The organism is Actinomadura sp. KC06, assembly GCF_004348735.1.
Lineage (GTDB): Bacteria > Actinomycetota > Actinomycetes > Streptosporangiales > Streptosporangiaceae > Spirillospora.
The window spans coordinates 1-42847 of record NZ_SMKT01000069.1; the positions used below are offsets into that span (position 1 = coordinate 1).

At 71.8% G+C, this 42847-nt stretch carries 42 protein-coding genes; 22 read left to right on the forward strand and 20 right to left on the reverse strand.

Annotation, left to right across the window (positions count from 1 at the left end):
- The first annotated feature begins 423 nt into the window (after positions 1–423).
- The gene (gene holA, locus E1287_RS22120) at positions 424–1392 is read left to right on the forward strand and encodes a DNA polymerase III subunit delta (protein WP_131966958.1); all 969 of its coding nucleotides are present in this window, start codon (positions 424–426) and stop codon (positions 1390–1392) included.
- 310 nt (positions 1393–1702) lie between these two features.
- Here holA and E1287_RS22125 read toward each other — a convergent pair whose 3' ends face one another.
- Both E1287_RS22125 and E1287_RS22130 read right to left on the reverse strand, forming a co-directional pair.
- A complete protein-coding gene (locus tag E1287_RS22125; RefSeq protein WP_131966959.1) occupies positions 1703–2122 on the reverse strand; it encodes an SRPBCC family protein in 420 nt (139 codons plus the stop codon).
- A complete protein-coding gene (locus tag E1287_RS22130; protein WP_131966960.1) occupies positions 2062–2982 on the reverse strand; it encodes a LysR family transcriptional regulator in 921 nt (306 codons plus the stop codon). The genes E1287_RS22125 and E1287_RS22130 overlap by 61 nt, the downstream gene beginning before the upstream one ends.
- A gap of 70 nt (positions 2983–3052) precedes the next feature.
- Between E1287_RS22130 and E1287_RS22135 the strand changes: the two genes are divergently transcribed.
- Positions 3053–3580 (forward strand): hypothetical protein, encoded by a 528-nt coding sequence (locus E1287_RS22135; protein WP_131966961.1) that lies wholly within the window; start codon positions 3053–3055, stop codon positions 3578–3580.
- Here the strand turns inward: E1287_RS22135 and E1287_RS22140 are convergent.
- Together E1287_RS22140 and rpsT are read right to left on the reverse strand one after the other, a co-directional pair.
- Entirely contained in the window at positions 3522–4058 is a 537-nt protein-coding gene (locus E1287_RS22140) for an RNA 2'-phosphotransferase (RefSeq protein ID WP_131966962.1), read from the reverse strand. The genes E1287_RS22135 and E1287_RS22140 overlap by 59 nt on opposite strands.
- A 155-nt stretch (positions 4059–4213) precedes the next feature.
- Positions 4214–4483: a 30S ribosomal protein S20 gene (gene rpsT, locus E1287_RS22145; RefSeq protein ID WP_131966963.1), complete on the reverse strand. Its 270-nt coding sequence runs from the start codon at positions 4481–4483 to the stop codon at positions 4214–4216.
- A gap of 234 nt (positions 4484–4717) precedes the next feature.
- On the opposite strand from rpsT, the gene lepA reads away from it, so the two are divergent.
- Positions 4718–6562, forward strand: a complete 1845-nt coding sequence (gene lepA, locus E1287_RS22150) for a translation elongation factor 4 (RefSeq protein WP_131966964.1) — start codon at positions 4718–4720, stop codon at positions 6560–6562.
- A gap of 13 nt (positions 6563–6575) precedes the next feature.
- Here lepA and E1287_RS22155 read toward each other — a convergent pair whose 3' ends face one another.
- Both E1287_RS22155 and E1287_RS22160 read right to left on the reverse strand, forming a co-directional pair.
- The gene (locus E1287_RS22155) at positions 6576–7028 is read right to left on the reverse strand and encodes a DUF4870 domain-containing protein (protein WP_165969135.1); all 453 of its coding nucleotides are present in this window, start codon (positions 7026–7028) and stop codon (positions 6576–6578) included.
- Between the two features lie 210 nt (positions 7029–7238).
- Positions 7239–8642 (reverse strand): hypothetical protein, encoded by a 1404-nt coding sequence (locus E1287_RS22160; RefSeq protein WP_131966966.1) that lies wholly within the window; start codon positions 8640–8642, stop codon positions 7239–7241.
- Positions 8643–8972: 330 nt separating this feature from the next.
- On the opposite strand from E1287_RS22160, the gene E1287_RS22165 reads away from it, so the two are divergent.
- Complete coding sequence (locus E1287_RS22165) at positions 8973–9413, forward strand: hypothetical protein (protein ID WP_131966967.1); 441 nt, start codon at positions 8973–8975, stop codon at positions 9411–9413.
- A 66-nt stretch (positions 9414–9479) separates the two neighbouring features.
- A complete protein-coding gene (gene hemW, locus E1287_RS22170; RefSeq protein ID WP_131966968.1) occupies positions 9480–10688 on the forward strand; it encodes a radical SAM family heme chaperone HemW in 1209 nt (402 codons plus the stop codon).
- A gap of 6 nt (positions 10689–10694) precedes the next feature.
- On the opposite strand, the gene E1287_RS22175 is transcribed toward hemW, so the two are convergent.
- Positions 10695–11522 carry a DUF3097 domain-containing protein gene (locus E1287_RS22175; protein ID WP_131966969.1) on the reverse strand — a complete coding sequence of 276 codons (828 nt, stop codon included), beginning with the start codon at positions 11520–11522 and terminating at the stop codon, positions 10695–10697.
- 294 nt (positions 11523–11816) lie between these two features.
- Here E1287_RS22175 and hrcA point away from each other — a divergent pair, with 294 nt between their 5' ends.
- The 3 genes from hrcA (at position 11817) to E1287_RS22190 (ending at position 14811) form a co-directional block, all read left to right on the forward strand.
- Positions 11817–12830, forward strand: a complete 1014-nt coding sequence (gene hrcA / locus E1287_RS22180; RefSeq protein ID WP_131966970.1) for a heat-inducible transcriptional repressor HrcA — start codon at positions 11817–11819, stop codon at positions 12828–12830.
- Complete coding sequence (gene dnaJ, locus E1287_RS22185; RefSeq protein ID WP_131966971.1) at positions 12831–13964, forward strand: molecular chaperone DnaJ; 1134 nt, start codon at positions 12831–12833, stop codon at positions 13962–13964.
- Between the two features lie 115 nt (positions 13965–14079).
- Positions 14080–14811 carry a 16S rRNA (uracil(1498)-N(3))-methyltransferase gene (locus tag E1287_RS22190; RefSeq protein WP_131966972.1) on the forward strand — a complete coding sequence of 244 codons (732 nt, stop codon included), beginning with the start codon at positions 14080–14082 and terminating at the stop codon, positions 14809–14811.
- 68 nt (positions 14812–14879) lie between these two features.
- Here the strand turns inward: E1287_RS22190 and E1287_RS43895 are convergent, their stop codons facing one another.
- Both E1287_RS43895 and E1287_RS22200 read right to left on the reverse strand, forming a co-directional pair.
- A complete protein-coding gene (locus E1287_RS43895) occupies positions 14880–15566 on the reverse strand; it encodes a hypothetical protein (protein ID WP_165969137.1) in 687 nt (228 codons plus the stop codon).
- A complete protein-coding gene (locus E1287_RS22200; protein WP_243719319.1) occupies positions 15563–16105 on the reverse strand; it encodes a SigE family RNA polymerase sigma factor in 543 nt (180 codons plus the stop codon). The genes E1287_RS43895 and E1287_RS22200 overlap by 4 nt, the downstream gene beginning before the upstream one ends.
- Positions 16106–16537: 432 nt before the next feature.
- Here E1287_RS22200 and E1287_RS22205 point away from each other — a divergent pair, with 432 nt between their 5' ends.
- From E1287_RS22205 to E1287_RS22220, 4 genes are all read left to right on the forward strand, one after another.
- On the forward strand, positions 16538–16882 hold the full coding sequence (locus tag E1287_RS22205; protein ID WP_131966973.1) for a histidine triad nucleotide-binding protein: 345 nt from the start codon (positions 16538–16540) through the stop codon (positions 16880–16882).
- Positions 16883–17178: 296 nt separating this feature from the next.
- The gene (locus E1287_RS22210) at positions 17179–18156 is read left to right on the forward strand and encodes a PhoH family protein (protein ID WP_243719325.1); all 978 of its coding nucleotides are present in this window, start codon (positions 17179–17181) and stop codon (positions 18154–18156) included.
- Entirely contained in the window at positions 18156–18641 is a 486-nt protein-coding gene (ybeY, locus tag E1287_RS22215; protein ID WP_131966975.1) for an rRNA maturation RNase YbeY, read from the forward strand. Before E1287_RS22210 ends, ybeY begins: the two co-directional genes overlap by 1 nt.
- On the forward strand, positions 18641–19999 hold the full coding sequence (locus E1287_RS22220; protein WP_131966976.1) for a hemolysin family protein: 1359 nt from the start codon (positions 18641–18643) through the stop codon (positions 19997–19999). Before ybeY ends, E1287_RS22220 begins: the two co-directional genes overlap by 1 nt.
- Positions 20000–20047: 48 nt before the next feature.
- Here the strand turns inward: E1287_RS22220 and E1287_RS22225 are convergent, their stop codons facing one another.
- Positions 20048–20383 carry a cytidine deaminase gene (locus E1287_RS22225; RefSeq protein ID WP_131966977.1) on the reverse strand — a complete coding sequence of 112 codons (336 nt, stop codon included), beginning with the start codon at positions 20381–20383 and terminating at the stop codon, positions 20048–20050.
- A 142-nt stretch (positions 20384–20525) separates the two neighbouring features.
- On the opposite strand from E1287_RS22225, the gene E1287_RS22230 reads away from it, so the two are divergent.
- From E1287_RS22230 to era, 3 genes are all read left to right on the forward strand, one after another.
- A complete protein-coding gene (locus E1287_RS22230; protein WP_131966978.1) occupies positions 20526–22658 on the forward strand; it encodes an MMPL family transporter in 2133 nt (710 codons plus the stop codon).
- A 53-nt stretch (positions 22659–22711) separates the two neighbouring features.
- The gene (locus E1287_RS22235; RefSeq protein ID WP_131966979.1) at positions 22712–26059 is read left to right on the forward strand and encodes an AfsR/SARP family transcriptional regulator; all 3348 of its coding nucleotides are present in this window, start codon (positions 22712–22714) and stop codon (positions 26057–26059) included.
- Between the two features lie 74 nt (positions 26060–26133).
- Complete coding sequence (gene era / locus E1287_RS22240) at positions 26134–27057, forward strand: GTPase Era (RefSeq protein ID WP_243719321.1); 924 nt, start codon at positions 26134–26136, stop codon at positions 27055–27057.
- Here era and E1287_RS22245 read toward each other — a convergent pair.
- Positions 27048–27896 carry a hypothetical protein gene (locus E1287_RS22245; protein ID WP_131966981.1) on the reverse strand — a complete coding sequence of 283 codons (849 nt, stop codon included), beginning with the start codon at positions 27894–27896 and terminating at the stop codon, positions 27048–27050. The two genes, era and E1287_RS22245, sit on opposite strands and share 10 nt — an antisense overlap.
- Before the next feature lie 102 nt (positions 27897–27998).
- Here E1287_RS22245 and E1287_RS22250 point away from each other — a divergent pair, with 102 nt between their 5' ends.
- From E1287_RS22250 to leuA, 3 genes are all read left to right on the forward strand, one after another.
- On the forward strand, positions 27999–28610 hold the full coding sequence (locus E1287_RS22250; protein WP_131966982.1) for a hypothetical protein: 612 nt from the start codon (positions 27999–28001) through the stop codon (positions 28608–28610).
- A 1-nt stretch (position 28611) separates the two neighbouring features.
- On the forward strand, positions 28612–29412 hold the full coding sequence (ddaH, locus tag E1287_RS22255) for a dimethylargininase (RefSeq protein ID WP_131966983.1): 801 nt from the start codon (positions 28612–28614) through the stop codon (positions 29410–29412).
- Between the two features lie 189 nt (positions 29413–29601).
- Positions 29602–31329, forward strand: coding sequence for a 2-isopropylmalate synthase (leuA, locus tag E1287_RS22260; RefSeq protein ID WP_131966984.1), 1728 nt, complete (start codon positions 29602–29604; stop codon positions 31327–31329).
- A 292-nt stretch (positions 31330–31621) separates the two neighbouring features.
- On the opposite strand, the gene E1287_RS22265 is transcribed toward leuA, so the two are convergent.
- Both E1287_RS22265 and E1287_RS22270 read right to left on the reverse strand, forming a co-directional pair.
- Entirely contained in the window at positions 31622–31873 is a 252-nt protein-coding gene (locus tag E1287_RS22265) for a protealysin inhibitor emfourin (RefSeq protein ID WP_243719323.1), read from the reverse strand.
- A gap of 4 nt (positions 31874–31877) precedes the next feature.
- Positions 31878–32918, reverse strand: coding sequence for a M4 family metallopeptidase (locus E1287_RS22270; protein ID WP_131966985.1), 1041 nt, complete (start codon positions 32916–32918; stop codon positions 31878–31880).
- A gap of 186 nt (positions 32919–33104) precedes the next feature.
- Here E1287_RS22270 and recO point away from each other — a divergent pair, with 186 nt between their 5' ends.
- Both recO and E1287_RS22280 read left to right on the forward strand, forming a co-directional pair.
- Complete coding sequence (gene recO / locus E1287_RS22275) at positions 33105–33869, forward strand: DNA repair protein RecO (protein ID WP_131966986.1); 765 nt, start codon at positions 33105–33107, stop codon at positions 33867–33869.
- A complete protein-coding gene (locus E1287_RS22280; RefSeq protein WP_131966987.1) occupies positions 33866–34672 on the forward strand; it encodes an isoprenyl transferase in 807 nt (268 codons plus the stop codon). Before recO ends, E1287_RS22280 begins: the two co-directional genes overlap by 4 nt.
- A 185-nt stretch (positions 34673–34857) precedes the next feature.
- Here the strand turns inward: E1287_RS22280 and E1287_RS22285 are convergent, their stop codons facing one another.
- The 7 genes from E1287_RS22285 to E1287_RS22315 form a co-directional block, all read right to left on the reverse strand.
- Positions 34858–35283 carry an OsmC family protein gene (locus E1287_RS22285; RefSeq protein ID WP_131966988.1) on the reverse strand — a complete coding sequence of 142 codons (426 nt, stop codon included), beginning with the start codon at positions 35281–35283 and terminating at the stop codon, positions 34858–34860.
- An 87-nt stretch (positions 35284–35370) separates the two neighbouring features.
- A complete protein-coding gene (locus E1287_RS22290) occupies positions 35371–37008 on the reverse strand; it encodes a M4 family metallopeptidase (RefSeq protein ID WP_131966989.1) in 1638 nt (545 codons plus the stop codon).
- Between the two features lie 275 nt (positions 37009–37283).
- Positions 37284–37670, reverse strand: a complete 387-nt coding sequence (locus E1287_RS22295; protein ID WP_131966990.1) for a transcriptional repressor — start codon at positions 37668–37670, stop codon at positions 37284–37286.
- 18 nt (positions 37671–37688) lie between these two features.
- Positions 37689–38588 carry a metal ABC transporter permease gene (locus E1287_RS22300; RefSeq protein ID WP_131966991.1) on the reverse strand — a complete coding sequence of 300 codons (900 nt, stop codon included), beginning with the start codon at positions 38586–38588 and terminating at the stop codon, positions 37689–37691.
- The gene (locus E1287_RS22305; protein WP_131966998.1) at positions 38585–39307 is read right to left on the reverse strand and encodes a metal ABC transporter ATP-binding protein; all 723 of its coding nucleotides are present in this window, start codon (positions 39305–39307) and stop codon (positions 38585–38587) included. Before E1287_RS22305 ends, E1287_RS22300 begins: the two co-directional genes overlap by 4 nt.
- 77 nt (positions 39308–39384) lie before the next feature.
- A complete protein-coding gene (locus E1287_RS22310) occupies positions 39385–40338 on the reverse strand; it encodes a metal ABC transporter substrate-binding protein (protein ID WP_131966992.1) in 954 nt (317 codons plus the stop codon).
- A 63-nt stretch (positions 40339–40401) separates the two neighbouring features.
- The gene (locus E1287_RS22315) at positions 40402–40710 is read right to left on the reverse strand and encodes a DUF6703 family protein (protein WP_131966993.1); all 309 of its coding nucleotides are present in this window, start codon (positions 40708–40710) and stop codon (positions 40402–40404) included.
- 109 nt (positions 40711–40819) lie between these two features.
- Here E1287_RS22315 and E1287_RS22320 point away from each other — a divergent pair, with 109 nt between their 5' ends.
- Positions 40820–41104, forward strand: a complete 285-nt coding sequence (locus E1287_RS22320) for an antibiotic biosynthesis monooxygenase family protein (protein WP_131966994.1) — start codon at positions 40820–40822, stop codon at positions 41102–41104.
- A gap of 190 nt (positions 41105–41294) precedes the next feature.
- Positions 41295–42830 carry a DUF1906 domain-containing protein gene (locus tag E1287_RS22325; protein ID WP_131966995.1) on the forward strand — a complete coding sequence of 512 codons (1536 nt, stop codon included), beginning with the start codon at positions 41295–41297 and terminating at the stop codon, positions 42828–42830.
- Positions 42831–42847: the final 17 nt, after the last annotated feature.

The window sequence follows — 42847 nt, forward strand, 5'->3', positions numbered from 1 at the left end:
CCAGAAACGCTGGGTCCAGCGCTGGAAGCCCGCCCTGAACGCCTTCCAGATCGCCTTCGAAGGCCGCCTCACCCCAACCACCCACTGACCACCCAAACCCCAAATCAGCCGTTAACTTGACACTCCCCCAGGTGGGGTCCGGCCAGTCCACATGCCTGGACTGTGCCGGGTTGCGTTCGAGCAGGCAGCTGCCCGGGGGCTCGGGTGGAGTGGTTCTGATGTGCTGTTCGGGCTTTGCCGGCTCGGGCTCTTGTTGATTGTGGCTGGAGGGTGGCCTGGTCGTCTGGGGGCGGTGAGTTGAGTGTGATCGAGTTACGGCTCCGGGCAGGTCTTTTGGGCGGTCGGGGTGGTCTTCGTCGACTTGGGTGTTCGGTGCTGGTGGTTGTTTGCGGGTCGGTGGGGTGGGCGTGGGATGCTGCAGGGGTGTCGGTTGAGTCTGTCGTGCTGGTCGTTGGTGAGGAAGAGCTGCTCGTTGATCGGGCTATCGGGGACGTTGTCGCCTCGGTGCGGGCGCAGGATCCGGAGGTCGAGGTCATCGATCTGGCGCCGGGTGGGCTGGAGCCGGGGCGGATCTCGGAGCTGACGTCGCCGTCGTTGTTCGGCAGCGGGAAGGTGCTCGTGGTGCGGTCGGCGCAGGATCTGGGGAAGGACCTGGCCGCCGAGGTGCTGGGGTACGCCAAGGCACCCGCGGACGAGGTCGTTCTCGTGGTCGTCCATCATGGCGGGGCCAAGGGGAAGGCGCTCGTGGACGGGCTCACCAAGCTCAAGGCGCGCAAGATCTCGTGCCCGAAGGTCACGAAGGTGGGGGAGCGGGTCGACTTCGTCCGGAACGAGATCCGCGCGGCCGGTGGGAAGATCTCGCCGGACGCGGCGCGGGGGCTGATCGACGCGGTCGGGAACGACCTGCGGGAACTAGCGGCGGCCTGCAGCCAGCTGGTGGCCGATACCGGCGGGAAGATCGACGATGCCGCGGTGGCGCGGTATTACCGGGGACGTGCCGAGGTCAGCGGGTTCGCCGTGGCGGACAAGGCCATTGAGGGGCAACTCGCCGATGCTCTGGAGCAGCTCCGGTGGGCGCTTGCGACTGGCGTTGCGCCGGTGTTGATCGTCAGCGCGCTCGCCCAGGGTGTGCGGGGGCTGGCCAAGGTCGGCGGCGCGCCGCGTGGTGCGCGGGGCGCGGCATTGGCGAAAGAGCTCGGGATGCCTCCCTGGAAGATCGAGCGGGTGCAGAGACAGTTGCGGGGGTGGACGGGGGACGGGGTCGCGCGGGCGCTCGCGGCGGTCGCTGAGGCCGATGAGCAGGTCAAGGGCGGTGCTGCTGATCCTGCCTATGCGCTTGAGAAGACCATTGCTGAGATCGTTGCCGCTCGTTCCCAGAGGCGTGCTTCGTAGTCGGTGAGCTATGCAGCTCGTTCGCAGAGGCGTGCTTCGTAGGCGGTGGGCTAGCGGCGACGGACGCGGTGGATGATCTGGTGCTTGGTCGGTTCGGGTGGCAGGGGGCCGTCGAGTTGTCGTCGCCTGTTGATGAAGACGGCGCCGGCGCGGATGTCGGCGGCTAGGCAGTGGAGAGGGACCGGGTCCAGGTGGACGCGGCCAGGCCCAACTCGGTGTCGTTGGCGCGGGCGGAGTTGCTACAGGGCGTCTCGGGCTCCTCGAAGAGTCGGCTTGGGTGCCGACGAAAGGCAGAAGAGGTGGCGGCGGGTCAGAGGGTTTCGGCTTTGGATTTCAGGCCGTTGGCTTCCATGGTGACGTAGCGGCGGACTAGGCGGCCCGCTAGGAGCGACATTATGGGAGCCAGGGGGCCTTTCTGGTCCAGGGTCAGGTGGACGGAAACGGTGCCGTCGGGATTGGTGACGATTTCGTGGGCGGCGGTTGTGATGACGCCGGGGGAGCGGGACTCCCAGGTGAAGGTCTTGTTCTCGGCGAATGCGGTGATCGTCCAGATGGCGGCGGGGAGTTTTGGCTGGAAGACGCGGGCGCGGCTGGAGAGGGCGACGGGCTTGTCCAGGAGTTCGACGCGGTTTATCGACGCCGTCATTTCGGGCCAGCGTTCGACGTCCTTCAGGATGGTCCAGACATTTTCGGGGGACGCGTCGATGTCGACGGAGGTCTCGAAGTGCACGGTGTTCTTCTCAGCGCGGTTCGGATCGCGGACAGCAGGCCGGTGACCAGAGGATCGTCGGCGCGGTCCGGGAGGTGGAGGGCGTAGTAGGGGACGGCCGGCAGGTCGATGATCTCGCGTTCGACCAGGCCGGGAGGGGCGGTGACGCATCCGTTGACGACCGCGAGGCCGATGTGCAGGGACACGAAGTGCAGGATGAGCGGCCAGCCCTCGGCCTCGACCGCGAGCGTCCAAGGGACGTCGGCGGCGCGGAGGGCGCGTTCGAGGGTGGCGCGGTGCGGGCCGGTGGGCGGGGGGACGACGAGGGACGTCCCCGCGAGGTCGGAGAGGGTGAGGTGGGGCCGCGCGGCGAGCGGATGGTCGTCCGGCATGACCAGGACCTGCGGGTAGGAGGCGAGCAGGACGGTCTCGACGTCGGCGGGCACCACGTCCAGGACGGCGACGCCGAGGTCGGCGCGGCCGGTGCGGACGGCGGTGAGCGTCCGGGCGCGGTCGCCGTTGATGAGGCGGATGCCGGGGTGGACGACGTCGCCGAGCAGGTACAGGTAGGCGCCCTCACCGGCGGCGAGGGTCGGGATGCGGCCGGGGGCGGTGCCGTGGACGGCCGCGAGGAACGCGGTCATGCGGGTGTCGAGGTCGCGGGCGAAGCGGGCGACCTGTTCGCCGGCGGGGGTCAGGGCGAGGCGGCGGCCGTGCCGGGTGTAGAGGGGGCGGCCGAGGGTGTCGGCGAGTTTCCGCACCTTGACGTGGAGGGCGGGCTGGGAGATGTGGAGTTCCTCGGCGGCGCGGGTGAAGTTGAGGTGGTCGGCGAAGACGGCGAACGAGGCGAGCGCGTCGGTGGAGAGGCGGCTCAGGTCCATAGGCAGTGATTATAGGTCGTGGTTTGGTTAATAGTTCTGCTTTAGGGTGCGGTGCCGGAGAGTTGGGGGCATGAATGGCGAACCCAGGCTCGGCGTCGACTTCGGCCGGGTCATTCACGGCGGGCTGCTGGCGCCGGGTGACGACGACACCGTGTTCCTCGGCGGGAGTTTCGAGGAGGCGCTGGCCTCGCCCGCGACGGCGGGGGTGTACGAGGTGCTGCCCGGGCTGATCGAGGCTTTCGGCGGACGGGCCTGGATCATCTCCAAATGCGGTGACCGCGTGCGGAAGCGGACGCTGGCATGGCTCGACCACCATGACTTCTACCGGCGGACGGGCCTGCCCAGGCAGAACGTCCGGTTCTGCAGGAAGCGGCCGGAAAAGGCGCGGCACTGCGAGGAACTCGGGATCACCCACATGATCGACGACCGGCTGGACGTGCATCGCGCCATTCGCGACATCGTCCCGTACCGGTACTTGTTCGGGACGGCGGAAGCGCCCGAATGGGTGCGGCACGTCCCGGACTGGGCGGCCGCCGAGGTCATTCTCGAAGATATTCCGGCGGGACGGAGCCGGTCAGCCACACACCGTTCGCGCTGACGCGGAATTCGTGCCCGTCGGCGGCCATCCGTCCGGCGAGAACGGTCAGGATGACGGGCCGGCCTCGGCGGGCGCCGACGCTCCGGGCCGTTTCGCGGTCGGGGGACAGGTGCACGTCGTGCCGTCCCATGGGCCGAAGCCCTTCGCGCAGGATCGATTCCACGGAACGGCGGACGGTGCCGTGGTACAGGAATTCCGGCGGGGGCGCCGGCGGTAGGTTCAGATCTACCGGGACGGAATGCCCCTGGGCGGCCCTGATCCGGTTTCCGTCCAGCTCATAGCGTTTCTTGTCGTTGGCGGCGACGACGTGTTCGAGTTCGGCGCGTGTCAACGGGAATGAGTGGCGGGTGGCGGCCGCGAGCAGTTCGGTGACGTCGGCCCAGCCTTCGGCGTCGAGGGTGAGGCCGATCCGCTCGGGGTGGTGCCGCAGATGGAGGGCGAGGTATTTGGAGATCCTCGTCGCGCGCCGCTCGTCCATGGGATGTGCGTCCGGATATGCGTCGGGGCCGGCTTCGGTGGCCGGCCCCTTGCATGCGTGCGGGCACCGCGGGCTCTGACCCCCGCAGCTAACCCTGGCCTCGTAGGAGGCCGGTCCGGTGTTGCGGGTGCCGGCCCGGTCGCCTGCCCCGGCTCTTACTTGGCCTGCAGGGCGGCGGCGCGCTTGGCGATCGCCGACTTGCGGTTGGCGGCCTGGTTCTTGTGGATGACGCCCTTGCTGACGGCCTTGTCCAGCTTGCGCGCGGCGTGGCGCTGGGCGGCCGCGGCGGCCTCGACCTCGCCGGCCTCGGCTGCCTCGCGGAACTTGCGGATCGCCGTCTTCAGTTCCGATTTGACGGCCTTGTTGCGCAGGCGAGCCTTCTCGTTCTGCTTGTTGCGCTTGATCTGGGACTTGATGTTAGCCACGTCGTAGTGCCTCAGCTTGGTCGCGATAGTCGCCTGCTCATCCGCAGGCCCTGACGAATGTCTGAACGGGGGCGGGACGGTGCCCCGGGGCACGACGCTACGCCACACGCAAGCGCACAGCCTACCAATCACCGGGGCCCGTCCCAAACCGGGCCTTGCACGGAGCATCGCGCCCGGCATGGGACCATGGGGGTACACATTCATGTCCACCAGTGAGTTTGCGAACGGACCCCGGTGCGAGCGCCTGATCCTGACAAGACCGACCCCGCGATCATCCGCAACTTCTGCATCATCGCGCACATCGACCATGGCAAGTCGACCCTCGCGGACCGGATGCTGCAGCTGACCGGCGTGGTCGAGGAGCGCCAGATGCGCGCTCAGTACCTCGACCGCATGGACATCGAGCGCGAGCGCGGCATCACGATCAAGAGCCAGGCGGTCCGGCTGCCGTGGACGTCAGGCGGCGTCGACCACGTCCTCAACCTGATCGACACGCCGGGCCACGTCGACTTCTCCTACGAGGTGTCGCGGTCGCTGGCCGCGTGCGAGGGCGCCGTCCTGCTGGTGGACGCGGCGCAGGGCATCGAGGCGCAGACGCTGGCGAACCTGTACCTGGCCCTCGAGGCCGACCTGCACCTGATCCCCGTCCTCAACAAGATCGACCTGCCGGCGGCGCAGCCGGACAAGTACGCGGAGGAGCTGGCCGGGATCATCGGCTGCGAGCCGTCGGACGTGCTGCGCGTGTCGGGCAAGACGGGCGAGGGCGTCCGGGAGCTGCTCGACAAGATCGTCGAGGAGGTGCCGGCGCCGGTCGGCGACCCCGACGGGCCGGCCCGCGCGCTGATCTTCGACTCGGTGTACGACACCTACCGCGGCGTCGTCACCTATGTCCGGATCATCGACGGGCATCTGTCGCGGCGCGAGAAGAGCCTGATGATGTCGACCGGGACGGCGCACGAGACGCTGGAGGTCGGCGTGATCTCGCCGGAGCCGGTGTCCGTGCAGGGCCTCGGCGTGGGCGAGGTCGGCTACCTGATCACCGGGGTGAAGGACGTCCGGCAGGCCAGGGTCGGCGACACCGTGACCGGCGCGTCCCGGCGGGCGCCCGAAGCGCTCGGCGGCTACCGCGACCCGAAGCCGATGGTGTTCTCCGGCCTGTACCCGGTGGACGGCGACCAGTACCCCGAGCTGCGGGACGCGCTCGACAAGCTCCAGCTCAACGACGCCGCGCTCGTGTACGAGCCGGAGACGTCGGCGGCGCTCGGGTTCGGGTTCCGCTGCGGGTTCCTCGGGCTGCTGCACATGGAGATCGTCCGGGAGCGGCTGGAACGCGAGTCCGGCCTGTCGCTGATCTCGACCGCGCCGAACGTGGTGTACCGCGTGACGATGGAGGACGGGTCGGAGCACACCGTCACCAACCCCAGCGAGTTCCCCGAGGGCAAGATCGCGGGCGTGTACGAGCCGGTGGTGAAGGCGACGCTGCTGAGCCCGTCCGAGCACATCGGCGCGATCATGGAGCTGTGCCAGGGCCGGCGCGGGGTGCTGCTCGGCATGGACTACCTGTCGGAGGACCGCGTCGAGATCCGCTACACGCTGCCCCTCGCCGAGATCATCTTCGACTTCTTCGACCAGCTGAAGTCGCGGACCCGCGGGTACGCGTCGCTGGACTACGAGCCGAGCGGGGAACAGGAGTCCGACCTGGTGAAGGTCGACATCCTGCTGCAGGGCGAGTCGGTGGACGCGTTCAGCCAGATCGTCCACCGGGACAAGGCGCGCGAGTACGGGCTGATGATGACGTCCAAGCTCAAGGAGCTGATCCCGCGCCAGCAGTACGAGGTGCCGATCCAGGCGGCGATCGGCGCGCGCATCATCGCCCGGGAGAACATCCGCGCCATCCGCAAGGACGTCCTCGCCAAGTGCTACGGCGGCGACATCTCCCGCAAGCGCAAGCTGCTGGAGAAGCAGAAGGAGGGCAAGAAGCGGATGAAGACCATCGGGCGGGTGGACGTCCCGCAGGAGGCCTTCGTCGCGGCGCTGTCCACCGGCGGTGGCGAGCCCACCGACAAGGGCAGGAAGTAAGCCCGGTCCGGGTCTACTTTTTCAGCAGGGGCCAGGCCACTGCGGCCGGGACTCGGCGGAACTCGCCGCGGTTCGCGGCCCGTCCCGCGTAGACGAGGAAGAACATCACGACGGCCGTGAACGCCAGCGGCACCCAGATGAACAGCTCGACGGCCAGCGACAGCAGCCCGAAGACGAACCAGACGGCGATGGCCGCGAGGCTCATGTTGAGGCCCTGCACCGCGTGCTTGCGCGCGAAGGGCGAGCGCGCCTTGCCGACGTAGACGACGGCCGGTGCGATGGCGCTGACGAGGAACTGGCCCACGTACGCCATGAGCGACCACGTTCTCTCGTCGTCGCTGACGGGGCCGAAGTGGCCGGGCAACTGGGCGGTGTGACCGCCCTGAGGCTGCTGCTGCCAACCACCCGGGCCGCCGCCGGGCTGTTGCTGATGCGGCGGGGGCGGCTGCTGCGGCTGCTGCCACATGTTTCCGGGCTGCTGCCAAGGGGCCTGATGTTGCCCTCCGGGCTGCTGCCCTGGGCCGGGCGACGGGGGAGGCCCGTAGGCCATGGCGGACGTCCTCTCCTAGTTCGCTACGCGTTCGCTGTGCGACCTATGGCGAAAGTGTATGACTCCTTGGACGCGCCCGGAGTTCGCTAGGGTTCCCGCCTCCGCCCGGCCCGTGGCCGTTTCGGGTCAGGGACGCCACACCACGGCGGACGGCTTCTCCTGCGTGACCGTCACCGAGCCCTTCCAGTCGATGGACGAAGGCTGCGGCAGATACGAGTCGTCCAGGAAGAATCCCCGGTTGATGGACGTGACCGTGGCCGGTGCGCCATTGTCCCCGGACCCGGTCGGACGGCGAAGGGCCTCGATCGACGCGATGTCGGAGACCGTCGTCCCCTCCGGCAGTTCGACGGTGGTGGCGACGGCGCCGTCACGGTCGATCGACCAGGTCGGCTGGTCGTGGTCGGACCGGTAGAGCGTGGACGGGTCGTCCTTGAGCCGGACGCCGAGCGCCACACCCGGCACCGAACCCGACCCCGTCGGGGAGCCCGTCTTCTTGGCGAACTCGACGAAAAGGTACGTGCGCTGGTCGCCGACCTCGCGTGTCGCCGGGTCGGACGGCGTCTCGATCTTCCCTTCGCGGGCCATCTCCTGCGCCGCGATCCGGTACGTCCACGGCTCGCGGTCCATGACGACCTCGCGGGCGCGGCCGTCCGGGCGCGTCCTGGACGCGTCGAGGAGGAAGCGCAGCGGCGGCTTCGGGGAGATCACGTCGCACATGTTGTTGTTGGACGTGCAGGTCTGCAGCACCGGATGGTCGCCCTCGTAGCGTCCCCGGAACTGGAGCGTCATGTGCATCGGCGCCTGGTACACGGCGGTGCCGTCGACGCGGTCGCCGGACTCGTCCACCTCGACCCGGTAGACCCATTCGATGTCGGTCGTGCGTCCCCAGCGGGCCATCAGCGCGGGCGAGTCGGTGCCGCCGTCCTCGTTGCTCCACACCACCGAGTACTCGATGATCCGGTGCCCGGGCGCGGCGGCGGGCCGCGTCTCGTGCCACGCGACGAGCGGGGTGTCGGTGGTGGCGTTCTGGTACGGGTCGCCTAGCGGCCATCCCGTCCGTCCGACGACGATCGGAGCGTGACGCAGGGCGACGGCGTCGGCGTCCGGCACCTCGACGGCGGGCCGCTGGAGGGTGACGCGGTGGGCGGCGGACGCGCTCCCCCTCGCGAACCGCAGCGTGACCTCGTGCTTTCCGGGACCGACGTGCCCCAGGCCGAGGCTCCGGGACACCGGCTCGGACGACGGGACGACGAGGTCGGTCACGTGCCGTCCGTCCACCGAGATCGCCACGACGGCGGCTTCGGCGCCCTTGCGGGCCCAGGAGACGCCGGGGGCGGAGGCGGCGAAGGAGATCACGGCCTCCCCGTCCCGCGGGGCCGTGAACGGCAGCGACTCCGCGGGCCCGTCGCGATGGACGTTGATCACGCCGGGGGCGCCGGCGGACGCGGGGGAGACGCAGAGGAGGAGGGGAGCGCCGGCGAGGGCGGCGCCGGTCAACGCGAGCACGGCATGACGCGCACGGTTTCTCATGATCAGCGAAACTAGGCCGCGTGTGTTGCGTTCCGGTGAAGTCCCGGTCCCCCGTGGGTGTCGGGTTCATGGTGGTTGCGACCGCACCGCGGCGACGGCTGCGTAGCGTGGCGGCGCGTGCCGGTGTGCGTGAAGATCCGTTTGTGAAAGCGCGACACGGCAGGGGCTGCTTGGTCTGGAGGTATATGTCGGTACGGTCGGACGGGTACCGTGCCGATCAACCACCAATGCCGATCATCCGACTGTGCCGATCCACCACCAGGCCGATCACCCCTGGTGCCGATCGACCACCAGTGCCGATCACAGACATCGCCGATCTCCGGAGGCAGCGTGACCGACCCCGAGCAGGTACTTCGCTCTGCGGAGGAGCGGGAGACGGTGAACGGCGCCGTCCGCGCGCTGCGGACCGCCGCCCCGTCCGGATGGGAGCGGCTCGACTTCGAGTTCCGCGCGACGGTCGGCATCGACAGCGCGTCCCTGGAGGTCGAGGGCCCGGACGGCGAGCGCCGCACGGCCATGCCGCCCGGCCAGGCCGTCGGGAAGATGGACGAGCTGCGCCGCGTCATGTACCGGCAGGGCAAGGGCGCCTGGTTCACCGCCCGCCTCCAGGTCGAGCGCTCGGGCCGGTTCAGTGCCGAGTTCGACTACGACGGCGAACCGGACTTCACGCCGCCGCTCACGTCGTCCGCGTACGCGATGGACCTCGACCGCTTCCCCCGCACGGACGAGCACATCCCCGACTGGCTCCGCGAAAAACTCAGCGACGCCTAGCCTGACCTGACGAGGAGACCAGCGTGACGGGACGGGGCAGGGGGTTGGGCAGGGCAGACTTGAAGCGTGCCCTCGACCCTTCCTGACGGCGAACCCGTCCCCGCGGACGGTGCATTGCCCCGCCGCTCCCTAGACGGCCTTGGAACGCGGCCGTTCGCGTTCTACGTGCATGTGCCGTTCTGTGTGACGCGCTGCGGGTACTGCGATTTCAACACCTACACGGCTACGGAGCTGGGTCCGGGGGCTAGCCGTGACTCCTACGCCGAGACCGCCGTCCAAGAGGTACGGATGGCCCGGCGGGTGCTGGGCGACGTTGACCTGCCCGTCGAGACGGTTTTCGTGGGCGGTGGCACTCCGACTCTCCTGCCGGCCGACGATCTGGGACGCGTCCTGGACGCGATCGACACCGAGTTCGGGCTCGCACCAGGCGCGGAGGTCACGACGGAGGCCAATCCCGAGTCGGTGGACGAGAGATACGTGGGCCGCCTGCGGGAAGTCGGGTTCACGCGCATTTCGTACGGGATGCAGAGCGCGCGCGAGCACGTCCTGGCCGTCCTGGAGCGCGCGCATACGCCGGGACGCGTTCCGCAGGTAGTGGACTGGACGCGACGGGCAGGGTTCGAGCACATCAACCTGGACCTCATCTATGGGACGCCAGGCGAAACCGACGACGACTGGCGGGCCTCGGTAGAAGCCGCCCTGAACGCTGACCCCGACCACGTGTCGGCATATGCGCTCATCGTCGAAGACGGCACACGCCTGGCCGCGCAGGTCCGGAGAGGCGAACTGACGGCGCCCGACGACGACGCCATGGCCGACCGCTACCTGATCGCGGACGAGATGCTGTCCGCCCACGGCCTGCACTGGTACGAGATCTCCAACTGGGCGACGAATCCCAGCGCCGCCTGCCGCCACAACATGCTGTATTGGACGGGCGCCGACTGGTGGGGCGTCGGGCCGGGCGCGCACAGCCACGTAGGCGGAACCCGCTGGTGGAACGTCAAACACCCCGCCGCCTACGCAGCCCGGCTAGCAGAACGCACGACCCCCGCACACGCCAGAGAGATCCTGGACGACGACGACCGGCGCATTGAGCGCATCATGCTCGAACTGAGACTCGCCAAGGGCTGCCCCACCGACTTGCTGGACGACAAGGCCGTCCGCAAGGCGATAGACGACGGCCTCCTTGATCCCGCCCCCTACGAGCAAGGCCGCGCGGTCCTCACCCTGCGAGGACGCCTCCTAGCCGACGCCGTAGTCCGCGACCTGACCTGAACTGGGTCAACACGTCACGAAATCGATGAGTTCTTCCACGCGGCCTAGGAGGGCGGGCTCCAGGTCCGTGTAGTTGTTCACCGAACCCAGGATGCGTTTCCAGGCCGCGCCCGTGTCGTCACCCCAGCCCAGCTCGGCGACCACGCCCTCCTTCCACGGAATGCCACGAGGGATGCGCGGCCAGGCGCGGATGCCCACGGACGCGGGCTTGACCGCCTCCCAGATGTCGATGAACGGATGCCCGGTGACGAGGACGTGCGGCGACGAGACCCGCGCCGCGATCCGGGACTCCTTGGAGCCGTCCACGAGATGGTCGACGAGGACGCCGAGGCGGCGGTCGTCGTCCGGGCCGAACTCCTCGACGATGGCGGGCAGGTCGTCCACGCCTTCCAGGTACTCCACGACGACGCCCTCGACCCGCAGATCGTGGCCCCAGATCTTCTCGACCAGCTCGGCGTCGTGGACGCCCTCCACGTAGATCCGGCTCTCCTTGGCGACCTTCGCCCGCAGCCCCTGGACGGCGATCGACCCCGACGCGGAACGCGCCGGCCGTCCGCCCGGCCGTCCGCTGGGCGCCGCGCTGGGCCGGACGAGCGTGACGGGCTTGCCGTCGATGAGGAATCCGGACTTGGTCAGCGGGAACACGCGCCGCTTGCCGAACCGGTCCTCCAGGGTGACGCCGAACTTGTCGCAGCCGACGACGGCGCCGCAGAAACCGCTGTCGGGGTCTTCGGCGACCAGGCCGTGCTCGGCCGGGACCTCCGGGATCTGGCCCTTGCGGGGCCTGCGCCAGTCGCCGGCCAGCACATCGTTGCCGTATTTCTTACTCCGCACGGGTCCGCACATTAACCCGGCGGGACGCCCGTCCGGCGTCGCCCCTCGTCCCTCGGCGTGGCGCGGGTGCTCCACGCTGGAGCCGGGCGGGTCCTCCGGGTGCGGGGCGGGCGCGTCCTACGGGAATGGGAGCCTGTGTCCGGAACGGATAGGATCGCGCAGCCGTGCGGCGAGTCCGCGCGGGCACTCCAGACGGGGCCTGCGGGCCGTACAATTGGCACTCGGGAGTATGGAGTGCCAGCGGCGCGGGGGGCGCCGGCGGCACGGGCCCGGCGGGACGAAGGAGGTGACCAGGTGCTGGACGACCGGAAGCTCGCCGTCCTGCGCGCCATCGTGGAGGACTTCGTCTCCACCAACGAGCCGGTGGGCTCGAAGGCGCTGGCGGACCGGCACAACCTCGGCGTGTCCCCGGCCACCATCCGCAACGACATGGCGGTGCTGGAGGAGCAGGGGTACATCACCCAGCCGCACACCAGCGCCGGACGCGTCCCCACCGACAAGGGCTACCGGCTGTTCGTCGACCGGCTGTCCACGATCAAGCCGCTGTCGGTCGCCGAGCGCCGCGCGATCGAGACGTTCCTGTCCGGCGCGTACGACCTCGACGACGTCGTCGGCCGGACGGTGCGGCTGCTCGCGCAGCTCACCCGGCAGGTCGCCGTCGTGCAGTACCCGTCGCTGACGCGCTCGTCGGTGCGGCACGTCGAGCTGGTCCCGGTCGCCGAGGGGCGGCTGCTGCTCGTCCTGATCACCAACACCGGCCGGGTCGAGCAGCGCGTGATCGAGGCGGGCGGCACGGTGTCGGAGGAATCGATCGGGCACCTGCGGGCGTTGCTCAACACGTGCCTCGACGGGCTGGGCCTCGGCGACGTCCCGACCGCGGTCGCGGACCTGCCCGACAAGGTGGGGCCGGACGAGCGCCCGCTCGCCGCGGCGGTGCTGTCGGTGCTGCTGGAGACCCTCGTCGAGAAGCACGAAGAGAAGATCGTCTTCGCCGGTGCGGCCAACCTCGCCGCGGTGGACTTCTCGCAGAGCCTGAGGGAGGTTCTCGTGGCGCTCGAAGAGCAGGTGGTGCTGATGCGGCTGCTCGGCGAGACCGGCGATTCCTCTAAAGTTACGGTGCGGATCGGCACCGAGAACCCCGATCTGGGGCTCCGGTCGACCTCGGTCGTCGCCGCCGACTACGGCGTGGGCGACCTCACACTGGCCCGGCTGGGAGTGCTCGGGCCTACACGCATGGATTACCCCAGCACGATGGGAGCGGTACGGGCAGTGGCACGCTACGTGGGACAGATCCTGGCGGGGTCGTAAGTGGCCAACGACTACTATGCGACCCTGGGCGTCCGGCGGGACGCCAGCGCCGACGAGGTCAAGAGGGCCTATCGCCGGCTCGCGCGGGAGCTCCACCCGGACGTCAACCCGGATCCGGAGACCCAGGACAGGTTCAAGGAGATCACCCAGGCGTACGAGGTGCTCTCCGACCCGAAGAAGCGCGAGATGTACGACCTGGGCGCCGACCCGTTCGCGCCGGGCGGCGGGGCGGGCGCCGGCGGCTTCGGCGGCGCCGGGTTCCCGTTCAGCGACATCATGGACGCGTTCTTCGGCACCGCGACGTCGCGGGGCCCGCGGACCCGGGCGCGGCGCGGCCGGAACGCGACGCTGCCGGTCGAGCTCGTCCTCAGCGAGACCGCGTTCGGCACGACCCGCGAGCTGTCCATCGACACCGCCGTGGTCTGCACCGGCTGCGAGGGGTCGGGCTGCGCGCCCGGCACCCACCCGGACACGTGCGAGACGTGCCACGGGCGCGGCGAGGTGCAGCAGGTCCAGCGGTCGTTCCTCGGCCAGGTCATGACGGCCAGGCCCTGCCCGGCGTGCGGCGGGTTCGGCTCGGTGATCCGCAACCCGTGCACCGAGTGCTCGGGGGACGGCCGCGTCCGCACCCGCCGGACCGTCAAGGTCAAGATCCCGGCGGGGGTGGAGAACGGCATCCACATCCAGCTCGCCGGGGAGGGCGAGGTCGGTCCCGGCGGCGGCCCGCCCGGCGACCTGTTCCTGCAGATCGTGGAGAAGCCGCACCCGATCTTCGAGCGGGAGGGCGACGACCTGCACTGCACGGTCGAGATCCCGATGACGGCGGCGGCGCTCGGCACCAGCGTCACCATCGAGACGCTGGACGCCGCCGAGAGCGTCGACATCAAGCCCGGCACGCAGTCCGGGCAGGTCATCACGCTGTACAACCGGGGCGTCCGGCACCTCAACGAGAGCGGCCGCGGCGACCTGATGATCCACGTGAACGTGGAGACGCCGAACCGGCTCGACGAGGAGCAGGAGGAGCTGCTGCGGCAGCTCGCCGCCCTGCGCGGCGAGGAACGCCCGCCCGGCAAGTTCGCGCCGGGGCAGCGCGGCATGTTCTCCCGCCTCAAGGACGTCTTCAACCAGCACTGAAGAGCAGCGGCGGCGGCCTACGAGGAAGGCCGCCGCGGCACCTCAGAGCGTGGAGACGAGTGAACCTGGACGACCCGTGAGCCTGGACGATCACTGAATCCGCAGGGGGACGCGCATGAGCCCGCCGGTCTTCCTCGCCGCTACGGACGCGCTGGAACGCGACGGCGTCGTCCTCGACGGGCCCGAGGGGCGGCACGCGGCGACCGTGCGGCGGCTGCGGCCCGGTGAGCGCGTCGACCTGACCGACGGCGCGGGCCTCCTCGCCGAATGCGTCGTCGCCGAGGCGGGCCGCGCGTCCCTCACGCTGGACGTGCTGGCCCGGCACCGGCAGCCGCCGCCCTCGCCGCGCATCGTGGTCGTCCAGGCGCTCCCGAAGGGCGACAGGGGAGAGTTGGCCGTTGAGACGATGACCGAGGCCGGGGTGGACGAGATCGTCCCGTGGTCGGCGGCGCGGTGCGTCACGCAGTGGCGTCCCGAACGCCGCGAGAAGGCCCTCGGACGCTGGCGCAACACCGCACGCGAGGCCGGTAAGCAGGCGCGCCGCAGCCGCTTCCCCGAGATCGCCGACCTTGCGTCCACCGGTGACGTGGCCGGACGGGTCGCCGCCGCGTCCCTGGCGCTCGTCCTGCATGAGGGGGCCGAGGCGCCGCTCAGCGCCGTCGAGCCGCCCGCGCAGGGCGACATCATGGTCGTGGTAGGCCCCGAGGGCGGGATCACGGAGGAGGAACTGGAGCGCCTCGCCGAAGCGGGCGGACGCCCCACGAGGCTCGGCCCGACCGTCCTGCGCACATCGACGGCCGGAGTGGCGGCCGCGGCGGTCCTGCTAGCGGCGACCGGCCGCTGGTAACGCGCCCCGCCGTATCTGGTAGCCGCCCCGCTGCTGGTAGCGCGCCCCGTCGCCGGCAGCGCGTCCCGTCAGGAGCCTGCCGGGCCGGGGGCCTGGGCGGGTTCGCTGGTGACGGACGGGGTCGGCTCGTCGGTCGGGTCGGGGTCGGGCGTGGACGTGGTCGGCGTCGGCGACGTGGTCGGCGTCTGCGACGGCGTCTGGCCCGGGCAGGGCGTGGTCGACGGCGCGGGCGTCGGGTCCGCGCCGGGCGACGTGGCCGCGGACGGCGGGCTGGCCGGCGGCGGGATGCGGCAGGCCGAGATCCCCTGCGAGGGGCTGGCGCTCGGCGACACCGCGGCGCTCGGGTCGCCGCTCGTGCCGGCGCCGGGCGACGACGGGTCGGGGAACTGCGGGTCGCCGCCCGCGCCGGTGCGGTCGCCGCCGGCGGGGTCGCGGTCGCCGTCGGCCGTCCCGTTGCTGCCGACCGACTGCTGGATGAGGTCGATGGTCTGCGGTGCGGTCACGCCCAGCCCCGCGATCGCCACGGCCGCCGCCACGGCGAGGACGGGACGCGCCCAGTTGACGGTGAACCGGTCGAACCCGAGCCCGTAGCGGGCGAGGCCGAAACGTCCGAGACCGAACCGGCGGTTGGGGCCGTCGGTTATGCGGGCCCGGATGCGCTCCAGGCCGTCACCTGCGGGGTTGACCGTCTCCGCCTCCGCGTTCAGGGCGCGGCGGAGGACCTCGCCGTGCTCGTCGTGGGGGTCGGTGGTCATGAGAATTGCTCCAGGACGTTGCGTAGCGACGTCATTCCACGGGCCGTGTGGCTTTTCACGGCGCCGCGGGAGATGCCCATCGCGTTGGCGATCTCCGCTTCGGACAGGTCGGCGTAGTAGCGGAGGACGAGCGCCTCACGCTGGCGTGCGGGCAGCCGGGACAGCGCGTCGATGACCGCCGAGCGTTCCAGCTCCCCGATCGCCCCGGCCTCCGCGCTCGGCGCGTCCGGCAGGCCCTTCGGGGCGTACTTCTCGACGACGGCGCGGTGCCGGAGCACCGATCGCGACCGATTCACCACCGACTGGCGCAGGTAGGACAGGGCCTTGTCCGGGTCGCGCAGGCGCCGCCAGCCGCCGTGCATCGCGACGAACGCGTCCTGGACGACCTCTTCGGCCGTCCCCGCGTCCCGGACGAGCATGGCGGCGAGCCGCACCAGCGAGCGGTAGTTGGCGCTGTACAGCGCCGTCACCGCCTGGTCGGCGTCCCAGGCGACGGCCACCGCGCCCGCCGTGCCCCTGGCCACGAGGGTCTCGGTCACGTCAGTGGGACGCGTACCCTCGTCGCTCGGTTTACGAAAGGGCATGTCCTGGTTTGCCTCGGTCACCTATCCGCCGCCTTTGCCGTCCCCCGGCCGTCCATTCGGATGGTCCTGCGGAGCGGCGTGGATCGGGCGATCCCGGCCCCGGTCCGAGCGCGTCGCGATGCGGGCGCCAGGCGGTATGCCTGTCGCCGAGCGCCGCGGACCGGGGGGTACGCCTTGAGCTGACAACCTTAACCATTGGCCGGTCGGAATGCCGCCGGCATTGGAAGGTCGATCGGGCACCGATTCTATCGACTGCGGGACGCCGCGAGTGACGTTCGCGCGCGCCTCGATAGGATTCCGGGGCGGTCACGGTGCGTCCGCGTGCGTCCGCGAAGGGCGAGCGCGCCCCCCGAGGGAGGACGGGCCGCCGCCGGCGAGGGGAGACAGATGACCGACTGCCTGTTCTGCAAGATCGTTTCCGGAGACGTGCCCGCCAAGATCGTCCGCGAGTCGGCGGGGACGGTGGCGTTCCGCGACATCAACCCGCAGGCGCCGACGCATGTGCTGGTCATCCCGCGGGTCCACCATCCGACCGTCGCGGAGCTCGCCGCGTCCGACGCGGAGCTGCTGGCCGAGCTGGTCCGCGAGGCCCACCAGGTCGCCGTCGGCGAGGGCGTCGCCGAGACCGGGTACCGCGTCGTGTTCAACACCGGCGCGCAGGCGGGCCAGACGGTGTTCCACGTCCACGCGCACGTGCTCGGCGGCCGTGGCCTCAACTGGCCGCCCGGCTGACCCGTCCGCCCCGTCCGACCCGGCTGCCGACCCGGCCCGGCCGCCCGACCTGCGCCTGCGCGCCGTCCGCGCCACGCGGAAAATCCAACGGCGTCCTGTCGGGGGCGGCCAGTACGATGGAACCGACACACCTGGACACCCGGAGCAGACAGAAGGCAGGTCGGAGAGGCCGCAAGGCCCGGCTGATGGTCGAATCAACTCACACGAGGTCCACCCCCGCCTCGCCCCGGACGGGACGCGACGACCAGGACGGCTCGCGTTCCCAGATCAAGATCGTGGTGCCGGACGACCATTCGATGGTGAGCCTGCTCGGCTCCCGGGATGAGCTCCTCCACGCGATCGAGGGCGCGGTCGGCGACGACCTCGACATCCACGTCCGCGGCAACGAGATCACCGTGACCGGCCCGGAGGCCGAGACCGATCTCGTCTCCCGGCTCTTCACCGAGATGCTCGAACTGCTGAAGGGCGGCACGCAGCTCACCCCCGACGCCGTCGAGCGCAGCCTCGCGATGCTGCGCGGCGAGACCGGCGCGCGTCCCGCCGAGGTCCTCACGCTGGACGTGCTGTCCAGCCGCGGCCGGACGATCCGCCCGAAGACGCTGAACCAGCGCCGCTACGTCGACGCGATCGACAAGCACACGATCGTGTTCGGGATCGGCCCCGCCGGCACCGGCAAGACGTACCTGGCGATGGCCAAGGCCGTTCGCGCCCTGCAGGACAAGCAGGTCAACCGGATCATCCTGACGCGCCCGGCCGTGGAGGCGGGGGAGCGGCTCGGGTTCCTGCCGGGAACGCTCTACGAGAAGATCGACCCGTACCTGCGGCCGCTGTACGACGCGCTGCACGACATGGTCGACCCCGACTCGATCCCGCGCCTGATGGCCGCCGGCACCATCGAGGTCGCCCCCCTCGCCTACATGCGCGGGCGGACGCTCAACGACTCGTTCATCATCCTGGACGAGGCGCAGAACACCTCGCCCGAGCAGATGAAGATGTTCCTCACCCGGCTCGGGTTCGGCTCGAAGGTCGTGGTGACCGGCGACGTCACCCAGGTCGACCTGCCCAACGGGCAGCTCAGCGGGCTGCGCGTCGTCCAGGACATCCTCGACGGCGTGCAGGACATCCACTTCTGCCGGCTCGACAGCCGCGACGTCGTCCGGCACCGGCTGGTCACCGACATCGTCGACGCCTACAACCGCTACGACGAGTCGCGCGTCCCGCAGATCAAGCAGGGCGCGGCGGGCCGGGACGGGTCACGCAAGCGGAGGCGGTAGTGAGCATCGAGGTGCTGAACGAGTCCGGCGTGCCCGTCGACGAGAAGGCCATCGCCGGGCTGTCGCGCCACGTCCTGGACGGGATGCGCGTCCACCCGCTGGCGGAGCTGTCGGTCCTGCTGGTCGACGAGGCCGCGATGACCGAGCTGCACGAGAAGTGGATGGACGAGCCGGGCCCGACCGACGTGCTGTCGTTCCCCATGGACGAGCTGCGCCCCGGCCACATGTCCGGCGGGTCCGGCGGCTCCGACGAGGAGGGCGAGACCGACCCCGGGCTGCTCGGCGACGTCGTCCTGTGCCCGGCGGTCGCCGCGAAGCAGGCGCGCAAGGCCGGGCACAGCACCGGGGACGAGCTGGAGCTGCTGTGCGCGCACGGCATCCTGCACCTGCTCGGCTTCGATCACGCCGAGCCGGAGGAGCACCGGGAGATGTTCGGCCTGCAGGCCGAGCTCCTGACCTCCTGGCGGGAGAAACGCGGCGGCTGATGAGCACCGCGCAGGCGTGGCTGTCGGCCCTTGCGGTGGGCCTTGTCCTCATGGCGGGCCTGCTGGCCGGCGCCGAGGCGGCGCTCGCACGCGTGTCCCGCGTCACCGTCGAGGAGGTCGTCCGCGAAGGGCGGCGCGGCGCGAAGAAGCTCGCCGAGGTCGTCGCCGACCCGGCCCGCTACGTCAACATGGTGCTGCTGCTGCGCATCGGCTGCGAGCTCGTCGCCACCGTGATCGTCGCCGACCTGTGCATCTCCTGGCTGGACGAGACGTGGCGCGCCTACGTCACCGCCGCCGCGATCATGATCGTGGTCAGCTATGTGGTGATCGGGGTCGGGCCCCGCACGCTCGGCATCCAGCACGCCGACCGGGTCGCGCTCGCCGGCGCCGCCGTGATCCACCCGGTGACGCGGGTGTTCGGGCCGCTGCCGCGCCTGCTGATCCTGCTCGGCAACGCCCTGACCCCCGGCAAGGGGTTCCGGGAGGGCCCGTTCGCGTCCGAGGCTGAGCTGCGCGACCTGGTCGACCTCGCCGAGCAGCGCAGCCTGATCGAGCCGGTCGAGCGGGAGATGATCCACTCGGTGTTCGAGCTGGGCGACACCCTCGTCCGCGAGGTGATGGTGCCGCGCACCGACATCGTGTTCATCGAGCGGGGCAAGACGCTCCGGCAGGCGATGTCGCTCGCGCTGCGCAGCGGCTTCTCCCGCATCCCGGTCGTCGGCGAGAACGAGGACGACGTCGTCGGGATCGCCTACCTGAAGGACGTCGTCCGCCGCAGCCAGGAGCACCGCGAGGGCGAGTCGGTGGAGACGGTCGACTCGGTCATGCGGTCCGCCACGTACGTCCCCGACAGCAAGCCGATCGACGAGCTGCTCCGCGAGATGCAGGCCCGCCGCATCCACCAGGCGATCGTCATCGACGAGTACGGCGGCACCGCGGGCCTCGTCACCATCGAGGACATCCTGGAGGAGATCGTCGGCGAGATCACCGACGAGTACGACCGGGAGACCCCGCCCGTCACGTGGCTGCCGGACGGCGCCGTCCGCGTCACCGCCCGCCTCCCCGTCGAGGACCTCGCCGAACTGTTCGACGTCGAGATGGACGTCGAGGAGGTCGAGACCGTCGGCGGTCTCCTGGCGCACGCGCTGGGGCGCGTCCCGATCGAAGGCTCCACCGCCGAGGTCCGCACCGACGACGGCGGCCCCGTCCTGTCCCTGAAGGCCGAGACCATAGCGGGCCGCCGCAACCGCGTCGGCACTGTGCTGGTCCGGGTGGGCGGGTCTGCCCGGGGGAGCGACTCCCCGGACCCCCCGTCACGAGCCGGTCGATCCTCACGCCACGGCTCGGGCCCGTCCTGACCGTGCGGGTCGCGTCGTGGCGCGGTAACCCGTGACCCGGCCGGAGTATCAGTCGAGGGTGTTGGTGAGGGTGCCGTTGGGGGCGGCGACCAGGATGGGGGCCTTGGGGCCCAGGTCGCGGACGGCGGTTATGTCGGACGCGTCCGGGGCGTCGGCCTTGGTGACGACGGCGGCGGCCTCCAGGTCCTCGGCGCCGCTGGACACGGCCATCGCGACGGCCACCTTGAGGGCCGACAGCTTCAGGGACGGCAGGTCGACGCTCGTCGCCGAGTAGGTGCGGCCCGTCTCGTCGCGGACGGCGGCGCCCTCGGCGGCGCCCGTCCGGGCCCTCGCCGACCTGGCCAGGGTGATGATCTTCGCGTCCTCGGCGTTCAGCTCGCTCACGCCCCAAGCGTACGGGCATCGCAGCGTACGGGCACGGCGCGGGCGCCTCGCAAGTGAGCGCCAAGTGGACGGCAAGAGCGGCGCGCGATCCTCGGAACGGTCGGACAGTGCTGTCCGGAAGACGCCGTATGGGGGAGAAGAGATGTCCCGTCTGCTTTACCGCCTTGGCAAGGCCGCGGCCTTGCGTCCGTGGCGGTTCATCGCCGTCTGGCTGGTGCTCATCGGCGTGGTGGCCGGTCTCGCGGGCACCGCGGGAGGTGCGCTGCACGACAACTACACACTGTCCGGGACGGGGTCGCAGCGGGCCACGGACCTGCTGGAGGAGCGGTTCCCCGCGCTGTCGGGGGCGGACGCCCGAGTGGTGGTGCACGCCGAGTCCGGGAAGGTGGACCAGGCGGCGCTGGCGACGGCGTCCGGGGAGTTGCGGAAGTTGCCGCACGTCAGCACGGTCGACTCGCCGCGGCCGAGCGCGGACGGTGCGACCGCGCTGATGACCGTCCGGTATTCGGTGCCCGTCACGGAACTCGAGCCGAAGCCGACGCTCGATCTCCTGCGGGGGGCCACGGACAACCTGGACGACGCCGGCTACCAGGTGGAGTTCGGCGGCCAGGTGCCGGAGAACGTGACCGCGCCGGGCGGCGTCGCCGAGGCGATCGGGGTCGTGGCCGCCCTGGTGATCCTGCTGCTGGCGTTCGGCTCGGTGGTGGCGGCGGGCCTGCCGCTCGTGGTGGCGCTGGCGGGGCTCGGCGCCGGCGTGTCGGGGGTGACGCTGCTGGCGGCGTTCACCGACGTCGCGACCACGGCGCCGACACTCGCGATCATGGTGGGGCTGGGCGTCGGCATCGACTACGCCCTGTTCATCCTGACCCGGCACCGGGAGGGGCTCGCGGCGGGGCTGGACGTCCCCGAGGCGGTGGCGCGCGCCAACGCCACGGCCGGCCTGTCGGTGATCTTCGCGGGGTCCACGGTGCTGCTGGCGCTGTGCGGGCTGGTCCTGTCCCGCGTCCCGGTCTTCATGACGATGGGCTTCACCACCGGGCTCGTCGTCGCGACGACGGTGCTGAGCGCGGTCACGCTGCTGCCCGCGGTGCTGGGCCTCGCCGGGCGCCGGGTGCTGCGCCGCCGCGACCGGGCCGCCGGCGCGACGATCACCGTCGAGTCGCCGCGGGTCAGGCGCTGGGCCGAGCACGTCGGGCGGCACCCGTGGCCGTGGCTGCTCGCCGCGTTCGCGCTGATGCTCGCCCTCGCCGCGCCCGCGCTCGGCATGCGCACGTGGCCGAGCGACGCCAGCAGCGAGCCGACGTCCAACACCGTCCGGCAGGCGTACGACCTGGTCGAGGACGGCTACGGCGCGGGCGCCAACGGCCCGCTGCTCGTCGCCGTCGACCTGACCAAGGTCGACCGGAGCGCCCTGCCCGGCCTGGGCGAGCGGCTCGCGAAGACGGACGGTGTCACGTCCGTCGCGCCGCCGCAGGTGTCCCCGAAGGGCGACGCCGCCGTGATCATGGTCACGCCGGAGTACGGGCCGCAGGACGAGCGGGTGACCGGCCTCGTCGACCGGGTCCGCGCGGACGCGCTGCCGCCGGGCGCCGAGGTCACCGGGCTCACCGCCGTGTACACGGACCTGTCCCGGGTGCTGTCCGACCGGCTCTGGCCGGTGATCGGCGCGGTCGTCGCGACCTCGTTCATCATGCTGATGATCATGTTCAGGTCGCTGCTGGCGCCGCTGAAGGCGGCCGTGATGAACCTGCTGTCGATCAGCGCCGCGTACGGGGTGCTGACCGCCGTGTTCCAGTGGGGGTGGGGTGCGAGCCTGCTCGGGCTCCCGCACAGCGTCCCGGTGTCGAGCTTCATCGTGCTGCTGATGTTCGCGGTCCTGTTCGGGGTGTCGATGGACTACGAGGTCTTCCTGCTGTCGCGGATCAGGGAGGAGTGGCAGCTGCACGGCGACGCGCGCGCCTCGGTGTCCACCGGCCTCGCCGCGACCGGCCGGGTGATCACCAGCGCGGCACTGATCATGGTGGCGGTGTTCCTCGGCTTCGCCGCCGATCCCGGGCTGGTGATCAAGCAGATGGGGGTGGGCCTCGCGGTCGCGGTGGCGCTGGACGCGACGATCGTCCGGCTGGTGCTCGTCCCGGCCACGATGTCGCTGCTCGGACGGGCCAACTGGTGGCTGCCGAGGCCGCTCGCCCGCGTCCTGCCCGACATCGACCTGCACGGCGGCGCCGCGCCCGCCGCCGAGTCCGAACGGGAACGGGAGCCCAGCCCCGCCTGATCCGGGGAGTTGATCGCAGCGGTACGGGATGTCCCGGTTAGGCTGATCGGGACATGTCGACCGTGGTACGCGTTCTCGGGGCCTTCGGCGCCGAGGTGGCGGGTGTGCCCGCCGACCTCGGCGGGCCCCGGCAGCGCTCGGTCCTGGCCCGTCTCGTCGCCGCGCGGGGCCGGATGGTGCCCGCCGACACGCTCGTCGAGGACCTGTGGGCGGGCACGGCCCCGTCCCGCGCCGCCGCCGGGCTGCAGTCGTTCGTGTCGCATCTGCGGCGGGCGCTGGAGCCGGACCGCCCGCCCCGGACGCCCGCGCGGATCCTCGTCACCGAGCCGCCCGGGTACGCGCTCCGGCTGCCGGACGGGAACGTCGACGCGTGGCGGTTCGAAGCGCTGATCGACGAGGCCGCCGACCTTCTGGACGCGGCCCCGCAGGAGGCCCGCCGCCGCGCGGAGCGGGCGCTCGCCGAGTGGCGCGGCCCCGCCTACGCCGAGTTCGCCGACCTGCCGTGGGCCGCCGCGGAGGCCGCCCGGCTGGACGAGCGCCGCCGCCTGGCCGTCGAGCGCCGCGCGGAGGCGATGTTGAAGCTCGCGTCCGCCGCCGAGGCCGTCCCCGACCTGGAGACCCACGCCGCCGCGAACCCGCTGCGGGAGGAGGCGTGGCGGCTGCTGGCCCTGGCCCTCTACCGCGCCGGACGGCAGGGCGACGCGCTCGCCGCCCTCCGCCGCGCCCGCGCGGCCCTCACCGAGGAACTCGGCGTCGATCCGGGTCCTGCGCTGCGGCGCTTGGAGGCCGACATCCTGGCCCAGTCGCCCGCCTTGGGGGAGCCCGGGCCGGTCGAGGAGCCGGAACGGTCCGTCCTGCGGCTGGCGCCCGAGCCCGGCGACACGCCTGAGAGCGCGTTCGTCGGACGGGTCCCGGAGCTGGCCCGGCTGGAGGACGCGGCCCGGGACGCCGTCGCGGGCTGGGGCGGCGTCGTCCTCATCGGCGGCGACGCGGGCATGGGCAAGACCGCGCTCACCGAACGGTTCGCGCGCGGCCTCGCCGACCAGGGCTGGACGTGCGCGTGGGGCCGCGCGCCGGAGACCGGGGGAGCGCCCGCGGCCTGGCCGTGGGCCGAGCTGCTCCGCGAGCTGACGGCCGCCGCGCCGCCCGACGACGTGCTCGCCGCCCGCCTCGCCCCCCTCCTGGACGACGGCGTCATCGGAGGCGCCGGAGCCGACGTCAGCACGGGACGGTTCCGCCTCCACCTCGCGGTCGGCGACTACCTCACCGGGCTCGCCGACACCGCGCCGCTGCTCCTCGTCCTGGACGACCTGCACTGGGCGGACGAGGAGACCCTCGCGCTGCTCGTCCGGCTCGCCGGGCGGCTCCGGGAGCGTCCCGTTCTGCTGCTGACCACGTTCCGGAGCACTGAGGTCCCCGAACGGCTCGCGACCGCGCTCGCCGCGCTCGCCCGGCACGAACCGGCGCGCATCGACCTGCGCGGGCTGTCGTCGCCCGAGGTCGCCGCGCTGGTCCGCGGCACGTGCGCCACCAGCGTCGGCGACGCCGAACTGGAGGTGATCGCCGAGCGGACCGGCGGCAACCCGTTCTTCACCCGCGAGACGGCCCGGCTCCTCGACGCCGAGGGCCTGCCCGCCGCGACCCGCCGGGTGCCCGCCGGCGTCGGGGACGTGCTGCGCCGCCGCATCGCCCGGCTGCCGAGCCCCGTCCAGGACGTCCTGCGGGACGCCGCCGTCGTCGGCCGCGACGCCGACCTGCGCGTCCTCGCCGACCTCGCCGGGGACGAGGACACCGTGATCGACGCCGTCGAGGCGGGCCTCGCCGGCGGCCTCGTCACCGAGCCCGGGCCGGGCCGGATGCGGTTCGCGCACGCCCTCGTCCGCGACACCCTCTACGAGGCGATCTCCCGGGCCCGCCGCACCCGGCTGCACGGCCGCGTCGCCGCCGCGCTCGAACGGCACGCGCCCGGCGAGGTCGCCGCGATCGCGCACCACTACCTGGAGTCGGGCGCGGACCCCGCGAAGGCCGTCCGGTACGCGCGGCGCGCCGCCGAGGCCGCCGAGGCCCGCTTCGCGCACGGCACCGCCGCCGGGCTGTGGGTCCGCGTCGTCGAGACGCTGCGCGCCGAGGGGCCGGGCGCGACCCGCGACCGGCTGGCCGCCGAGGTCTCCGCGATCCGCGCCTCCGCCCTCGCCGGGAACGTCGTGGACGCCCGCGAACGCCGCCTCGCCGCCATCCCCGACGCCCGCGCGCTCGGCGACGTCCGGCTGCTCGCCCGGATCATCGCGAGCTTCGACGTCCCCACGCTGTGGACGAGCCGCGAGTACGGCACCCTCGACAACGACATCGTCGACGCCACCACCGAGGCGCTCGCCCGGCTCCCCGCGGACGAGCCCGAGCTGCGCGTCCGGCTGCTGACCACGCTGGCGATGGAGCTGGAGGGGGAGCCGCACGACCGCGGCGTCACCGCGTCCGCGGCGGCCGTCCGGACGGCCCGCGACCTCGGCGTCCCCGAGCTGATCGCCGTCGCGCTGAACGGCGCCTACTTCAACTCCTATCGCACCGCGGAGGGCCTGGCCGAGCGGCGCCGGCTCGCCGCCGAGCTCCTCGACCTCGCCACCCGGCACGACCTCGGCGCCTACCGCGTCCTCGCCCACCTGCAGGTCCAGCAGGCCGCCGTCGCGGAACTCGACCAGACCGCCGCGTACCGGCACCTGGAAGAGGGACGGCAGCTCGCCGACCAGTACGGCCTGCCGCTGCTGGCGGAGATCGGGTTCTGGGAGGCCGAGCTCATCCACGCGTTCCGCGCCCCCCTCGACGAGGCGGAGCGCGTCTACGAGCGGCTGAACGGCACCATCGGCCGGATCAGAATCTGGTCCAGCGAGCGCGGCATGGGCGTCCTCGGCCCGTTCTGCGTGCGGCTCGTGCAGGGCCGCGCCGGGGAGATGGTGGACGAGGCCGCCTGGCTGCACCGGCAGTGGAGCCACGTCGGCGCCACCGCCGACCTGCACGCGCTCGCGCTGGTCGGGGCGGGCCGCACCGCCGAGGCCCGCCGCGTCGTCGCCGGGGCCGGGCCCGTCCGGCCCGACTACTTCTTCGACCTCACCATGCCGGTGCGGGGCCTGCGCGCCATCGCCCTAGGCGACCGCGACCTGGCCGAGGACGTTTACGCGGCGCTGCTCCCGTACGCGGGGCAGTTCTCGGGTGGCGCCACGTCCGTCGCCACGGTGGGCCCCATCGCGCAGCTCCTCGGCGACCTCGCCCTGTTCCTCGAACGTCCCGCCGAGGTCGCCGCCGGGCACTACCGCCAGGCCGCCGAGGTCGCCGGCCGCGCCGCGACCGCCCACTGGGTCGAAGAGGCGAACGCGTCCCTCGCCCGCCTCGGCACCCCCGCCGCCTGACCGTCCTCCAGCTCCCCACCCACCGCGATCCCCGGATGGCGGGAGCCCGCCGTCCCGTGCGCGACAATTGGGGGGTGACGACATGGGAAGACGGGGCGCCCGAGGGGCACCGAGCGGGGTTCGCGTGCTTTATCGGGCGGCCGAACGTCGGCAAGTCGACCCTGATGAACGCCCTGGTCGGGACCAAGGTCGCGATCACCAGCAGCCGTCCCCAGACGACGCGGCGGGCGATCCGGGGGATCGTGCACCGCCCGGACGCGCAGCTCGTCGTCGTCGACACCCCGGGCCTGCACAAGCCCCGGACGCTCCTCGGCGAGCGGCTCGACAGCCTCGTCCGGTCCACGCTGACGGAGGTGGACGCGATCGGCTTCTGCGTCCCCGCCGACCAGCCCGTCGGCCCCGGCGACAAGTACATCGCGCGGGAGTTGGCCGCGGTGAAGAAGACGCCGGTCGTCGCGATCGTGACCAAGACCGACCTCGCCTCGCCCGAGCAGGTCGCCGAGCAGCTCCTCGCGGTCGGGCGGCTGGGCGAGTTCGCCGACATCGTGCCGTGCTCCGCCGAGCGGGGCTTCCAGGTCGACCTGATCGGCGACCTGCTGATCTCCCATCTGCCGGAGGGCATGCCGCTCTACCCGGAGGGCGACCTCACCGACGAGCCCGAGCAGATCATGATCGCCGAGCTGATCCGGGAGGCGGCCCTGGAGGGCGTCCGGGACGAGCTGCCCCACTCCATCGCCGTCGTCGTCGACGAGATGAACCCACGCGAGGGACGCGACGACCTCATCGACATCTACGCGCACCTGTACGTCGAGCGCTCCAGCCAGAAGGGGATCATCATCGGGCACAAGGGCTCGCGGCTCCGGGAGGTCGGCGCGGCGGCGCGGCGGCAGATCGAGGCGCTGCTCGGCAGCAAGGTCTTCCTCGACCTGCGCGTCAGCGTCCTCAAGGACTGGCAGCGCGACCCCAAGCAGCTCCGCCGGCTCGGCTTCTACGACTGATCCGTCTTGGACTCGCCCGTTTCAGCCTTCGGTTCGTCGGCCTTCGGGGCGTCCTGGTCGTTCGCTCCAGATTCCTGCTGTTCAGGTTCGTGGCGTCCCCAAGCCTGGTCTTCCTGAGGCCAGGCGGCGTACGGGTCGGCTTGATCCTGCTGGCCCGTGTAGGTGTAGTACTGCTGACCTTCGTAGTACTGCTGGCTCGCGTAGTTCTGCTGGTCGGCGTACTGCGGGTAGTACTGGTCCGGACGGCTGCGCGGCTTCGACACGCGCTCGCCGATCGGACGGGCCAGGCTGAACCCGACCACCAGCAGCGACGCGATGACCGCGAGGTACCAGCCGTAACGGACGGTGATCTGGTAGCCGACGTCCAATCCCGTCCGGGGGAGGTTGTCGCGGACGTCGCCGAGCCGCAGCACGAACAGCCCGCAGACCAGCAGGGTGAGCGTGCCGGGGATCGCGGCGAGGCCGCCGATCCGCGCGTCCCGTCCGGCCAGGTCCCCGAACGCGAGCGCGATCGCGACCACCGCCAGGACCGGGACGGCGAGGACCATGTCGTCGGCGTCGATGCCGGCCACGCTGCCGAGGTCGCGGCCGATCGGCTGCCCGAACAGCTCGACGACGACCTGCGCGCGCGCCCACGGCATGAACGCCGACACCAGCAGCGCCCCCGCCGCGACGATCATGGCGATGATCCAGGCGAGGCCGCGCGCCGGCGGCGCCGGAAGCGGTGCGGGGACGGCCTCCGCCGGGTCCTCGCCGGCCGGCGGATAGCCGTCGACGGGCGGCAGGAAGGACGGGCGCGCGCGTGCGCGTCCCGCGTCGGAACCCAGGTCACCGGTCATGGACCCAGCGTAAATGCACCGACGGCATTGCCCGGGACGGCCACGTCGGGGCCCGGCGGTCGGTAGTTTGGAACGAAGTCCGTTATGGGAGGGAGAGCCCCGGTGTTGCTCGTTTTCGGCCTGACGGCGGTGTTCCGCACGGTCAGCGAGGGGACGTTCCACTGCCCGCAGTGCGGCGGTGACCGTGCCTACCGGAGGCGTACCGGGCGGCGCTGGCTCTCGGTGTTCTTCGTCCCGATGGTGCCGCTGTGGCGGCTCGGGGAGTCCGTGACGTGCCGGACGTGCCGGGGCCGCTTCCCGGTCTCCGCGCTGCGGACGCCGACGTCCCAGCAGATGGCGGAGACCCTCGCCGCGGGCATGCGCGCCGCGGCGGCCCTGGTGCTGCGCGCCGGCGACCCCGCGGACGCGGCAGCCCGAGCCCGCGCCGCCGAGACGGTAACCGGCTACGGCGAGCCCGAGTACGACGGGGACGCCATCGACGCCGACCTCGCCCTCCGCCGGACGTTCCTGGAGCGGGAGGTCGCCCGCGCCGGCGCCCAGCTCGCCGTGGAAGCCAAGGAGTGGTTCCTCGCGCAGGCCGTCCGGATCGGGCTGGCCGCCGGGCCGCTCGGCGAGGGGGAGCGGCGCGAGCTGCACGGCGTCGCCGACCTACTCGGCATGTCCCCCGCGTACGCGCTGGGCGTGATCGTGACCACCGAAGGGGCGTCGCGCTGACATGAGGCCCGCCGGCGCGCCCGCGGCCAGCCCCGCGGAGACGTTGAGACCCGCGGGAAGGGCGCTGGTCCGCCCGCCCGGCCCCCGGCTGGCGGACGCGATCGTCACCCACGCCGCCCGCCGTCCCGTGGACGTCGCGCTCGCGGCGCGCCAGCACGAGGCGTACGTCGCGGCGCTGCGGTCGGCGGGCTGGCGGGTCGGCGCCGTCGCGGCGGCCGACGACCAGCCCGACGCCGTGTTCATCGAGGACCCGCTGGTCGTCTGCGGCGACGTCGCGATCATCGGCCGGTCGGGCGACGCGCGCCGCCGGGGCGAGGCGCCGGGCGCGGAGCGGGCCGCGCGGGAGCTCGGCCTGCGCGTCGAGCGCATTGAGGAGCCCGGCACCCTGGACGGCGGGGACGTCCTGCAGGCGGGCGACACCGTCTACGTGGGACGCGGCGCCCGGACGAACGAGGAGGGCATCTGCCAGTTCGCCCGGCTCGTCGGCGGCCGGAAGGTCGTCCCGGTCGCCACCCGCGGCTGCCTGCACCTGAAGTCGGCGATGACGGCGCTCCCGGACGGCGGCCTGATCGGCCTGCCGGACCTCGTGGACACGTCGGTGCTGCCGGGCCTGCGGGTCGTCCGGGAACCGGCGGGGGCGCACGTGGTGGTCCTCGGGCCCGATCACGTGCTGATGGCGGCGTCCGCGCCGCACACCGCGGCGCGGCTCGCGGCGGACGGTCTGCGTGTCACCAGTGTGGACATCAGCGAGTTCGAGGCCCTCGACGGCTGTGTGACCTGCCTCTCCGTCCTCGTCCCGTGAAACGGGCGCGTCTCAGCATCTGGACGCCGGTTACCGGAACACGGATGTCATCTGTTAGCTTGACGACCGTGTTGCGCGAGCTGCTCCTCCTTAGCGGCCGCAGCGGGGGCCTCTGACAGGCCGGCTCCCTCGCTGCGGGACTGCGACGTGCACGTCGGCCGCGAGGTTCGAGCAGAAGGATCCCACCGGATGTATCCGCAACAGCAGTCTTCGGGCATGCCCGTCCACCGCTACCGCCCGTTCGCCCCGATCAAGCTCGCCGACCGCACCTGGCCGGACGCCGTCATCGCCGAGGCGCCGCGCTGGTGCGCGGTCGACCTGCGGGACGGCAACCAGGCCCTGATCGACCCGATGGACGCCGATCGCAAGCTCCGCATGTTCGAGCTGCTGGTGCGGATGGGCTACAAGGAGATCGAGGTCGGGTTCCCGGCGGCCAGCCAGACCGACTTCGACTTCGTCCGGCAGATCATCGAGGAGGGCCGCGTCCCCGACGACGTGGTGATCCAGGTGCTGACGCAGGCCCGCCCGGAGCTGATCGAGCGGACCTTCGAGTCGGTCCGCGGCGCGAAGCGGGCGATCGTCCACCTGTACAACTCCACGAGCACGCTGCAGCGCCGCGTCGTCTTCGGCCAGGACCGCGACGGCATCACCGCCATCGCCGTCGAGGGCGCCAAGCTGTGCGCCAAGCTCGCCGAGGGCATGGACGACACCGAGATCTACTTCCAGTACTCGCCGGAGTCGTTCACCGGCACCGAGCTGGAGTACGCGGTCGAGGTCTGCAACGCCGTCAACGACGTGTGGAAGCCGACCCCGGACCGAAAGGTCATCGTCAACCTGCCCGCCACCGTCGAGATGGCCACGCCGAACGTCTACGCCGACCAGATCGAGTGGATGAGCCGCCACCTGGCCTACCGCGACTCGGTGATCCTCTCGCTGCACCCGCACAACGACCGCGGCACCGCCGTCGCCGCCGCGGAGCTGGGCTACATGGCGGGCGCCGACCGCATCGAGGGCTGCCTGTTCGGCAACGGGGAGCGCACCGGCAACGTGTGCCTGGTCACCCTGGGGCTGAACCTGTTCACCCAGGGCGTCGACCCGCAGATCGACTTCTCCGACATCGACGAGATCCGCCGCACGGTCGAGTACTGCAACCAGCTGCCCGTCCACGAGCGGCACCCCTACGGCGGCGACCTGGTCTACACCGCGTTCTCCGGCTCCCATCAGGACGCCATCAACAAGGGCCTGGACCACCTGCGGCGCGACGCCGAGGCGGCCGGGGCACCGGTGGACGAATACCGCTGGGAGGTCCCGTACCTGCCGATCGACCCGCACGACGTCGGCCGGACGTACGAGGCCGTGATCCGCGTCAACAGCCAGTCCGGCAAGGGCGGCGTCGCCTACATCATGAAGACCGAGCACTCCCTGGAGCTGCCGCGGCGGCTGCAGATCGAGTTCTCGCGCGTCGTCCAGCAGCACACCGACGACGAGGGCGGCGAGGTCACCGCCGAGCTCATGTGGGACATCTTCCAGCGCGAGTTCCTCACCGGCGGCCCCCGCGTCGGCCTGCTCGCGCACCGCACGACCTCGCGGGTGGACGAGAAGGACGCGATCAGCTGCGACATCCGGGTGGACGGCGAGATCCGCGAGATCGAGGGCGTCGGCAACGGCCCGGTGTCGGCGTTCGAGGACGCCCTCGCCACGGTCGGGATCGGCGTCCGGGTCCTGGACTACGCCGAGCACGCGATGAGCGCCGGAGGCGACGCCCGCGCCGCCGCCTACGTCGAATGCGACGTCCGGTTCGGCGACGGCCCCGGCACCACCGTGTGGGGCGTGGGCATCGACGGCAACATCGTCACCGCGTCCCTCAAGGCGATCCTGTCGGCCGTGAACCGTATCGCCCGCGCGCAGGAGAACTGAACGCCAAGGGGCCGCGGGCACTCCCGCCCGCGGCCCCACCCCGGTCCACCTGCATGATCCGAACCCCGCCCCGCCCCCGGCAGATTGAACCTCAACCACCGGCCACGGGCATGCCCGTTGCGCTCGCAGGGCTCGCTCCGCGTGCCTGCCCGGCGCGCCGCGTCCCCGCAGCGCCGCGTCCCCGCAGCGCCGCGTCCCCGCAGCGCCGCGTCCCCGCAGCGTAGGGAGCGCCGGCGACCGGAGCGAGGAGACCCGTGCCGCGCAGCCGGGGGTCTGGGGGTCGCCCCCCAGATCAACTGCGCCCGAGGACGTGGTGGACCAATTCGCGCAGAGGGCCGTTGAGTTGTGCTTCGCCGACGGTGGCGCGGTCGCCGTCGATGTCGATTTCGTACAGGAACTGGTCGGGGATTCGGCCCGGCGGCGGGATCGCCTTCAGATCCACGCGGCCGACGAGCCTCGTCAGCATGGGATCGCTCGCGCTGTCGGACTCGGCGCGGCGCTCGATCCCCGCGAACCCCCCGCTGCGGACGACTGTCACTTTCACTGTGCTATCCGTTCGCCTCCGTTTGGACGCCTACCCCCGTCCAGGCCCGGTTCACCGCCTTCGTCTCGGCCGCGGCGGCCCCGTAGAGGCGAGTCGCGGACTGGACGGTCGCGGCGGCGAACTTGGCGAAGTCGACGTCGGTGGCCAGCGTGCCACCGGTGAGAGTGTCGTACCAGATCCGACCCGCTTTCTCCCAGGCATTCCCGCCGATCTCGGTTGCGGCGAGGTAGAAGGCCCGGTTCGGGATGCCCGAATTGATGTGGACGCCGCCGTTGTCGCGGTAGGTCTCGACGTAGTCGTCCATGTGGCCGGGCTGCGGGTCCTTGCCGAGCTGCGGGTCGTCGTAGGCGGTGCCGGGCTCCTTCATCGAGCGGAGCGCGACCCCGTTGATGCCCTTCGCGAGCAGGCCCTGCCCGATGAGCCAGTCGGCCTGGTCGGCGGTGTGCTTGTGGTGCCACTGCTTGATGAGGGAGCCGAACACGTCCGAGAGGGACTCGTTGAGCGCGCCGGACTGGCCGTAGTACTCCAGGTTGGCGGTGTACTGGGTGACGCCGTGGGTGAGTTCGTGGCCGGTGATGTCGATCGGGCCGGTGAACGACGTGAAGACGACGCCGTCGCCGTCCCCGTACACCATCTGCTCGCCGTTCCAGAAGGCGTTGTCGTACTTGTCGCCGTAGTGGACGGTCGAGATCATCTGGAGGCCCGCGCCGTCGATCGAGTTGCGCCGGTGCGCGGCCTCGAAGTAGTCGAAGGTCGCGCCGAGCCAGTCGTAGGCCTGGTCGACGACCTTGTCGCCGGTGGCGGGCGCCCCCTCCGCGCGGACCGTCCGGCCGGGCAACTCCTCGCGGTTCCCCGCGTCCTTGATCGTCCGGTTGGGGACGAAGTCCTCGGAGGGGGCGGGGGCCGTGGCCGGGAGCGTCCGGCGTTCGGTGGCCTGCAGAGAGCTGAGGGCCAGGGTTCGGCGGGCGCGGGCGCGCAGGGCCGGATCATCGGCGTCGTGGGCGATGCGTTCCAGCATGTGCGGCGGCACGATGTGGCATCTCATGCCACAACGCTGCCAGCTCCCTGTGATTCGAGCCACAACTTTCCACATGACGCTACGGCCGAATCCGGTCACGGTACGTAATTGTTATACGGCGCTGTGGGCACGGGCCGGGGGACTTGTGGAGATGCTGGGGAGATGCCCCGGCTTGGCGGCGAGTCACGCGGTGACGTGCGTCAGAATGAACGGGTGACCCTCTACCGCGACGAAGGCATCGTCCTGCGCACCCAGAAGCTGGGCGAGGCCGACCGCATCGTGACGGTGCTGACCCGGCGCACCGGCCGGATCCGCGCCGCGGCCAAGGGGGTCCGCAAGACCAAGTCCCGGTTCGGCGCGCGGCTGGAGCCGTTCACCCACGTCGACCTGCAGTTGTACGAGCGGCGCTCGCTCGACCTGATCACGCAGGCGGAGACGCTGCGCCCCTACGGGGAGGCGCTCGTCGCCGACTACCCCCGCTACACGGCGGGGACGGCGATGCTGGAGACCGCGGACAAGCTCGCCGGCGAGGAGGGCGAGCCCGCGCTGCGGCAGTTCCTGCTCCTCGTCGGCGGGCTGCGGACGCTCGCCGAGCGCGCCCACGACCCGCGGCTCGTCCTGGACGCGTACCTGCTGCGCTCACTCTCGGTCGCCGGCTGGGCGCCCGCGCTCGACGAGTGCTGCCGCTGCGGCGACCGCGGCGGGCTGCGCGGGTTCGCCATCGCGGCGGGCGGCGCGGTCTGCGCGACCTGCCGGCAGCCGGGCGCCGCGACCCCGGCGCCGCCGACGTTCGCGCTGATGCTGGCGCTGCTGCGCGGCGACTGGGAGTACGCCGACGGCAGCGAGCAGCGGCACCGGACGGAGACCAGCGGCCTCGTCGCCGCCTACCTCCAGTGGCATCTGGAGCACGGCATCCGCTCCCTGCGCCATGTAGAACGTGACGACGGGACCACCGACACCACCAGGGAGAGAGTTTGAGAAGGGCCGTTTCGCCTCCGGAGCCGCATCGGGACGGCGCCGTCCCGCCCCCGATCCCCTCGGATCTGGTGCCGCGGCACGTCGCCATCGTCATGGACGGCAACGGCCGCTGGGCCAAGGAGCGCGGGCTGCCGCGCACCGAGGGGCACAAGCGCGGCGAGGACTCGCTCTTCGACGTGATCATGGGCGCGATCGAGCTCGGCGTCCCGTACCTGTCGGCGTACGCGTTCTCCACCGAGAACTGGAAGCGCTCGCCGGACGAGGTGCGCTTCCTCATGGGCTTCAACCGGGAGGTGATCCGCCGCCGCCGCGACCAGCTCCACTCGATGGGCGTCCGGGTCCGGTGGGCGGGCCGGCGGCCGCGGCTGTGGCGCAGCGTGATCAAGGAGCTGGAGACGGCCGAGGAGATGACGCGCCACAACGACGTCCTCACCCTGCAGTTCTGCGTGAACTACGGCGGCCGCGCCGAGATCGCCGACGCCGCCGCGGCGATCGCCCGGGACGTCCGGGACGGCCGCCTCAACCCCGACAAGATCACCGAGAAGGTCTTCGCCCGCTACCTGGACGAGCCCGGCATCCCGGACGTGGACCTGTTCCTGCGCTCGTCGGGGGAGCAGCGCACGTCCAACTTCCTGCTGTGGCAGTCGGCGTACGCGGAGATGGTCTTCCTCGACACCCTCTGGCCGGACTTCGACCGCCGCCACCTCTGGCACGCCTGCGAACTCTACGCGTCCCGAGACCGCAGGTACGGCGGCGCTGTGCCTAATGCAGTGGGTGCGGTTCAGGCGCCTGGGGGCGCCTGAACCGCACCCACTGCGTGCGATCGCTGCATCGCTCCGGCTCGCCTGGCGGCTCGCTGCGCGATCAGGTTTCTCGCAAGCTCGAAACCTGCCTTCGGACGCGATCGCGACGCTTCAGGTCGGCGCGTGGCCAGGGAAGCGGCTGGGCTTGGTGCGCCAGCTCTCCCGGCCGGGCTATGCGATCGGGGTTAGACCAGGGCGGCGTCCAGGGTGATGGTGGTGCCCGCTAGGGCTTTGCTGACCGGGCAGCCGGCCTTGGCGTCCTGGGCGGCCTTTTCGAAGTCGGCCGCGGACAGGCCGGGGACGCTCGCCCGGACGGTCAGGTGGATGCCGGTGATGCCCTCGCCCGGCTGGAAGGTGACCTCGGCCTTGGTGTCCACCTTCTCCGGGGGCGTCCCGGCGCCGGCGAGGCCGTGCGACAGCGCCATCGAGTAGCAGGTGGAGTGCGCGGCGGCGATGAGCTCCTCGGGGCTCGTCCGGCCGTCCGGCTCCTCGGACCGCGATGCCCAGGTCACGTCGTAGGTGCCGAGCTTCGAGGAGTCCAGCGAGACGGTCCCCTGGCCGCTGAGCAGCGGCCCTTCCCAGTGTGCGTTTGCGGTACGTGTCGTAGCCATGCCCCCGATTCTGTCGCATGGCCACGGCACGCAGATCATGAACCACCCGATAGGGGCCCGGGGGCGTTCCCGGGCCCCTATCGGTGTCTAGCCGACGTTGACCGCCGACCAGGCGGCGGCCACGGTGCTGTACTGCGCGCTGCCCGCGCCGTACAGGTCTTTGGCGGCGTTCAGGGTCGCGGTGCGCGCGCCCTTGTAGTCGGTCGAGGACGTCATGTACGTGGTCAGCGCCCGGTACCAGATCTTGGTCGCGGCGTCCCGGCCGATGCCCTTGACCGTGGAGCCGTTGGACGTGGGGCTGTTGTAGGCGACGCCGTTGATCGTCTTCGCGCCGCTGCCCTCGGCCAGCAGGTAGAAGAAGTGGTTCGCGACGCCCGACGAGTAGTGCACGTCGACGTTCTTGGTCTCCGACGACCACGCGTCATGGGAGCTGCCGTCCTTGCTGGGCTTGTCCATGAAGCGCAGGGCGCGCCTGCCGAATCCGGGCAGGACGACCTCCTCGCCGACCAGGTAGTCGCCGACGTCGGCCGGGTTGTTCGCGTAGAACTCGACGGCGGCGGCCATGATGTCGGACGTCGCCTCGTTCAGCCCGCCGGACTCGCCGCTGTAGGTGAGGTTCGCGGTCGCGCTGGTGACGCCGTGGCTCATCTCGTGCGCGGCGACGTCCAGGGACGTGAGCGGCCCGAGGTTGGTGCCGTCGCCGTCGCCGTAGGTCATGCAGAAGCACGAGTCGTCCCAGAAGGCATTGGCGTAGCCGTCGCCGTAGTGGACGCGGTTGAACGACCCCTTGCCGTCGCCGTTGATGCCGCTGCGGCCGAAGACCTTCTTGTAGAAGTCCCAGGTCATGCTGGTGCCGTACTGGGCGTCGACGGCGACGGTGGCGCGGTGCGCGGTGGTGCCGCTGCCCCAGTGGTTGTCGGCGTCGGTGAAGACGGTCGCCGGGGCGCGCCGCAGGCACCAGACGAGGACGCAGAGGTCGGTCTGGTTCTCGGCGTCGCCGGTGTAGGTGCCGCCGCGGGACGGGTCCTTCAACTGGTACGTCCCGCCGGACTTGGTCGTCTCCAGCGGAACGGTCCCGCTGTAGAGCGACCTGCCGTCGCCCGCCTCGGTGCGGATCATCTCCTCGCGCAGCAGGACCTTGCCGGTCGCGGCGTCCACGGACGTCAGGACGCGGCTGGGCGTGCCGTCGGCCTGCCTGCCGACCGTCTGGACGCGCCAGGCCAGGCGCGGCTTGTGGTCGGCGGTGCGGGCCTCCACGACGAGCGCGGGCGAGCCCTCGGCCTTGCGCTGCCCGGTGACCGCGCGCTTCTTGGCGGTCGAGGCGCCGACCTCCGGACGGGAGTCGGCCGGTTTCGCGGCGAGCGAGCCGCTGCTGCCGCGCCACGCGCCGGACGCCGACTGGTGGACGACGATGTCCCCGCCCAGCACCGGGAGCCCGTCGTACGTGCGCGTCATCCGGGTGTGCGAGTCGCCGTCGCGATCCAGGAGGACCCGGACGACCTTGAACGCCTGGCCGTCCCCGGCGCGGATCTCACCGGCGTGGCCGGCGAGCGCGTCCAGCGCCCGTTCCGCGGCCCGCACGGCGGCGGACGAGTGCGGCCCCGGCGGGGACGGTGCTTTCGCAGTGATGTCGGCGGAGGCGGGAACGACGGTACCGGCGGTCGTCAGCAGGGTCGCCGCGGCCAGCAGGACGGTCCGTCGGCTGGTGAACGCCCGTCTTGTCATGAACGCCCTCTCGTGCGGGCGCCACGCCCCCCGAAGGGCCCGCCGTCGGGCCTTGCCGTGGCGATGAGGACATTTATGACATAGGCGTACTCATAAGTAGATGTAGCAATGTGCCAAGGATCGCCTACGGAGGGTGTGAATTCCGAACCTTGTTCGGTGGCGGGGCGTCACCTATCGGGTGCACCGCGTGTCGTCGCCGGGGCGATCTTCAGACGCGCGTCGCCGGGCGTTCTTGAGGCCCGCGCGCCGCCGGGCGGTTCCTCCGGATCGGCGCGTCAGCCGGACTTGGCGATGCAGTCGGCGCAGGTGCCGAAGACCTCGACGGTGTGCGTGATGTCGCTGAAGCCGTGCTCCGCGGCGATCGCCTCGGCCCAGCGCTCCACGGCCGGGCCCTCGACCTCGATCGTCCGGCCGCACCCGCGGCAGACGAGATGGTGGTGGTGCTGCTCGGTGCGGCAGGCCCGGTACACGGCCTCACCCTCGTCCGTGCGCAGCACGTCGACCTCGCCCGCGTCGCTGAGCGCCTGCAGCGCCCGGTAGACCGTGGTCAGGCCGATCTTGGATCCGTCGGCGCGCAGATCGGCGTAAATGTCCTGCGCGCTGCGGAAACCCTCGGATCCGGTCAGCACCTGCCGCACCGCGTCCCGGCGGGCCGTCGTCATCCCCCAAGCACCTCCGCGTCATCCCCCCATCACCTCGGCGTCCACGCGCGTCTCGACGCCGGAACCGGCCGCCGCCGGGACGGTCTCCCCGGACGGGCCGGTCCGCGCGCGTCTTCGGCGCACCAGCGTGCCCCCGGCGACCGCGGCGACGAACAGCGCGAGCGCCAGCAGCACGATCGAGGGGCCCGGAGGCAGATCGTACTGGAAGGAACCCGCCAGGCCCGATACGGCCGACAGTACACCGGTCGCCATCGCGACCAGCATCGTCCCACGGAATCCCCGCGTGAGCTGCTGCGCCGCCGCCACCGGGACGATCATCAGCGCGCTGACCAGCAGCAGCCCGATCGCCCGCATCGAGATCACGACGGTGACCGCGGCGGTCGCGGCGATCAGCACGCTCAGGAACCGGACGGGCAGCCCCGACGCGCGCGCCACTTCTTCGTCCTGGCACAGCAGGAACAGCTCGCGGCCGAACAGCGCGACGATCCCGAGCACCGCGGCGGCGAGGCCCGCGACCACGTACAGATCGGTGACGGTCACGCTGGTGATCGAGCCGAACAGGTACGACTGGAGGCTCGTCCCGCTGCCGCCGTTGGCGTTGGTGAGGATCACGCCGCCCGCCAGCCCGCCGTAGAACAGCAGGGCCAGCGCGACGTCCGCGCCGCTGCGGCTCCGGGCCCGCAGGACCTCGATCGCCACCGCGCCCAGCACCGACACCACCAGCGCGCCGAGGACGGGCGAGGTGCTCGTGAGCAGGCCCAGCCCGATGCCGGTCAGCGCGATGTGGCCGATGCCGTCGCCGAGCAGCGACAGCTTGCGCTGGACGATGAACGTCCCCACGGCCGGGGCGGTCAGCCCGATCAGCACCGCCATCACCAGGGCGATGCGCATGAAGTCGTACTGCAGCATGTCGCTCACACGGGCCTTCCCGTAGCCGTGTCCTGCGTTGGGTACTCCCGGACGGCGGTCTCCTGGACGGCGGTCTCGCGGACGATGCGTCCGTGCCCCAGCTCGACCGTGCGTGTGATCAGCGGTTCCATCGGGCCGAGTTCGTGGGTCACCAGGACGACCGTCCGCCCGGCCCCGGCCAGCTCGTGCAGCGCGGAGGCGAGGGCGGCCTGGCTGTGCGCGTCCACGCCCGCCGTCGGCTCGTCCATCACGAACACGTCGGGCTCGCCCGCGAGCGCCCGTGCGATCAGCACGCGCTGCTGCTGGCCGCCCGACAGCAGATGCGCGGAGTCGCGGGCGTGATCGGTGAGCCCGACCGTCGCGAGCGCGCGATCGACGGCGGCCCGGTCGGCGGCCCGGTCGTTGAAGACCGCGGGCCTCCAGCGGGACCGCCGCCCCACCCGTCCGGACGACACGACCTCGCGGACGGTGGCGGGCACCCCGCCGCCCATCGGCAGCCGCTGCGGGACGTACCCGATCCGCCGCCAGCCGCGGAACCGCGCCGGCGGCGTGCCGAAGATCTCCGTTCGCCCGGCGGCCAGCGGGACCAGCCCGAGCAGCGCCTTGACCAGCGTGGACTTGCCCGCGCCGTTCGGCCCGAGGACCGCGAGCACATCGCCGGTCTCGACCCGCAGGTCGACTCCGGCCAGGACCTCGCGGCCGTCCCGCCGGACGAGACCGCCCGTCATCGCGAACGGCGGCGCGTGATCGGGCGGCGGCGCCTGATCGGGCGCCTCCTGGCGGGACGGGGGATTCGGGTCGTCTTTCATGAGCACTCCAGCGCCGGACGCAGCGTCCGCAGGTTCTCGGCCATGATCGTCATGTAGTCGCCGTCCGAGCCGTCCTCGATGCCCTCGACCGGGTCCAGCACGGCCGTCCGCACGCCCGCCTCCCGCGCCAGGGACCGCGCGACCTTCGGGCTGACCAGCGTCTCGGTGAAGATCGTCGTCGCGCCGATGGACGACACCTGGCGCGTCAGGGCGGCCATCCGCTTCGGGGACGGCTCGCTCGCCGGATCGACGCCGGCGACCGGGATCTGGCGCAGGCCGTAGCGGTCCGCGAGGTAGCCGAACGCGCCGTGCGCCGTCACGATCTCCCGGCGCTTGCAGGACGCCAGGCCGTCGCGGAACTCCCGGTCGAGCGCGGTCAGCCGGGCGGCGATGGCCTCGGCGCGCTGCCGGTAGCCGGGCGCGCGGGCGGGGTCGGCGGCGGCCAGCCGGTCGCCGAGCGCGGTCGCGATGGCCGCCATGCGGCTCGGGTCGAGCCAGATGTGCGGGTCGTAGTCGGCCTCCTCGTGGCGGACGCCGTCGTGGGCCTCTTCCTCGCTCTCGGTCTCCTCCGGCGGCGGCAGCTTCCGGACGACGCTCGCCGCGTCCAGCGACCTGCCCTTCGCGTGCAGCCGGACGGCGTCGTCCACGGCCGGCTGGACGCCCTTGACGTGGACGGCGTAGTCGGCGTCCGCCACGTTCGCGACCTGCCGGGCCGTCAGCTCCAGGTCGTGCGGCTCGGTTCCGGGCTCGGTGAGCGTCCGGACGAAGACGTCGCCGCCGCCGACCTGCTCCGCCAGCCACGCCACCGGGTAGAACGACGCGACCACCACGGTCTTGCCGGGCGGGACGTCGGCGCCCGCGTCCGCGCAGCCCGTCAGCCCGGCCGCGAGCCCGGCCAGGGCCAGAGCCGCTGCGGGAAGGGCACGCCGGGGGTCACGGTAGCGAGGCACCCGCCGATTATGGCGACGATGAAAATGGTTGTCAAAATCGAGAGTGCCTGGTCAGGGGCCAGGTCAGAACTGCCCGATGCCGCGCCCCAGCGCGAACGCCACCAGGAGCGCCAGCGCCGCGACGCGCAGCGCCTTGCCTGAGCCGTCCAGCGCGGGCCAGTTCAGGAAGGCGAACCAGGCCAGCGCCAGCGCCAGGACCAGCACCGCGGCGGCCGCCACCCAGCCCGTCCCGACCATTCCGATCACCAGCAGCACGAACACCGCGACGAGCAGCACCCACCGCGGCAGCCGGTGCAGGAACACCACCGGCGCCGCGCTCCACCGCTCGACCGCCGACCGCAGGCCCGTGCCCTGCTCACCTCTCGTCTCCACGTGCCCAACGTAACCGAATCCATTTCATCCTCGGTGGTTGAACGGCTCGGGCGCTGAGAAAGGCCGGATGAGATAAATTCGCTGCCCCTCGCCCTGCCAGGATGGTCCGATGATCGCGATAACCCGGTACCGCGTGCCAGGCGAGGACGCCGACGGCTTCGCCGAACGCATGACCGCGGTGCTGACGGCGCTGTCCGCCAGCCCCGGATTCCGCTCCGGGCGCCTCGGCCGGACCGTCGACGACCCCGGCCTGTGGGCCCTCGTCACCGAATGGGACGGCGCCGGGCACTACCGCCGCGCGCTCGGCCAGTACGAGGTGCGCCTCCAGTTCATGCCGCTCGCCGTCATGGCCGTGGACGAACCGGGCGCCTACGAGATCATCACCTCCCGCTGAGACGCCACCTCCCTTGAGACGACACCTCCGTTGAGAGACAGCGCGTCCGGTCGACGGCACGTCTTGATCAAGGTGCGTCTGCATAGGGGAAACGGCGGGGCAAGAAGCGTTCCGGGCCGGTTTCGCGGCGTCCGGTCAAGGTCATCTTTGCCGCATCACGATCATGCCGTGCCCGTTCGGGGGAGATGTGATGCGCCATGCCGTCCAGTCCAGCGCCGTCTGGTCCCGTGCCGCCCTGTTCGGCGGTCTGGCCGTGCTGGCGGCCGTCCCGCCCGTCGTCGCGGCCGTCAGGACGTCCTCCGCGCGGCCCGCGTCCCACCAGGCCGCCGCGCTGAGCGACAGGCCACGGGTGGACGTGCCGCGCGTCGTCGAGTACCGCGGGCTGCGCGTCACCGTCCCGGCGGGGTGGGAGGTCCACGACCTCGACCGGGATCCGGCGCGCTGCGTCCGCTACGACCGGCACGCCGTCTACCTCGGCCGCCCCGGACCGCAGCCCGACTGCCCGGCCCGCCTGGTCGGACGCACCGAGGCGGTCCACATCCAGCCCGCGGACCGCACGCGGACCGCCGGGCACGGGCGCGCGTCCCGGACGGTCGTGCACGGCTCTCAACTCGCCACGTTCGAACTCCCGCAGACCGTCGACCATGAGGCGCGGCTCACCGTCCCCGAGGCCGACGTCACCATCGCCGGCGTCTACGGGACGGACCCCGCCGCGCTTCAGCAGATGCTCCGCAACATCCGCCTGTCCGCCGCATCGAATGTCGGCTCGCGTGCGTCCATGCCGTCCATGCCGTCCGTGCCGTCAACGCCGTCAACGCCGTCACGGCCGTCCGTGCCGCCTGTACCGGACGTGCCGCCTGTGCCATCGGTGCCACCCGCGCCGCCCGCGCCATCGATGGCTCGCGCGGGATTGGCGGCGCCCGTGCCGTCGGTGCCGCCACCTCCGTCCGTGCCCTCCGTGCCGTCCATGCCGTCTGAGCAGGACATGCCGCATGGAAGGCCCGAAAAGTCGGACGCCGCTGCTCCGCCGCTGCTCGACCGCCGTCCGTGGGTGCGGGGCAAGGGGTTCGACACCTGCACGGCCCCGTCCCTGGCGGCCATGAAGGCGTGGCGGCCCTCGTTCAAGGTCACCAACATCTACATCGGCGGCGCGGCGCGCGGGTGCGCGCAACCCAACCTCACCAAGAGGTGGGTGAGGGAAGTCCGCGATATGGGCTACCGCATCACGCCCACCTACGTGGGGCTCCAGGCGCCGTGCAGCAGCCGTCCGCAACAGTTCACCGCGAAGAACGCCGCGTCACAGGGCGCCAGGTCCGCCGTGGACGCCGCACGCAAGGCCCGGAGGCTCGGCATCCCGAAGGGCGCCCCCATCTACTACGACATGGAGGCGTACAAGAGCAAGAACCCCGGCTGCAAGGCCGCGGTCCTGCGATTCGTGGACAACTGGGTCCGGAGGTTGAAGAAGACCGGGTACGAGCCCAGCCTTTACAGCAGCGTCAAGTCCGGCATCCGGGACGTGGGACGCGCCGACGGCATCAGCAAGCCCGTCGCCGTCTGGTTCGCCAACTGGGACGGCAGGGCCAAGGTGTACGGCGACCCGTTCATGCCGGACCACTGGTGGAGCCCGCACCGCCGCATCAAGCAGTACCGCGGCGGCCACAGGGAGACGCACGGCGGCGTCACCATCAACATCGACAGCAACATCGTCGACGGACGCGTCTACTAAGCCCACCCGGCAAGCCC

Coding starts and splice junctions, on each gene's coding strand:
- E1287_RS22130 (WP_131966960.1), bottom strand. CDS start 2,982: ATGGACCTGAGCCGCCTCTCCACCGACGCGCTCGCCTCGTTCGCCGTC.
- E1287_RS22135 (WP_131966961.1), top strand. CDS start 3,053: ATGAATGGCGAACCCAGGCTCGGCGTCGACTTCGGCCGGGTCATTCAC.
- E1287_RS22140 (WP_131966962.1), bottom strand. CDS start 4,058: ATGGACGAGCGGCGCGCGACGAGGATCTCCAAATACCTCGCCCTCCAT.
- E1287_RS22155 (WP_165969135.1), bottom strand. CDS start 7,028: ATGTGGCAGCAGCCGCAGCAGCCGCCCCCGCCGCATCAGCAACAGCCC.
- E1287_RS22160 (WP_131966966.1), bottom strand. CDS start 8,642: ATGAGAAACCGTGCGCGTCATGCCGTGCTCGCGTTGACCGGCGCCGCC.
- E1287_RS22190 (WP_131966972.1), top strand. CDS start 14,080: ATGAGCCCGCCGGTCTTCCTCGCCGCTACGGACGCGCTGGAACGCGAC.
- E1287_RS43895 (WP_165969137.1), bottom strand. CDS start 15,566: ATGACCACCGACCCCCACGACGAGCACGGCGAGGTCCTCCGCCGCGCC.
- E1287_RS22205 (WP_131966973.1), top strand. CDS start 16,538: ATGACCGACTGCCTGTTCTGCAAGATCGTTTCCGGAGACGTGCCCGCC.
- E1287_RS22210 (WP_243719325.1), top strand. CDS start 17,179: ATGGTGAGCCTGCTCGGCTCCCGGGATGAGCTCCTCCACGCGATCGAG.
- E1287_RS22220 (WP_131966976.1), top strand. CDS start 18,641: ATGAGCACCGCGCAGGCGTGGCTGTCGGCCCTTGCGGTGGGCCTTGTC.
- E1287_RS22230 (WP_131966978.1), top strand. CDS start 20,526: ATGTCCCGTCTGCTTTACCGCCTTGGCAAGGCCGCGGCCTTGCGTCCG.
- E1287_RS22235 (WP_131966979.1), top strand. CDS start 22,712: ATGTCGACCGTGGTACGCGTTCTCGGGGCCTTCGGCGCCGAGGTGGCG.
- E1287_RS22245 (WP_131966981.1), bottom strand. CDS start 27,896: ATGACCGGTGACCTGGGTTCCGACGCGGGACGCGCACGCGCGCGCCCG.
- ddaH (WP_131966983.1), top strand. CDS start 28,612: ATGAGGCCCGCCGGCGCGCCCGCGGCCAGCCCCGCGGAGACGTTGAGA.
- leuA (WP_131966984.1), top strand. CDS start 29,602: ATGTATCCGCAACAGCAGTCTTCGGGCATGCCCGTCCACCGCTACCGC.
- E1287_RS22270 (WP_131966985.1), bottom strand. CDS start 32,918: ATGAGATGCCACATCGTGCCGCCGCACATGCTGGAACGCATCGCCCAC.
- E1287_RS22285 (WP_131966988.1), bottom strand. CDS start 35,283: ATGGCTACGACACGTACCGCAAACGCACACTGGGAAGGGCCGCTGCTC.
- E1287_RS22290 (WP_131966989.1), bottom strand. CDS start 37,008: ATGACAAGACGGGCGTTCACCAGCCGACGGACCGTCCTGCTGGCCGCG.
- E1287_RS22295 (WP_131966990.1), bottom strand. CDS start 37,670: ATGACGACGGCCCGCCGGGACGCGGTGCGGCAGGTGCTGACCGGATCC.
- E1287_RS22305 (WP_131966998.1), bottom strand. CDS start 39,307: ATGACGGGCGGTCTCGTCCGGCGGGACGGCCGCGAGGTCCTGGCCGGA.
- E1287_RS22320 (WP_131966994.1), top strand. CDS start 40,820: ATGATCGCGATAACCCGGTACCGCGTGCCAGGCGAGGACGCCGACGGC.
- E1287_RS22325 (WP_131966995.1), top strand. CDS start 41,295: ATGCGCCATGCCGTCCAGTCCAGCGCCGTCTGGTCCCGTGCCGCCCTG.